This is a genomic window from Methylomonas lenta (genome assembly GCF_001644015.1).
Classification (GTDB): Bacteria; Pseudomonadota; Gammaproteobacteria; order Methylococcales; family Methylomonadaceae; genus Methylomonas; species Methylomonas lenta.
The window spans coordinates 1-52,393 of the sequence record NZ_LUUI01000152.1; the positions used below are offsets into that span (position 1 = coordinate 1).

The 52,393-nt window shown below is 45.8% G+C and carries 53 protein-coding genes; 12 read left to right on the forward strand and 41 right to left on the reverse strand.

Going from position 1 to position 52,393, the window contains the following annotated elements; translation table 11 throughout:
* Positions 1–23 precede the first annotated feature (23 nt).
* The 5 genes from ftsX to A1359_RS18925 are packed head-to-tail and all read right to left on the reverse strand — an operon-like array spanning position 24 to position 4,942.
* A complete protein-coding gene (gene ftsX, locus A1359_RS18905; protein ID WP_066987054.1) occupies positions 24–986 on the reverse strand; it encodes a permease-like cell division protein FtsX in 963 nt (320 codons plus the stop codon).
* Between the two features lie 2 nt (positions 987–988).
* Positions 989–1,645 (reverse strand): cell division ATP-binding protein FtsE, encoded by a 657-nt coding sequence (ftsE, locus tag A1359_RS18910; protein ID WP_066987057.1) that lies wholly within the window; start codon positions 1,643–1,645, stop codon positions 989–991.
* 4 nt (positions 1,646–1,649) lie between these two features.
* On the reverse strand, positions 1,650–3,617 hold the full coding sequence (gene ftsY / locus A1359_RS18915; RefSeq protein WP_066987060.1) for a signal recognition particle-docking protein FtsY: 1,968 nt from the start codon (positions 3,615–3,617) through the stop codon (positions 1,650–1,652).
* A 4-nt stretch (positions 3,618–3,621) separates the two neighbouring features.
* The gene (locus A1359_RS18920) at positions 3,622–4,212 is read right to left on the reverse strand and encodes a hypothetical protein (RefSeq protein WP_066987063.1); all 591 of its coding nucleotides are present in this window, start codon (positions 4,210–4,212) and stop codon (positions 3,622–3,624) included.
* Positions 4,205–4,942 (reverse strand): SURF1 family protein, encoded by a 738-nt coding sequence (locus A1359_RS18925; RefSeq protein WP_066987195.1) that lies wholly within the window; start codon positions 4,940–4,942, stop codon positions 4,205–4,207. Before A1359_RS18925 ends, A1359_RS18920 begins: the two co-directional genes overlap by 8 nt.
* A gap of 88 nt (positions 4,943–5,030) precedes the next feature.
* On the opposite strand from A1359_RS18925, the gene A1359_RS18930 reads away from it, so the two are divergent.
* Positions 5,031–5,297 carry a twin transmembrane helix small protein gene (locus tag A1359_RS18930; RefSeq protein ID WP_066987066.1) on the forward strand — a complete coding sequence of 89 codons (267 nt, stop codon included), beginning with the start codon at positions 5,031–5,033 and terminating at the stop codon, positions 5,295–5,297.
* Positions 5,298–5,357: 60 nt separating this feature from the next.
* Here A1359_RS18930 and A1359_RS18935 read toward each other — a convergent pair whose 3' ends face one another.
* The 10 genes from A1359_RS18935 to bioB form a co-directional block, all read right to left on the reverse strand.
* Positions 5,358–6,233 carry a cytochrome c oxidase subunit 3 gene (locus tag A1359_RS18935; RefSeq protein ID WP_066987070.1) on the reverse strand — a complete coding sequence of 292 codons (876 nt, stop codon included), beginning with the start codon at positions 6,231–6,233 and terminating at the stop codon, positions 5,358–5,360.
* Between the two features lie 12 nt (positions 6,234–6,245).
* Complete coding sequence (locus tag A1359_RS18940; RefSeq protein WP_066987073.1) at positions 6,246–6,788, reverse strand: cytochrome c oxidase assembly protein; 543 nt, start codon at positions 6,786–6,788, stop codon at positions 6,246–6,248.
* 152 nt (positions 6,789–6,940) lie between these two features.
* Entirely contained in the window at positions 6,941–8,557 is a 1,617-nt protein-coding gene (ctaD, locus tag A1359_RS18945) for a cytochrome c oxidase subunit I (protein ID WP_066987075.1), read from the reverse strand.
* 52 nt (positions 8,558–8,609) lie between these two features.
* Positions 8,610–9,836 carry a cytochrome c oxidase subunit II gene (coxB, locus tag A1359_RS18950; protein ID WP_083960728.1) on the reverse strand — a complete coding sequence of 409 codons (1,227 nt, stop codon included), beginning with the start codon at positions 9,834–9,836 and terminating at the stop codon, positions 8,610–8,612.
* 244 nt (positions 9,837–10,080) lie between these two features.
* Positions 10,081–10,476, reverse strand: a complete 396-nt coding sequence (locus A1359_RS18955) for a bacteriohemerythrin (RefSeq protein ID WP_066987078.1) — start codon at positions 10,474–10,476, stop codon at positions 10,081–10,083.
* A 92-nt stretch (positions 10,477–10,568) separates the two neighbouring features.
* Positions 10,569–11,228: a dethiobiotin synthase gene (bioD, locus tag A1359_RS18960; RefSeq protein ID WP_066987080.1), complete on the reverse strand. Its 660-nt coding sequence runs from the start codon at positions 11,226–11,228 to the stop codon at positions 10,569–10,571.
* Between the two features lies 1 nt (position 11,229).
* Positions 11,230–12,021, reverse strand: coding sequence for a malonyl-ACP O-methyltransferase BioC (bioC, locus tag A1359_RS18965; RefSeq protein WP_066987083.1), 792 nt, complete (start codon positions 12,019–12,021; stop codon positions 11,230–11,232).
* Entirely contained in the window at positions 12,018–12,779 is a 762-nt protein-coding gene (gene bioH / locus A1359_RS18970; RefSeq protein ID WP_083960729.1) for a pimeloyl-ACP methyl ester esterase BioH, read from the reverse strand. Before bioH ends, bioC begins: the two co-directional genes overlap by 4 nt.
* Entirely contained in the window at positions 12,776–13,936 is a 1,161-nt protein-coding gene (gene bioF / locus A1359_RS18975) for an 8-amino-7-oxononanoate synthase (protein WP_066987085.1), read from the reverse strand. Before bioF ends, bioH begins: the two co-directional genes overlap by 4 nt.
* Positions 13,936–14,925 (reverse strand): biotin synthase BioB, encoded by a 990-nt coding sequence (gene bioB / locus A1359_RS18980; protein ID WP_066987088.1) that lies wholly within the window; start codon positions 14,923–14,925, stop codon positions 13,936–13,938. Before bioB ends, bioF begins: the two co-directional genes overlap by 1 nt.
* A gap of 67 nt (positions 14,926–14,992) precedes the next feature.
* Between bioB and A1359_RS18985 the strand changes: the two genes are divergently transcribed.
* Positions 14,993–15,691 (forward strand): ComF family protein, encoded by a 699-nt coding sequence (locus tag A1359_RS18985; RefSeq protein WP_066987091.1) that lies wholly within the window; start codon positions 14,993–14,995, stop codon positions 15,689–15,691.
* A 13-nt stretch (positions 15,692–15,704) separates the two neighbouring features.
* Here the strand turns inward: A1359_RS18985 and A1359_RS18990 are convergent, their stop codons facing one another.
* Both A1359_RS18990 and A1359_RS18995 read right to left on the reverse strand, forming a co-directional pair.
* On the reverse strand, positions 15,705–16,769 hold the full coding sequence (locus tag A1359_RS18990) for an alpha/beta hydrolase (RefSeq protein WP_066987094.1): 1,065 nt from the start codon (positions 16,767–16,769) through the stop codon (positions 15,705–15,707).
* A gap of 358 nt (positions 16,770–17,127) precedes the next feature.
* Positions 17,128–17,529 carry a flagellar basal body-associated FliL family protein gene (locus A1359_RS18995; protein WP_066987097.1) on the reverse strand — a complete coding sequence of 134 codons (402 nt, stop codon included), beginning with the start codon at positions 17,527–17,529 and terminating at the stop codon, positions 17,128–17,130.
* 66 nt (positions 17,530–17,595) lie between these two features.
* Here A1359_RS18995 and nagZ point away from each other — a divergent pair, with 66 nt between their 5' ends.
* The 3 genes from nagZ to A1359_RS19010 are packed head-to-tail and all read left to right on the forward strand — an operon-like array spanning position 17,596 to position 19,899.
* Positions 17,596–18,612 (forward strand): beta-N-acetylhexosaminidase, encoded by a 1,017-nt coding sequence (gene nagZ, locus A1359_RS19000; RefSeq protein ID WP_232322380.1) that lies wholly within the window; start codon positions 17,596–17,598, stop codon positions 18,610–18,612.
* Complete coding sequence (locus tag A1359_RS19005; RefSeq protein WP_066987103.1) at positions 18,605–19,147, forward strand: hypoxanthine-guanine phosphoribosyltransferase; 543 nt, start codon at positions 18,605–18,607, stop codon at positions 19,145–19,147. Before nagZ ends, A1359_RS19005 begins: the two co-directional genes overlap by 8 nt.
* The gene (locus A1359_RS19010) at positions 19,147–19,899 is read left to right on the forward strand and encodes an S-methyl-5'-thioinosine phosphorylase (protein WP_066987106.1); all 753 of its coding nucleotides are present in this window, start codon (positions 19,147–19,149) and stop codon (positions 19,897–19,899) included. Before A1359_RS19005 ends, A1359_RS19010 begins: the two co-directional genes overlap by 1 nt.
* Positions 19,900–20,057: 158 nt before the next feature.
* Here the strand turns inward: A1359_RS19010 and A1359_RS19015 are convergent, their stop codons facing one another.
* Positions 20,058–20,252, reverse strand: a complete 195-nt coding sequence (locus A1359_RS19015) for a hypothetical protein (RefSeq protein WP_066987109.1) — start codon at positions 20,250–20,252, stop codon at positions 20,058–20,060.
* 122 nt (positions 20,253–20,374) lie between these two features.
* Here A1359_RS19015 and soxY point away from each other — a divergent pair, with 122 nt between their 5' ends.
* On the forward strand, positions 20,375–20,827 hold the full coding sequence (gene soxY, locus A1359_RS19020) for a thiosulfate oxidation carrier protein SoxY (RefSeq protein WP_066987112.1): 453 nt from the start codon (positions 20,375–20,377) through the stop codon (positions 20,825–20,827).
* Positions 20,827–21,138, forward strand: a complete 312-nt coding sequence (gene soxZ / locus A1359_RS19025) for a thiosulfate oxidation carrier complex protein SoxZ (protein ID WP_066987115.1) — start codon at positions 20,827–20,829, stop codon at positions 21,136–21,138. Before soxY ends, soxZ begins: the two co-directional genes overlap by 1 nt.
* A 5-nt stretch (positions 21,139–21,143) precedes the next feature.
* On the opposite strand, the gene A1359_RS19030 is transcribed toward soxZ, so the two are convergent.
* The 4 genes from A1359_RS19030 to A1359_RS19045 are packed head-to-tail and all read right to left on the reverse strand — an operon-like array spanning position 21,144 to position 24,675.
* Entirely contained in the window at positions 21,144–22,103 is a 960-nt protein-coding gene (locus tag A1359_RS19030; RefSeq protein WP_066987118.1) for a beta-ribofuranosylaminobenzene 5'-phosphate synthase family protein, read from the reverse strand.
* 32 nt (positions 22,104–22,135) lie between these two features.
* Complete coding sequence (locus A1359_RS19035; protein ID WP_083960730.1) at positions 22,136–22,804, reverse strand: HAD family hydrolase; 669 nt, start codon at positions 22,802–22,804, stop codon at positions 22,136–22,138.
* A gap of 9 nt (positions 22,805–22,813) precedes the next feature.
* Positions 22,814–23,746, reverse strand: a complete 933-nt coding sequence (locus A1359_RS19040; RefSeq protein ID WP_066987122.1) for a hypothetical protein — start codon at positions 23,744–23,746, stop codon at positions 22,814–22,816.
* Positions 23,746–24,675 (reverse strand): diguanylate cyclase, encoded by a 930-nt coding sequence (locus tag A1359_RS19045; RefSeq protein ID WP_066987125.1) that lies wholly within the window; start codon positions 24,673–24,675, stop codon positions 23,746–23,748. The genes A1359_RS19040 and A1359_RS19045 overlap by 1 nt, the downstream gene beginning before the upstream one ends.
* A 163-nt stretch (positions 24,676–24,838) precedes the next feature.
* Between A1359_RS19045 and A1359_RS19050 the strand changes: the two genes are divergently transcribed.
* The 3 genes from A1359_RS19050 to A1359_RS19060 all read left to right on the forward strand — a co-directional run bounded on the left by A1359_RS19050 (position 24,839) and on the right by A1359_RS19060 (position 28,715).
* The gene (locus A1359_RS19050) at positions 24,839–26,401 is read left to right on the forward strand and encodes a Re/Si-specific NAD(P)(+) transhydrogenase subunit alpha (protein WP_066987128.1); all 1,563 of its coding nucleotides are present in this window, start codon (positions 24,839–24,841) and stop codon (positions 26,399–26,401) included.
* Between the two features lie 11 nt (positions 26,402–26,412).
* Positions 26,413–27,804, forward strand: coding sequence for a Re/Si-specific NAD(P)(+) transhydrogenase subunit beta (gene pntB, locus A1359_RS19055; protein ID WP_066987131.1), 1,392 nt, complete (start codon positions 26,413–26,415; stop codon positions 27,802–27,804).
* Positions 27,805–27,995: 191 nt separating this feature from the next.
* Positions 27,996–28,715: a glycoside hydrolase family protein gene (locus A1359_RS19060; protein WP_066987134.1), complete on the forward strand. Its 720-nt coding sequence runs from the start codon at positions 27,996–27,998 to the stop codon at positions 28,713–28,715.
* A gap of 90 nt (positions 28,716–28,805) precedes the next feature.
* Here A1359_RS19060 and tnpA read toward each other — a convergent pair whose 3' ends face one another.
* The 19 genes from tnpA to A1359_RS19150 all read right to left on the reverse strand — a co-directional run bounded on the left by tnpA (position 28,806) and on the right by A1359_RS19150 (position 49,795).
* On the reverse strand, positions 28,806–29,090 hold the full coding sequence (gene tnpA, locus A1359_RS23745) for an IS66 family insertion sequence element accessory protein TnpA (protein WP_408606566.1): 285 nt from the start codon (positions 29,088–29,090) through the stop codon (positions 28,806–28,808).
* Positions 29,091–29,261: 171 nt separating this feature from the next.
* The gene (vapC, locus tag A1359_RS19065; RefSeq protein ID WP_066987137.1) at positions 29,262–29,651 is read right to left on the reverse strand and encodes a type II toxin-antitoxin system VapC family toxin; all 390 of its coding nucleotides are present in this window, start codon (positions 29,649–29,651) and stop codon (positions 29,262–29,264) included.
* A complete protein-coding gene (locus A1359_RS19070; protein WP_066987140.1) occupies positions 29,648–29,842 on the reverse strand; it encodes a type II toxin-antitoxin system VapB family antitoxin in 195 nt (64 codons plus the stop codon). Before A1359_RS19070 ends, vapC begins: the two co-directional genes overlap by 4 nt.
* 476 nt (positions 29,843–30,318) lie before the next feature.
* Positions 30,319–31,464 (reverse strand): DUF2235 domain-containing protein, encoded by a 1,146-nt coding sequence (locus A1359_RS19075; RefSeq protein WP_066987143.1) that lies wholly within the window; start codon positions 31,462–31,464, stop codon positions 30,319–30,321.
* A gap of 82 nt (positions 31,465–31,546) precedes the next feature.
* A complete protein-coding gene (locus tag A1359_RS19080; RefSeq protein ID WP_066987145.1) occupies positions 31,547–34,609 on the reverse strand; it encodes an efflux RND transporter permease subunit in 3,063 nt (1,020 codons plus the stop codon).
* Complete coding sequence (locus A1359_RS19085; protein WP_066987148.1) at positions 34,606–35,700, reverse strand: efflux RND transporter periplasmic adaptor subunit; 1,095 nt, start codon at positions 35,698–35,700, stop codon at positions 34,606–34,608. The genes A1359_RS19080 and A1359_RS19085 overlap by 4 nt, the downstream gene beginning before the upstream one ends.
* Before the next feature lie 44 nt (positions 35,701–35,744).
* Complete coding sequence (locus A1359_RS19090) at positions 35,745–36,473, reverse strand: esterase family protein (protein ID WP_066987151.1); 729 nt, start codon at positions 36,471–36,473, stop codon at positions 35,745–35,747.
* On the reverse strand, positions 36,470–37,435 hold the full coding sequence (locus tag A1359_RS19095; protein WP_066987154.1) for an acetylxylan esterase: 966 nt from the start codon (positions 37,433–37,435) through the stop codon (positions 36,470–36,472). The genes A1359_RS19090 and A1359_RS19095 overlap by 4 nt, the downstream gene beginning before the upstream one ends.
* Before the next feature lie 154 nt (positions 37,436–37,589).
* Entirely contained in the window at positions 37,590–37,895 is a 306-nt protein-coding gene (locus A1359_RS19100; RefSeq protein ID WP_066987157.1) for an integration host factor subunit beta, read from the reverse strand.
* Positions 37,896–37,954: 59 nt separating this feature from the next.
* Complete coding sequence (gene rpsA / locus A1359_RS19105) at positions 37,955–39,616, reverse strand: 30S ribosomal protein S1 (protein ID WP_066987160.1); 1,662 nt, start codon at positions 39,614–39,616, stop codon at positions 37,955–37,957.
* Between the two features lie 87 nt (positions 39,617–39,703).
* Positions 39,704–40,366, reverse strand: coding sequence for a (d)CMP kinase (cmk, locus tag A1359_RS19110; RefSeq protein WP_066987163.1), 663 nt, complete (start codon positions 40,364–40,366; stop codon positions 39,704–39,706).
* A gap of 2 nt (positions 40,367–40,368) precedes the next feature.
* Positions 40,369–41,685 carry a 3-phosphoshikimate 1-carboxyvinyltransferase gene (gene aroA / locus A1359_RS23320; RefSeq protein ID WP_066987166.1) on the reverse strand — a complete coding sequence of 439 codons (1,317 nt, stop codon included), beginning with the start codon at positions 41,683–41,685 and terminating at the stop codon, positions 40,369–40,371.
* Between the two features lie 12 nt (positions 41,686–41,697).
* A complete protein-coding gene (locus A1359_RS23325) occupies positions 41,698–42,573 on the reverse strand; it encodes a prephenate dehydrogenase (protein WP_066987169.1) in 876 nt (291 codons plus the stop codon).
* Positions 42,566–43,669 (reverse strand): histidinol-phosphate transaminase, encoded by a 1,104-nt coding sequence (gene hisC, locus A1359_RS19125; RefSeq protein ID WP_066987173.1) that lies wholly within the window; start codon positions 43,667–43,669, stop codon positions 42,566–42,568. Before hisC ends, A1359_RS23325 begins: the two co-directional genes overlap by 8 nt.
* An 8-nt stretch (positions 43,670–43,677) precedes the next feature.
* Positions 43,678–44,763, reverse strand: coding sequence for a prephenate dehydratase (gene pheA / locus A1359_RS19130; RefSeq protein ID WP_066987175.1), 1,086 nt, complete (start codon positions 44,761–44,763; stop codon positions 43,678–43,680).
* 7 nt (positions 44,764–44,770) lie between these two features.
* Positions 44,771–45,850 carry a 3-phosphoserine/phosphohydroxythreonine transaminase gene (gene serC / locus A1359_RS19135; RefSeq protein ID WP_066987178.1) on the reverse strand — a complete coding sequence of 360 codons (1,080 nt, stop codon included), beginning with the start codon at positions 45,848–45,850 and terminating at the stop codon, positions 44,771–44,773.
* Positions 45,850–48,447: a DNA gyrase subunit A gene (gene gyrA / locus A1359_RS19140; protein WP_066987180.1), complete on the reverse strand. Its 2,598-nt coding sequence runs from the start codon at positions 48,445–48,447 to the stop codon at positions 45,850–45,852. The genes serC and gyrA overlap by 1 nt, the downstream gene beginning before the upstream one ends.
* A gap of 125 nt (positions 48,448–48,572) precedes the next feature.
* Entirely contained in the window at positions 48,573–49,292 is a 720-nt protein-coding gene (locus A1359_RS19145) for a dienelactone hydrolase family protein (RefSeq protein WP_066987183.1), read from the reverse strand.
* Between the two features lie 17 nt (positions 49,293–49,309).
* Positions 49,310–49,795 (reverse strand): low molecular weight protein-tyrosine-phosphatase, encoded by a 486-nt coding sequence (locus A1359_RS19150; protein WP_066987187.1) that lies wholly within the window; start codon positions 49,793–49,795, stop codon positions 49,310–49,312.
* Positions 49,796–49,914: 119 nt separating this feature from the next.
* Here A1359_RS19150 and A1359_RS19155 point away from each other — a divergent pair, with 119 nt between their 5' ends.
* Both A1359_RS19155 and A1359_RS19160 read left to right on the forward strand, forming a co-directional pair.
* The gene (locus A1359_RS19155; protein ID WP_066987190.1) at positions 49,915–51,669 is read left to right on the forward strand and encodes a methyl-accepting chemotaxis protein; all 1,755 of its coding nucleotides are present in this window, start codon (positions 49,915–49,917) and stop codon (positions 51,667–51,669) included.
* Positions 51,670–51,813: 144 nt separating this feature from the next.
* Positions 51,814–52,302, forward strand: a complete 489-nt coding sequence (locus A1359_RS19160) for a TlpA family protein disulfide reductase (protein ID WP_066987192.1) — start codon at positions 51,814–51,816, stop codon at positions 52,300–52,302.
* Positions 52,303–52,393 lie beyond the last annotated feature (91 nt).

Below are 52,393 nucleotides of genomic sequence, written 5' to 3' on the forward strand. Positions count from 1 at the left end.
ATATGATATTTCATGCATACTCCTTAGTGGGGTTTAAGCTGACGTAACTGGTAATGCAAAACGGCCCAGGAACCTAACACAGCAAGCAGCGACGCAATCATTAACATCAGTATAAATTCAGAAAAACTTAAAAACAGCAGTTCAAATGAGCTGTTATACAGCGAGGAGAGTTTTTCAACCGGGCTTTCCAAAATAAGCAACATAATGGTAATGATCAACCAGGCGGAAAAGCCGGCGATAAAGCCCAACCAAAATCCAGTATACAAGAATGGCCGTTGAATAAAGGCGTGTGTAGCACCCACCAGCTTAGAAATAAGCACTTCATCCTGCCGATTGTGCAATTCCAGACGAATAGTGTTCCCGGTGATAAATGTTACCGCAAACCCCAGTAATATGCCGACCACTGTCACACCTCGACTGGCAATCATCATGATGGTTTGCAAGCGTTCCACCCACTGCATATCCACTTGCACAAACTCTACTTGGGGTATTTGTTTAAATTCCGCCAATAAATTATCGATAGCTTCTCGACTATCAAGAACGTCTTTCGGTAATACCTGTATCACATTTGGCAACGGGTTGTTATCCAATGCATTTAAAGCATCACCAAAACCACTATTGGCTTTAAATTCATCCATCGCCTGTTTTTTACTAATGAATTTGATCGTTTCAATATTGGTATTCTGCGCAAGTTGATCGGCCATTTTTTGGCCGGCAGTTTCCGTGACGTGCTCTTTTAAGAATAGCGACATCTGGTTGCTAGCTTGCAGGTTGCCTGTTAATTGCTGAATATTAGCTACCACTATATAAAAACAACCCGCTAACGAAATAGCTACGGCCAATACCAGTATGGTCATTGCCGATGTGAACGGTGCTCGACTTAATCGACCCAAGCTGGAAAATAAACCATGGGCATGATTAAGTAAATAGGCATGAAATTTTTCGACCAATCGCTGGCCGGTGCGCTTCCGGTGGGTTTGCTTCATAGTTAACACGGCAGCAAATGCCCTTGTTCAAGCGTTAATACTCGGTGACCAAGTTGGTTGATCAATTCAATATCATGGGTCGCTATCAAAACTGTAACCCCGACCTGGGTAAATTGCTCAAACATGTTCATCACCTCTGCTGATAAATCGGGATCGAGGTTACCTGTAGGCTCGTCGGCTAAAATGAGTTTAGGTTTGTTTACAATGGCTCTGGCAATACCCACTCGTTGTTGTTCGCCACCTGATAGCGCTAAAGGATGTTTGCGTTCTTTACCGAGCAACCCCACTTTATCCAGGGCGGCTCGCACCCGCCGAGAAATTTCCGGATGCGGGTAGCCTGATACAATTAATGGCAAGGCCACATTATCAAATACAGTCCTATCATTTAACAGCTTGTAATCCTGAAAGATCAAGCCCAAATTCCGGCGTAAATAAGGAATTCGACGTTCGCTGATCCGGCTAATGTCTTTGCCATCCAAAAAGACATTACCTCGAGTCGATTGCTCCATCATGGCGATGAGTTTCAATAACGTGCTTTTTCCAGCGCCGGAGCGACCGGTCAAAAATGCCATTTCGCCGCGACCCAAATTCAAGCTAACATCTACCAGCGCATCTCCTGCATCCGGGTAGCGCTTGCATACGTGTTCACATCTCAACATGCTGTTAGTCTTTCACAAACAAGGCGTCAACAAAAGTTTTCGCATCAAAATCTTGTAAATCTTCGATGGCTTCGCCGACACCGATAAATCTAATCGGAATCTTCAATTGATTAGCCAAGGCGAAGATTACCCCACCCTTTGCAGTGCCGTCCAGTTTTGTCAAAGCTAAACCGGTTAATCCTACAGATTGATTAAACAAACGCGCCTGTGATAACGCATTTTGCCCGGTGCCTGCATCCAGCACCAGCAACACTTCATGCGGCGCTGTGGTATCTAGTTTGGCCATAATACGTTTGATTTTAGTTAACTCTTCCATCAAATTAGATTTGGTATGCAATCGACCTGCTGTATCGGCGATCAGCACATCCACGCCTTTGGCTTTGGCAGACTGTAACGCATCGAAAATAACCGAGGCTGAATCTGCACCTGAGTGCTGCGCAACCACCTGCACATTATTACGTTCACCCCAGGCCTGCAATTGTTCTACTGCGGCAGCACGAAAAGTATCGCCAGCCGCCAGCATCACACTGTGTCCTTGCGCTTGTAGGCGATGTGCCAATTTACCTATCGAAGTAGTCTTACCTGCACCGTTAACACCCACCACTAAAATCACAAATGGGTCATCTTGTTTTGTGATGTGCAAAGGCTGACTACAAGGCTGCAACATATCAAACAAATTCTGCTTTAAAGCCTGACTTAGAGCCTCACCATCTTTTAACTGATCTTTTTCTAAATTCTCTGTTAAATGTTTGATAATTTCGCCGGTTGTTTCTATCCCCATATCAGCCATGATTAAGCTAGCTTCAACATCAGCCAGCAAGTCTCGCGTAACGGCATTTTGTCCAAAACTTAAACCGCTTAAAACACCGTCAATACTGCCTCTGGTTTTTTTGAGCTGCGTTTTAAGGCGCAGAAATAGCGACTCGGGCTCCAGCGGAATTGCCGGTTGCAGTACTTCTGATGGAATTTCCGGCAATATGTCAACATCTGCCTGTTCTTCAGCAGAAAGAGCATAGCGACTGAAAAAGATTATCCCCAGTATTGGTAGCATCAACAGAGCAGCAAATGCGTTATGCGCCACTGCCATTGCCAGAGGTACACCCTGCTTGACAGTAAAAATGCCCAATACAATCTGCACAAACAACAGAATACTCAACAGTACGCCACTGCGGCGCACTGGTCGGGGGTATTGTTCTGAGGTTGCAGACATCATCAGCAGGAACAACACGAAAAAGGTAATTAAAGCACCCACTCTGTGCAAGGCATGGATAGCGACTTTTGCAGCCACAGAGAATGTAGCTCCATCTTTAACAAAAAGATTAAACGCCTCGGCATAACCACTATCCGGTAGCCAATGGCCTTGGCAGCGTGGAAAGTCGGTACAAGCCAGTGCAGCATAATTACTGCTGACCCAACCACCTAACGCAATCTGCACAAACAGTATCAGCATGGCAAAAACTGCAAAAATTGCCGGCACAGACTTTTCAGTACGTAAGCGAATTTGTTGATGGGTGCGTAAATACGTCCAACTAAATGCCCAAAAGGTAATAAAGCCCAGTAGCAAATGCAGCGTCACCATCAGAGGCATCACTTTTAAATGCACTGTCCACATGCCTAATGCTGCTTGCGACGCCACTAATATCAGTAATAATGTAGACCAGGTTATCGCTGCGGCGCGCTGTTGTTTTAAACCGAAAGCCATCATCAGTAGGGCCAGCACAAAAACACCCAGTGCTCCTGCCAAATAACGATGCGTCATTTCTTTCCAGGCTTTCGCAGTGTCCAACGGGCTATCCGGAAATACAGACTCGGCATCCGCTTTGAACTGTGCGCTATTGCTGACGACGGCTTTGCCATAGCAACCTGGCCAATCGGGGCAACCGAGTCCGGCATCGGACAACCTAACATAGGCACCCATAACAATAACTAACAGCGCCAAAAAGGCGCAGAACAGAGTCAATTTTCTAAACATGTGTCTAACCGATTTGAGAGATTCTTAATAATTTGCTTAAGTCGTTTCTGACTTTGTAAGGATCGTAGTTGGTGGGATATTTCATCATCAGGTTACCCAAGGGGTCCATAATCAATAAACCACCCGGCTCATCTTTTGCGGACGTTTTGGCGATAATTTCCTTTAACTCAGCCGATGGCACTACTTTTAACAAACGAGCATCTTCTTGCCATTGTTTTGGCAAGGGTTGCTCGGCTTGATTATAAATCACGGCCAAACGACGGATGCGGGCAATATCTTTGCCCAACATTAAAGTAATTTGCTGGGTTTTATACAAGCCATCCTGGCAGGCTTCCGAACACTGAGCTTCTGGTAGTACATTGATTAAAACCCAATGTCCTTGCAACTGATTGATATTTTCTGCTGAAAAAGCATCGTAGCCGGCAAAGTCTTTCAACTCTGTGGGTAATGGTGGGCTGATCAAGTCGCCATTATTACTGCCCAATTTGACTTTTCCGGGGTTATCGGCCAAATACCAAGCAAAGGCAAATGGAATGATAGACATCGCAAATATCACCAAAATAGTGATGCGGTTTTTTTTATGCTGTTTATTCACTGCGTTTCTTAATGCTTATCCAAATAAATAGCGCCGTTAAGGTCAGCGCCAAACCGAACCATTGTACTGCATAGGCCTGATGTTTTTCAGGTGGGATTGGCGTATTCATCGTCCACTTTCGTTTATAGCCTTCTGCTGCAGTAGGGTCTAATTCAATCTGATAGTCGACCAACTGATAGCCCAATTTTTGCGATAACACCTTACTATCAATCACCTGCACGACAGAAGGCCAGGTTTCGGTAGGAATTTCAGCACCTTTCAGCTTTATGCCAACTGAGGGAAATTGATTAATACGACCAGCAAGTCGGACTTGCAGCTCTTTTATGTCAACTGCCGGTAATAAATTTCTATCCTTGCCTAATGCAACCCAACCACGATTAACCAGCACCGCCCTACTCTGCCCATCTAGGAATAAAGGCGTTAGCACAAAATAACCGTTTTTACCGTCAACTATTTGGTTATCCAGTAAAAACTGATGCGCATCATCATAGCGCCCTATTACTGTGGCATTTTGGTAACGTACTGCCTCGACAGTTGGTATCGTTTCTTGATTTAAGTTAATACTGGCAACACTCAAAGCCTGTGCTTGTTGAGTTAAAATCTGCTTTTTTTGTTCAGCGCGATCTAACTGCCAAAATCCCAAACTGCATAACAATGTTACCAACATCAAATAAACAGCCAAACCTATCCAGGAAAACTGAACGTGTCGGTTAAATAACATGAATTTCATAGAGCCTTTCGCAAACTGCGTTAAATTGATTGGCAAGATGCCTTGAATCATCCAGAATAACTAATCTTGTTTCTTATACCGATTTACCATGACTATAAATATTGTTGCTGTTATTTTTTTTATTGCCATCGTCGCCAGCTTAGGATCGGCAATGTTTCATCTAGTCAAGCGTGGTTCCGAAGAACAATCGCTTAAAACTGCACAAGCTCTAACCTATAGAATTGGCTTATCCCTGGTTTTATTCATTTTGTTATTTATTGCCTTTGCCGCCGGCATCTTCCAACCCAGCGGTATTGGCGCCAGAATCCAACAAATTCAATCAAGCAACACGGATCAACCCCAACCCAACCCCTAGCTTTACCCCAAAAAAAAAGCGCGAACCAATCGGAACGCGCTTTTTATCATTTTACAGACATTACAAAAGGTAAACAAAGACAAATAAGCCTAACCAGACTACGTCAACAAAATGCCAATACCAAGCCGCCGCTTCAAAGGCAAAATGGTTTTCCGGCGTAAAGTGTCCTCTCCAGCTTCTAAACAATATCACAGATAAAATGATCGCTCCGACGCAAACATGAAAACCATGAAAACCAGTTAACATGAAAAAGGTAGAGCCGTAAATTCCTGAGCCCAAGGTTAAACCCATTTCATGGTAAGCCTCATAGTACTCAATAGCTTGGCAAGTGACGAATAAAAACCCTAAACTAACGGTCGCTATCAAGCCTTTGATCAGTTGATCACGCTTTTTGGCTAACAAACCATGATGCGCCCAAGTACAGGTGACACCACTGGTTAGTAGTAACATGGTATTGATAAATGGCAATCCGAATGCACCCATAGCCTCATAATCGCCTCCGACATTGCCAGGCCCATTAGTTGGCCATATTGCTTGGAAAGCAGGCCATAATATGTCGTGCGTGGAACGACCGGGTCCGCTAAACGCACCACTGTCGCCCAAATGCGGTATCGAGATATTACGCGCATACCAAAGCGCGCCAAAAAATGCCCCAAAGAACATTACTTCGGAATAAATGAACCACATCATACCCATGCGATAGGAAATACCGACTTGGTGACTGTACATGCCGGATTCGCTTTCTTTCGATTGCAGTGTAAACCATAGTCCCAGCATGACAAGAAAAGCCAAAAAGCCAACCAGCATCATGCCCGGACCGATCGATGAGCCATTTAAATAGTTAGCAAACCCAGCCAGCATAAGCATCAAGCCAGCAGTTGCCATGATTGGCCAAACCGCCTTATGCGGGATGTAATAAGCATCGTGTGTAGACATAGCTTTCCCCTCTCAGTTTTCAGTATTATTAGTTAAATCAAAAAAAGTATATGACAGCGTAATGGTTTTATAGCGCTCTGGCAGTTTCGGATTCACCACAAACCTTACCGGCATGGTTTTTTCCTCGTGCGCTTCGAACGTCTGCAAACTAAAACAAAAACACTGTATTTTTTTAAAAAATTCTTCTGCAAGTCCCGGCGTTATACTGGGTATAGCTTGAGCCTTTATCGGTGTTGCTCGATGGTTTTTGGCATAAAAATTCACAGTGTAATATTGCCCAGGATGAACTTTTATACTGGAGGTTTCTACACGAAAATCCAACGGGGTAGATTCATTAACAGAAGTGACAAATTCAACAATCACTTCTCTATTTTCATCAACCACAAACTTTTGCTCAGCTTCAGCCGATTCCTGCAATTTAGCGTTTTGCCCTGTGAGATTACAAAGCACATCGTAGAGTGGCACCAAAGCATAGCCAAAGCCAAACATCAGCAGCGCCACTATAACCAGCTTTTTTACCAGCTTAGCGTTCTTCTGCTTCAATTCCTCACTCATTCCGATATCGCCTGCATTACCGCAAACACATAAATCGTAACCGCTACCGCAATTAAAATAACAGCGGTCAGGATATTTTTTTTCTTGGTATTCATTTTTTCAGCTTACCCCATTCAAACAGAATGGGGCAGCAGCCTCATTAATATGCAAGCTTAAAAATGCTCGGTTGGAATGACTTCCGGTGGAGTCGAAAATGTATGGTATGGCGCCGGTGAAGGCACAGTCCATTCCAATCCATGTTTACTAGCACCTTCCCATACTTCGTCCGTTACTTTTTCACCAGTACCACCACGAATAGTGTCAATGACAATATACACGAATAACAATTGACTAAAGCCATACATAAAGGCACCAATACTGGACACCATATTCCAATCAGCAAATTGGATTGCGTAATCAGGTATCCGGCGCGGCATACCTGCCAAGCCTAAAAAGTGCTGCGGGAAGAACAAAATATTCACTGAAACTGCCGATAGCCAGAAATGCAATTGACCGATTTTTTCGTTGTACATATGACCGGTCCATTTTGGCAACCAGTAATAACCCGCCGCCATCAGGATAAAGACCGAAGCAGGCACCAGCGTGTAATGAAAATGCGCCACAATAAAATAGCTGTCGTGATATTGAAAATCAAGCGGAGCAAGCGACATCATCAAACCAGTGAAGCCACCCAGTGTGAATAACACTACAAAAGCAATAGAAAACAACATGGGGGTTTCAAAAGTCATAGCCCCTTTCCACATGGTTGCAGTCCAGTTAAAGATTTTTACCCCAGTCGGAATAGCGATCAGCATGGTGGCATACATAAAGTACAACTCACCGGCAACGGGCAAACCCACGGTAAACATATGATGCGACCAGACGATGAATGACAAGAATGCAATCGCACCGGTTGCATAAACCATAGATGCATAACCGAATAAAGGTTTACGGGCAAAAACGGGAATGATGGTGGAAGCTACACCAAAAGTCGGCAGAATCATCACATATACTTCGGGATGTCCGAAGAACCAGAAAATATGTTGATACAACACCGGATCACCACCGCCAGCCGCATCGAAGAAGCTGGTGTCGAAGAAACGGTCAGTCAACAGCATGGTTACCGCACCGGCAAATACTGGCATGATGGCAATCAACAAGAACGCGGTAATCAACCAGGTCCAGACGAATAAAGGCATTTTCATCAGAGTCATGCCAGGGGCACGCATGTTGAAAATAGTGGCAATCACATTGATAGCACCCATGATGGATGAAACACCCAACATGTGTACAGCAAACACCGCGAATGGCATCGCATTGCCGGTTTGCAATACCAATGGTGGATAAAATGTCCAGCCAGCTGAAGGCGCGCCGCCTTCCATGAACAAGGTGCTGGCCATCAATAAAATACCCGCTACCAACATCCAGAAGCTCATGTTGTTCATACGCGGCAAGGCCATATCCGGCGCTCCGATCATCATCGGAATCATCCAGTTAGCCAAACCAACAAAAGCCGGCATCACCGCACCGAACACCATTACTAACGCATGCATGGTGGTCATCGAGTTAAAGAACTGTGGATCGACAAATTGCAATCCAGGCTCGAACAATTCGGCACGAATGATCAAAGCCATGGTACCGCCCACAAAGAACATAATCAGAGAGAACACCAAATACATGGTGCCTATGTCTTTATGATTGGTGGTAAATAACCATCTTAAAACGCCCTTTTCAGGACCATGATCGTGATGATCGTGATGATCATCATGTTCAGCTACGACAGCAGTCATACTTAATACCTCAACAAATATTAGAAAGTGAATTCAACCTGAGATTGTCTTTTTATTCAGATCCGGCGCTGCTTTCAGCTGAGACCTTCACGGGTTTGACCTCTCCAAACTCTTTGCACAATTGACCCGCATCTTCAATATCCGGGAACATATCGTCCAAATCATCCAGCGATAACATTTCGCAAGGTTGGAATTCATCGTTAACGTTATTTCCCAAATCTGCTGAATTCCTGATATAGGTAATCAATTGGGCCAAGTCGTTAGCGGGCAATTTTTTAAACGATGGCATTTTGCTGGTACCCGCTTGAATGAAACCGATTAACTGATCAATATTACCAGTCACTTTTTCACTACCAGATAGCGCAGGATACCAACCACTTATGCCTTTTCCATCGATTTGATGACAAGACACACAGTTTTTCAAATAGACCGATTCACCTTTAGCCATTAAAGACGCTCGGGTTTGTTTGCTTAAGTCAGCTGCTTGGTTTTGTTTATCCAGAGTTGCCTTCACCCAAGCATCATACTGTTCCTGCTCCATCGCGATGACGACTATCGGCATAAAACCATGGTCACGTCCACAAAGTTCGGTACATTGACCACGGTAAGTACCGGGTTTTTCAATATAAGTCCATGCGTCGTTGACAAAACCGGGGTTTGCGTCTTTTTTCCAACCTAATTCAGGTACCCACCAAGAATGAATTACATCAGCCGCAGTAAACAGAAAGCGGATTTTCTTTTTGGTTGGCACTACCAGCGGGTTGTCAACATTCAGCAAGTAGTTGGGGACTGAGCGCGGATCCATACCGCTAGTCCGATGCACTTTTTCACTGGCTTCATCCAGATGACTTTCGAAGTGAATGCCATTACCCAAATATTCGTAATCCCAGTACCATTGTTTACCGGTAACCTTGATACTCATTTCAGGTTCGACTACTTGATCCAGGTCAATCACCGCATAAGTGGCGGGGATAGCCAAAGCCACCAAAATTACAGTTGGGATAATGGTCCAAATAATCTCAACAGTGGTGTTTTCATGAAACTGCTCTGCTACATGGCCTTTGGATTTACGATGATGGAAAATTGAATAAAACATGGTACCAAACACCGCAACACCAATGAATACACAAATCCACAGCACTAACATATGCAGATCGTATATCTCATTACTGAGTTGCGTCACCCCTTTCATGAGGTTTAGTGTATAGGCCGCATGCGCAGTTCCGAGGCCCATGGCCATCAAAACCAAACACGCGAACAGTTGCTTTGTTTTCTTCACGGAGCAGCCTCCTCGATTGTAGTTATAAACTTGTATGCGTATATCTTATTGTAATCCAGCGACCTGCCCTCAAGCAGACTTACTCTTCCATTTACCAAAAGTTATCACAAATTAACCTGGAGATTCTAACCTATGACTCCTCGCTAAACCAGAAGAGCTTTTCCCGACATGTTAAACAACATAAAAAAAAGGCCCGCGAATACAACTATTCGCGGGCCTTTGTTTCTTAATATAAAACAATTTATTACTTTAACGCTGCCGAATAAGCCATATCAAAAGTAGGAATATGACTATCTAACCAACCTTTTACCATTTGCCCAACTTCGTCTGTCACATCGGCTTCACCCGCATGAAACTTTTTTTGTAAATCGGCACAAATACCCACTAAGGCAACATGCTCTGCTTTATGACGTTCGTAACCAGCAAAACCCTTGGCTACCATTTCTTTTTCTTCATGCGCAAAATGATCGACGACATAGGCAATTAATGCATCCAGCGACGCACCTATCGTAGCGCGGGCTGCACCACTGGTTGCTTCGTCATACAGTTTGTTTAAAAGATCAAACAGGACTTTATGCTCCTGATCGGCAAAGCCAACATCGGTACCATACTTTTCTGCAGTCCAGGTGATTAACGCCATAGCATACCTCCGAGTTATTTTTTTATTTAGGAGTTCGCATTTTCAATAAAAACCTTAAGAAAAATTTGATGTGAATCAACAATATTTCATGTTTATATTTTGACGTGCTCTGCTAAAAAATCAAAATCAGGATTTTCCAGATAAGGCAATACACCCAATAACGGCGCTTGAATAGTGTCCTGTATATAGCTTAAATTCGCAGCGAATGCTGGCATGTCCGCCTCCAACTGCACAGCTAACCAACCGGCACAATCCAGTTTTGCCTGACTTATGGCCTGATAGCTTAAACGAGCATGATTGATACATCCCAGCCGCATTCCCACCACTAATATCACTGGCAGCTGCAAAGCCGTTGCCAATTCGGCGTTATCCAATGCTTGCCCAAGCGGCGATAACCAACCGCCAGCTCCTTCTACCAAAGTACAATCGCTTAAGGTTTGCAATTTTTGAAATTGCTTCCGGATAACAGCTAGACTCACAGCTGTCTCACCGCATGCGATATGCGGCGAAACAGCTTGTTCGAAAGCATATGGATTGATTTGCTTATAGTCCAAGGCGATCGAAGCATATTGTTGCAGCCACATCGCATCCTGATTTTTCCAACCACCTTGATGCCATTCACAGCCTGCAGCGACTGGCTTCATACCCACCACTTTTTGTCCCTGCTGCTGCAAGGCATGCATTAAGGTAATAGTGGCCCAGGTTTTACCGACATTCGTATCGGTGCCGGTGATAAAAAATCCGCTTGCCATTTTAAATACTTGCCTTCACAAAAATGATTTCATAACTGGCAATTATGCCCTGCCCCGCCATTTGTGCAGGGTAATGCCTGATCATGTTTTTAAGTTGCGCTTTAGTGGTTGGCTTAGGATTTCTAAGCCGATTAACATTATGTGCGCCTATGCCTTTTAACTCACGCATCAGTGCTTCCACATCAGAATATACAGATTGATACAATTGGGTTTGCAGAGAAATCTGTTTAAACCCAGCTGCTTTTAGAAAATCATGAATCTGATCGGCTGAATGAAAAACATTTACATGGGTAAAATCATCCACTTTGGCCCAGGCAGACTTTAACTCCACCAAGGTTTCAGGCCCAAAAGTGGCAAAAATCAATTGACCTTGTTTATTTAGTACTCTTTTAAAATCAGCACAGATGGCTGGCAAATCCTCTGCCCACTGTAATGCTAGATTTGAAAATATTTGATCGATACTGTTACTGGCAATTGGCAATTTTTCTGCATCAGCACACAAATACTGCACCGGCATAGCCGGATATTTTCGGCGACTGGTTTGTAGCATCGGCAAGGCAATATCCAAGGCAATCATCTGCTTGCCGGAACAGGCTGTCGATAGCTGATGACTGATAAATCCGGTGCCACACCCCAAGTCTAATAACACGCCTGCAGACTTAGTTTGCGGAAACCGACACAGTAACTCCAATCCCACCTGTCTTTGCAAGCTAGCGAAGCCATCATAAGTTTCTGCTGCGGCGGCAAATGAGTGCCTAACTTTTGTTTTATCCAGATGCGCTTCGCTTGTCATAACATCGTATTGATTGCATCCTGCAACTGTTGCGGATGAGATAAAAATGGCGCATGACCCGCTCCCTCAAGCACGTGCAAACCAATATTCGGATTCAGTCGCTGTAGAGCTTGACTAGTTGCCAGCGGGATTAAAGTGTCTTTGTCGCCTAAAATCAGGCTCACGGGCAAATGATTTTCTTGTATAAACTGGCGCAAATCACTGTTTTTTAATATATCCAACCCAGCTTGCAGTGTCGCAATTTGTGGTGGCGGACACGCTTGCAATGCCAACTTTAAAGACTGTAACAATGCCTTACCGTGCGACAAACCATTTACTTGCAGCGCTAAAAATCGAATTAGGGTTTGCTGTACATCGGTTTTCAACAATTCGATAAACGCGTCCAGCACTTCAGATTTAACCCCCGGCCAATCGTCGGCTTGCACAAAGTGCGGATTACCCGCCAGCACTATCAGTTTTTGTACTCGTTCAGGATGACGTTCCGCCATAGACATAGCTACGGTGGCACCTAAAGACCAGCCCAACAAGATGAAATGTTGTACGGGTATCGCCTGCAGCAAGGCGTCGCCAATATTTTCCAAGCTAAAAGGCGTAACCACCTCACTATGTCCATGACCTGGTAAATCCAGACAAATGACTTGCCAATGCTGAGCCAGTTTTTCAGCAAACCCTCGCCAGACACCACTATGCATGGCCCAGCCATGAAGCATTACCAAAGGCTGGCCCTGCCCAATAACTTCAACATGGATTTTGGTCACGCGATCACCTTGCCCAAAGCATCCAGCAAAGCGTCGACTTGATGATATTCATGTTCAGCAGAAAATGTCACTCTTAAACGCGCAGTGCCAACCGGCACAGTCGGTGGCCGGATGGCCGACACCCAAAATCCTTGCGCCAACAAGGCGGCACTCATATCAACCGCTCGCTGGCTATCGCCTATCAATATGGGCTGAATTGCGGTAACAGAATCCATTAATTGCAAACCTTGCTGCTGAGCGCCAGCTTTGAACCGGCTAATCAAGTGCTGCAACTTTTCCCGCCGCCAAACTTCTGTTTGCAATAAACGCAGACTCACGCGGGTTGCCTCGGCAATCGCTGATGGCATCGCTGTAGTAAATACATAGCTTCTGGCTTTTTGGATCAACCATTCGATCAAGTCGTCAGAACCCGCCACAAAGGCCCCAAAAGTACCAAAGGCTTTACCCAAAGTACCCATCAGAATCGGCACATCATCTGTACTCAAGTCATAATGTTCAACAATGCCACCACCGGATTTTCCCAGCACACCCAGTCCATGTGCATCGTCTACCAATAAACCCGCTTGATATTGCTTAGCCAACTCGGCCAATCTTGGCATATCCGCCAAATCGCCATCCATGCTGAACACACCATCACTGACAATTAAAGCTTTACCGGTACAAGCGGCCAATTTTTCTTGTAAATCATTGTCTTCGAGATGCCGATAGCGTTGGAACTGCGCACGTGACAGTAATCCTCCATCCAACAGCGAGGCATGATTCAGCCTATCTTCCAGCACAGTATCGCTGCGTCCAACCAAAGCTGAAATCAGCCCCAGATTAGCCATGTAACCGGTGGAAAACAGCAAAGCCCTATGCCGACCGGTAAATTCAGCCAGTTCTTCTTCCAAGGCGTGATGCGCACTGCTATGACCGCAAATCAAATGCGCAGAACCGCTACCGACTCCGTATTGATCTGCGGCTTGTTTAAACCTAGCCACGACTTCAGGATGATTAGCCAAGCCCAGATAATCATTGCTGCAAAAATTGATGACTTGTTTGCCATCAACTTTTAACAATACACCTTGCGGACTATCGACCAGCCGACGACTTCGATAAAGACCTTGCTGTTTGAGTTGCGCTAATTGGCCTGCGATATCGTAAAAGCTATTAGCCATCAGGCGTAACTGGAGCCGCCCATACGCACACCCAAGCGATCAAATAATTGCTGATCGTGATTGGTCATCGGGTTATCGGTAGTCAGCAGCTTATCGCCATAGAAAATCGAGTTAGCGCCAGCCAGAAAACACAAAGCCTGCATTTCATCACTCATATCCTTGCGTCCGGCAGACAGACGCACCCGCGATTGCGGCATCAAAATCCTGGCTACCGCAATAGTGCGGACAAACTGCAAAGGGTCCAGCGACTCGATACCATGCAACGGCGTACCCTCGACTTGTACCAACATATTAATAGGTACGCTTTCCGGATGCTTGGGCATATTAACCAGTTGTAGCAACAATTTGGCCCGATCGACTGCCGACTCACCCATGCCGACGATACCGCCGCAGCAGACATTGATACCGGCATCGCGCACCCGACCCAAAGTATCCAATCTATCCTGATAGGTACGCGTGGTAATCACTTCAGAATAATAATCTTCGGAAGTATCCAGATTGTGATTGTAATAATCCAAACCACCGTCTTTTAGTGCCTGAGTTTGTTTGTCGGTTAGCATCCCCAAGGTCACGCAGGTTTCCAGCCCCATGGATTTGACACCTTGCACCATTTCCACCACTCGCTCAATATCACGATCTTTCGGGCTACGCCAGGCTGCACCCATACAAAACCTTGAGGCACCTTGATCTTTCGCCTGTTGCGCCGCTTTTAATACCGCATCCACAGGCATCAAGGCTTCCGGATTTAAATCGGAATCATAACGCGCACTTTGCGGACAATAGCCACAATCTTCGGAGCAAGAACCGGTCTTGATGCTCAATAAACTGCTAACCTGAATCTCATTAGGATCGAAATAAACCCTATGTACGGTTTGCGCTTTAAACAACAAGTCGTTAAACGGCATGGCAAATAAGGCTTCAATTTCAGCCAACTGCCAGTCGTGACGTAAGGGCGCATTGATTTTAATGGGTTCCGGTGTGATAGACATTCTGGTACTCTCCAAACAAACAGGCAATCTGCGAACTGGCGCTTATCAACCTTTTTAAAATATTTAAGTGAACAACTGGCTGAATATTATACAGAACAAATGTCTGCCGCTGCGCTGTATCTTATGCGGAGAGCCTGGCTTTGCCGGTCTGGATCTCTGCAAAGCCTGTTTTGACGATCTACCCGCAAACCATGCCTGCTGTTACCGTTGCGGAGTACACTTTGATATGGCCATACCTGCGCCTCAATTATGCGGACGCTGCCTAAAGATAGCGCCGGGTTTCGATGAAACTCATGCGCCTTTTCTGTATAACGACAGCTTGCGCTACCTGATAAGCCAGCTTAAGTTTCATCAAAACTATAAACATGCACGTTTGCTGGGAACTTTATTAGCTCAACATCTGATCCAAAGCGTGGAGTTACCCGAATGCATTATTCCGGTACCTTTGCATCGCAACCGTTACCGCGAACGCGGCTTTAATCAATCGATAGAAATCGCTCGTCATCTAGCCAAACAATTGTCGCTTCCGCTAGATTTGAATAGCTGTATCCGCAATAGAGACACTAAACACCAAACCGAGTTACCGGCCAAACAACGCCGGAAAAATATGCAACGGGCATTTACTGTGACACATACATTGAATTACCAGCACGTTGCTATTGTAGACGACGTTATGACTACCGGTGCGACCACTTCGGCGCTGGCAAAAGCATTAAAAGAACACGGCATAAGCCGGGTTGAGGTGTGGGTTTGCGCTCGGGCTTGATCTATTGAATAACTCACTCTGTAACCAACTTCCCAACCACATTTTCGCCAACGCTTTCAGGGATTGGTTGCACTAATCGACTCAGATTGCGATCTGCCCCTGAAGGCAAGGCAGCATCAGCGTTTGAGATCCAACCTGCGATATCTTTCCAGACCAGCGGCGCCTGAAGATCACGTAACAACATGTGATAGCCGTTGCTATAGTAGGCGATGGTTTTATTCTCATGCTGCTGAGACAACAGACCAATGACAAACTGTTTGGTGGGCTCCTGTGGCACGATTTCGTCTTTTTCGCCGTAAAGTAACAAGATTTGTGTATTCAGTTTCTCGGCCGAGCTTAATGCCGTATCCATTAAATTGACCAGACCATAAATCGCATCGACCCTGGTTTCTTTAATGATCAGCGGATCACGGCCCAGTGCCCGCAGCATTTCGATGTTATCCGACGGCATTACTGCCAACCCTTTACCCGTCAAGCTGAGCCAGGGTAGCGTGTGATACAAACTCCACAATAAAGACGTCTGATACCAAGGCATGGTTTGTCGTCCCCAAACCGCAGGTGCAGACAAAATAATACCGGCCACCTCGGGCTTTTCCGGACGCGTCATACTATCTATGACAATCGCCCCCCCCATGCTCTCCCCCAGCAAATATACTGGAACAGCCGGATGACGAGCTTTAATAAGCTTGGTAAATTGAGTTAAGTCCTTTGCATAAACATCATTACCAGCCCAAATACCGGTATTAGGACTGGCACCGAAACCACGCTGATCGTAGGTATAACTGGAAATTTGTTGTTGCTGCAAATATTCAGCAGCAGCGGCAAAGAACTGACGATAATCATTGAAACCATGCAGCGCAATAACAATCGCCTTAGGGTTAGCCGCAGCCCAACTACTTAATGGCAGCTCTGTGCCATCGGCAGTAATATAAGCCTGCTCAATCAGATGCCCGCAGCAGGCCGTCGATTCGGGATTGACCATCGCTGGCGTGCAGCCGTTAATCAGCAACAATACGCTTAATAACAGCAGCAATCGGCCTTTACTTGAGCAGAATAATTCGCAAAAAATGAATGACATAAACAACCACAATGCCTAGTTTACAAATTTAAATTTCAACAGCGTATTTGATATATCAGATGTACAAAACTTCTGCCAACTTGCTAGTAAAGTTTGACAGCTGCATTATATGCCTATAACCATTTCGGCACAGATTGAATTCTTCTGCATCGTTTCGGATTACAAGGAAAAGGTCAAGTTATTCGCGATGGTGATCTTCCTACATTACTTACCCCTTCACACCTCCCAGAATATCAATAGGGCAATTTAGAGGTAAAAGACTCTAAAGTTCAAAAAGGAATCGTAACCAGATAAGCAATATGCCTTTGTTTTATCAAAACTTATTATGGTTCAATGCTCGACTGCTTTACCTAGTCAATTAATTGACTAGAAATTCGGAGAAAAATATATCCCTGAAACCATCGCTGTTTTTAGTTTTGGCCAACGCCTCAGTGATTAGATCTTTCGTTTTGACCCGTAGCGCTTCGCGTTGTTCCATTGTTTCTAAATCAGCTCTAGGTATACCGCTCAGCATCAAAATTATTTCATGACGCAGCATGGGCATATTTTTTTTTATTTTTTCCACATTTTCGGCACCCTCTACCAATAACTGCACTTTTACAAGTAGATATTTTTTAGGTTCAGCCAGGTTCACGGTAAATTTTGGCGTCATTTCTATATATTCAATGACAGGACCCTCCTCAGCTTCTTTTTTATCATCCCCGGCGAAACCGATCATCGGCATCAGTATTAGAGCGACCAATAAAATAAGTTTTTGCATACTGTTTCCTCCTATAATGCGGAAATTAATTGCCTTACAGTATATCTATTTTCACCCTATACCACCATGAGACGACACCCTATCGGCCCGGTCATGATAGACCTGGAAGGCCACGAACTATCCCCGCTGGACAAGGAAAAAATCAATCACCCCAATACCGGCGCCTTGATTTTATTTGCCAGAAACTATGATAATCCTGAACAAATACAAGCTTTAATCAAAGCCGTTCGCGTTGCCCGCAAAGGCGATATTTTGCTTGCTGTGGACCAGGAAGGTGGTCGGGTACAGCGCTTTCAAAATGGATTTACCCGTCTACCGCCTGCCGCATGTTATGCAGAACAACCCGAACTGGCTGAAGCTGCTGGCTGGCTGCTGGCTGCAGAAGTGTTAGCCGTTGACGTAGATTTCAGTTTCGCGCCCGTTTTGGATGTTGATTGCGGCATTAGCCAAATTATCGGCAACCGTTCATTTTCCATGGATGCTGAGCAAGCCGCGCAATTAGCTGCCGCTTTTCGTAAAGGTATGCGCTCAGCAGGCATGGCTGCCACAGGCAAGCATTTTCCCGGTCATGGTGGCGTAGCTGCGGACTCACACTTAGCCTTACCCATCGATACCAGGTCATTGAGTGAAATCCGTGCCAAAGATTTGCTGCCTTTTCAGCGCCTGATTGATGAAGGACTGGAAGCCATCATGCCAGCACATGTGATTTATCCTGAGGTTGACGACATGCCGGCCGGCTTTTCCAGCATCTGGTTGAAACAAATATTACGTGGAGAACTGGGCTTCGATGGAGCTATTTTTAGCGATGACTTAAGCATGGAAGCTGCGGCCGGCGTAGGTGATTTCATGGATCGCGCCCAGCTGGCACAGCAAGCCGGCTGCGACATGTTGCTGGTGTGTAATAATCCTGCTGCTGCCGAACAGGTGTTGGATCGATTGCCCGTCAGCCAAAACAGTGATCGCGAGCGTCGCTTACAAGCGATGCGCGGACGTGGACAATTCAATCGGCAAGCATTATTTAAAACCGAACAATGGCAGCAAGTCTCTGCGCAAATCAAACAATTGACTGAAACCCATGCTTAACGAAATCAAACAAATCGAACAGGACGCCGTATTACTGCATGATGAACAGGCCGTGGAAGCAGCGCTGGACAAAATGGCTATCGAAATCACTCATCAGCTGACCGACAAAAATCCGCTTATCTTATGCGTCATCAACGGCGGCATCATTGCAACAGGCAAACTGCTGCCACGCTTGAAATTTCCGCTGACACTGGACAGCATCCACGCCAGTCGTTATCGAAACCAAACCTCAGGCAGTGAGATTCACTGGCTATTTAAACCGTCCACACCTTTAAAAGGGCGCAATGTGTTGATCGTGGATGACATATTGGACGAAGGCCATACATTAAAAGCCCTGGTCGATTGGTGTCAGCAACAGGCAGCCACATCAGTTTATAGCGCAGTATTACTGGATAAGGATTTAGGCTGCGAAAAACCCATACAGGCTGACTTTGTAGGTTTACAGGTTGCCAATCATTATTTGTTTGGTTACGGCATGGATTACAAAGGCTACCTTAGAAACGCAACCGGCATATACGCCTGCAAGGAACTCTAATGACATTAGCAATTATAGGCGGCACGGGTTTAACTCAAATCAGTGACTTGGACATTACCGGCCAGCAAACTCTGGACACTCCCTACGGCAAGCCTTCCGCAGATTATGTGTTTGGGGAAATGAACGGCAAAAAACTGATCTTTTTAGCTCGCCATGGCAATCCGCATCGTATCCCGCCGCACAAGATAAATTATCGCGCCAATATCTGGGGACTGAAACAACTGGGTGTAACCGACATTGTCGCAGTGGCAGCGGTAGGTGGCATAGCTAAGCAGATGGCGCCGGGCCATTTGGCTATTCCGGATCAAATTATCGATTACAGCTATGGCCGTGAACATACTTTTTTTGCCGATAATCTGGAGCATGTCAACCATATCGATTTTAGCGAACCCTATTCCGCCCTGCTTCGCAAGCGCATCATTCAGGCTGCTCACAATGCCGACATCATGATTACCGCAAGCGGTACTTACGGTTGCACCCAAGGGCCACGGCTGGAAACCATTGCCGAAATCAGACGCATGGCGCAAGACAAATGCGATTTGGTTGGTATGACAGGCATGCCGGAAGCCTCATTGGCGCGAGAACTGGAAATCAATTATGCCAATTTATCGGTGGTAGCTAATTGGGGTGCCGGCATTGTGCCCGGGGAAATTACCATGGCAGAAATTGAAAAGAATCTGCAAGTCGGGATGAGTAAAGCGATTGCGTTATTACAAGCCATTACTTTATTGCCTGATTTAACGCTGGTGTAACTGATTCAACAGTGTGTAATAGAGGCTCCCCTTGCCTTGTTTCGTCAGGACAAGGGGAGTGAAGATCAAGCACTATCATCAATCAACTTTATCGATACGATATCGGTAAAACATGACATTCAGAAAAATCTTATACTTCCCGAATGTCTACGATCAAATTACTTTTGGGCACCACCCAGGTGAATTACATCATTACGGTAAGCTGAATTACTTGAGTCTTCAGCAATATTCTTTGCGGCAGTTACATATTTGTCATGCTCTGCATTCTTAACCAACAGAACGGTTCCTATGGACATGACGATTGCCAAAGCGATATAGAGCCAAAAATTATCTTTTTCTTGTACTTCACTCATCACAATACCTTCCTTTTGTTAGCCTGTAAAAATAGCGTTGAATATTCAACGGTTGCTACAATAGCAAAACAAAAATTGGATTTTTTGATTTACATCAATATTTATAAGGTTTTTTAAAATCCATGCATCGACGAAGCTTTATGCGAAATATCGCCACTCTGACAGCTAGCGCATCGCTTTTTCATGCGAAGCTTGCTGATGCAACTTGGCTCGCTCAGCATTTCTCTAGTAGCGAATTTTCAACTCTTTTTGATCAGTTGTTTGCCGGCCACACCATTATCGACAGCCATGAAGTCAACATTAGCCTGCCGGAGATTGCTGAAAATGGTGCCGTGGTACCCATCACAATCAGTAGCAGCCTAGATCACATCGACAAAATTTATATTTTGGTTGAAAAAAATCCGACGCCATTGGCATGCGAATTCGAATTGTCCAAGGATGTCGTGGTTTACATCACGGCACGCATTAAAATGGCGGAAAGTTGCAATGTCGTGATCATTGCACAGCAAGAGGATTATCTACTACGTAATCAAAAATGGGTAACCGTCATGCAAGGCGGTTGTGGGACAGGCTGATGGCGTCGAGTATAAAAATCAGAAGCCAACAACTGGATGATTACACTGAAATCAAAGTGTTGCTGAGCCACCCCATGGAAAATGGGCGTAACCGGGATGTAAACGGTATTTTGATCCCAGCACATTTCATACAAGAGATGATCATCGAACTAAACAACAAAACTATCATTACTGCTGATTTAGGTGGCAGCGTGTCAAAAAACCCATTTTTTACCTTTCGGTTAAAAAATGGCAACAGCGGACAACCGTTGACTGTGCGCTGGATTGATAATCTCGGCCAGAGTGACAGCGCCGAACTTATCCTTGAATAAAACCCCTATAGACAGCTAATTTGGGCACTTTGATTGCACGCACTGACCACTTTAAAGCTCAAGTGCTCCGAGGTAAACCTAGCAGTTAAATCCTGCAGCAATGCAGCTGCACGTTCCGGACTGTCCACCGCACAAAACCCAGTTGGCCCCCAGGACGTTTGACCGATCGCCACTGCACCTTGCTGTTGCAACCAAGCCATTGCCGCTGCCACTTTCGAACTGGCAAACACCCCGCCCTGAACCGGTGCAAAATGTTGACCTACAGAGACTTGCAACTGGGTGATCACCTCACCAAACAAAGGCAGGTTATGTTCGGCCAAAGCCGGCAACGCCTGCATTAGCAATAAATAGGCTAAGCGCTCGGCTTCCGCACGCGGAAAAGGCGGCAGCTGTTTGAAAGCGCTAACTTCCTGTTCGCCATGCAAACCTTGTCCACGTGAATCAAAGGCTAAAATGAAACGCCAATTTTCAGGTACCAGCATTTGCGATAACAACGGTGGTGTTTGAGTGTCGGGACCTCGGCCGCCATCAACAACCAGCCCACCCTGTTCGAACACACCTATGCCAATGCCGGAACGTGCGCCACGATCAGTCAGCGCTGCAATTTCCCGCACACTCAAGCCTAAATCATACAAAGCATTAAGTCCGGCACCGATCGCCAAAGACATTTGGGTACCAGACCCCAGACCAATATGTTCTGGAATTGCGCTAATCAGTGAAATTTGGATTTGATCAGAAATATTTAACAGCTGACAAAGCTGTTGAGTCGCTTTAACAGCGCGTTCACTACCAGGACCAATGACGTTCAACCGATCAGTGCTGGTAAGGGTGAGATGGGTTTGGATATCATTCAAGCTCACCCCGATGCTGCCAAAATGCCGACCCAGTGCGCCGCTTAAATCAACAAAACCCATGTGTAATCGTGCCGGCGCTATAACAGTAACTTTTTCGTAATGCGGTTTCAAAACCTCAGTTCCCCTATTTCATCAAGGAAACATTATAACGAATGCTCAAATTCAACCGAGATAAAATCCGCCACTTGGATTAAATTTACTAAGACTCGGTTGGCTTGGCGCGCAGCATGTTCATCGGCAGGTAGACAGGATGGTACAAAAATACAGGGGCAATTTGCGGCTACCGCAGCAGCTACTCCGACCGGCGAATCTTCCAGCACCAGACAATCTTTGCTCGCAAAACCCAATTCATCGGCAGCCTTCAGGAAAACATCGGGGGCTGGTTTGGGGGTTTCTACATCATCACGGGTAATGATGCAGGAAAAAACGCCCGTTAAACCTGCATAATTCAGACATTGCTCTACATCTTGTCGTCGGCTATTGGTAGCCAGACAAAACGGTAATTTCAAATCACAAATCCTCTGCATCAACAAAAAAAAACCGGTTTTAACCGGTATGCCGTACTGTTGCACTTGCTGCTGCCAAGCTTGATTACTTAAGGCATAAAAACGCCGGATATCAAAATCAACCCCAAAATGCGCGATCAACCGCTGACGAATAAGAGTGCCGGGTGCCCCAGAAAGTGAATCGCAAAATTGATCATTTAAACTAAAACCCATTTGACTCGCAGCTTGTTGCCAAGCTGCGAAATAGCCGGTTTCACTATCCAGCACCAAGCCATCCATATCAAAAATAATAGCCTTGAAATCCAAAGTGACGCTCTAACGCAGCACGCGAATATATTCGCCGATAGCTTCACGACTTGAACCCACCACGATACGCTGCTGACCTTGATCATCGATCTCCAGCTGGCCGGCTACATCAATCCGCTCGCCAACCTTGGCCTGCCCGGTATAAGTAGCCGTAAAACACACCACACGTTTAATGTCAGGATCAGAAATGCCAAATTCAGCCGGATAATCAAACCCTAAACTATCATCAATCACATCAGCCTGAATCCGGACAAACCCGGCTTTTTGAAACTGCTTGAGATTAAGATTTGCAGCAGGCGCTAACAAAGATAAATCAAACTTGCGTTGATTGAATATGGCCTTATTGTATTTGCGTTGTTCATGCCAGATATATTCATCTAAAGCAAAGTCACCACAAGCACGTCGTTGATAACTACTTAGCCAGTCATCCTGATTAAGCACCTGACATTGATCTTTGGCAATCAAAGCTTGAATAACGTGGCGGGTTTGATGAAAAGTCTCCCGATCATAACAAACCAAATCCATATCCGAGGCATGATTTTGCATACCGACTAAAATAGAACCGGTCACCCCAAAATGATTTAAATCAATATGATTAGCTATTAATAAGCCACACAAGCCCTGTAAATCTTTGATGACCTTATCATCAGTTTCCTGCCGTAACAATCGGCTCAACTCGGCTGTTGGCTGGTAATGCTGGGTGATGAGTGATTCAGAAACCGCATGCAAATGTGCATCCAGTCGGTTGGAATAATACAAAAAATCAGGATGCTGCGTGTTTAAAAGCGCGTTAGCCTCATCTGTATTAACTTTTCGCCACAGACCATTAAGACAAACATAACGCAAAAAGCATAAAACTTTGTTCTGATCAAGACTATCGGCAACGACTGCAAACAACAATCCTTGCCGGGTTTGAATGAAATCTTTAGCTCGATAAGACATTAAGCCACTTCCACCCGGTTGCGCCCTTGTTCTTTAGCTTTATACAAAGCAGCATCGGCTGCTTTAGTAATTTCCGCTGGCTGACGAAACTGGCCGTTGTAGGTTGCCACGCCCAAACTCAAACTGACATAAACGGCTACTTTAGAACCCGAATGCGGTATCTGTTGAGCAAATATCGCCTGACGGATCGATTCAGCCACGATACTGGCTCCTTGCGAATTTGTATCCGGTAAAATCACGGTAAATTCCTCTCCACCATAACGACAAGCCAGATCATATGGGCGTTTCGCTTGCTCGGCTAAGATCTTGCCAACTTGGGTTAAACAATCATCGCCTTGCTGATGACCATAAGTATCATTATAGATTTTGAAAAAATCCACATCGCAAATAATGACGGATAATGGCGATTTATTTCGTTTAGCGCCGGCAAATTGCCGCTCAAGAGTATTATCAAAATTGCGCCGATTAGCCAAACCAGTGAGTTGGTCGAACAGCGACAAACGCTCCAACTCCAAATTCAGATGCTGCAACTCCCTCTGCGCGTTGAACAACTTTTGACGCATCAAATAAATCCGTTCCATCGCAATCACGGTTAATTGCAACCTGATTGGATTCAGCGGTTTTAGCAGATAAGCATCGCCACCTGCCAATATGCCATTGGCAAAGGAATCGTCGTCGCTATGAGTGGTGAGGAAAATGATCGGAAACCAATCGTCTTTTTTGATTTCCCGAATAGCTTTAGTGGCATCGACCCCATTTAGACTCGGCATTTCCACGTCCATCAGGATTAAATCCACTATATGATCCGCCACATATTGCAGGCAATCAGCGCCGTTTTCGGCGTAAGCCACTTCGTGTCCCAAGGTTTTTAAACATTCGGCAACCAACATGCGTATGGCCTTGCTGTCGTCAACCACCAAAATTTTCATAGCGTCTTAATTTTTATTTCCGTAACAGGATTCTAATCTAAAACTTTCGACAGGCAGAAAACAATTGATAAAACTAAGTCTATCCCCTATTCTCAATCGGATAAAAAGTCATTGAAAGCATAGCAAACTATCTAATTCATGCCTGACAACATAAGGAGCCATTATGAAAATAGGCGTACCCAAAGAGATCCACGAAGGTGAAAAACGTGTCGCCACAACCCCGGATGCTGCAAACATGCTCATCAAACTGGGTTTTGAGGTTTGTATTGAAAGCGGTGCCGGATTATTAGCCAATATTAGCGACGAAGCTTACCGGGAAGTAGGGGTAAAAATAGTACCCACCGCAAAAGCCGTTTGGCAAAAATCCGATATCATCCTGAAGGTCAGAGCACCTGAACGACACCCGGAACTGGCAATTGATGAAGTCGAGTTGATGAAGGCCGGTCAGCATTTAATCAGCTTCATCTGGCCCGCACAAAATGAACAATTAATGCAGAAACTGGCGGCTAAAAAAGTCACCGTGTTAGCTATGGACAGCGTACCGCGCATGTCACGCGCACAAAAAATGGATGCCTTAAGCTCCATGGCCAATATTGCCGGCTATCGTGCTGTTATAGAAGCCGCTCAACATTTTGGACGTTTTTTTACCGGCCAAATCACTGCAGCCGGAAAAGTACCGCCGGCCAAGGTATTGGTCATCGGCGCAGGTGTTGCCGGCTTGGCTGCTATCGGAGCGGCCAAAAGCATGGGTGCCATCGTGCGAGCTTTCGACACCCGTCCGGAAGTAAAAGAACAAATCGAAAGTATGGATGCCGAATTTCTGATGCTGGACTTCGAAGAAGAAGGCTCAGGCAGCGGCGGTTATGCCAAAACCATGTCCAAAGAATTCATCGAAGCCGAGATGGCCTTGTTTGCTCGTCAAGCCATGGAAGTCGATATCATCATCACGACAGCTTTAATTCCCGGCAAGCCTGCCCCTGAGCTAATTACCGCCGGCATGGTGAAATCCATGAAACCCGGCAGTGTCATCGTCGATTTGGCTGCCGAACAAGGTGGTAACTGTGCCTTGACCGAAAAAGATCAAATCGTAGTCAAGCATGATGTCAGTATTATCGGTTACACCAATTTACCCAGCCGCTTAGCCAATCAGTCCAGCCAGCTTTACTCGACAAATTTACGCCACCTGATCACCGATTTGTGTCCACAAAAAGACGGCATACTTGACGTCAACATGGATGACGAAGTCATTCGCGGCGCAACTGTCATCAAGGAAGGCAATATTACCTGGCCACCGCCACCGCCTAAACTGACGGGTAGTCACAAACCATTGACTGAGTCCCCAGCGGTTCCTGAAGTACTTGCAAAACGTAATATCGTGCCAGAACCCTTAAAACAGTGGCTGCCCATTTTATTAGCAGGCACGGCATTGTTTGGCATGGGTGCTGTGGCACCGGTATCTTTTCTGTCTCATTTTACGGTATTCGTATTGGCTTGTTTCGTCGGCTATCAGGTGATATGGAATGTGTCCGCCTCTTTACATACACCTTTGATGAGTGTCACCAACGCCATCAGCGGCATCATAGTCATCGGCGCAGTGGTACAGATTTCGGTGCCCGATAATACCATTGTGACGATATTGTCCGGATTGGCCATCCTGATTGCCGCCATTAATATTGTCGGCGGCTTTTTAGTGACGCGCCGCATGCTTGAAATGTTCAGAAAATAAGGGGAATTTATATGTCACAAGGTCTAGTAACAATGTCGTATATTGCGGCATCGATTCTGTTCATTTTAAGTTTAAGCGGGCTCAGCAACCAGGAAACCGCAAGGCGTGGTAATTATTTTGGTATGGCCGGCATGGCGATTGCCATTATTGCCACTATATTGGGCGACAAAGTCACGGCATACACCATATTGATCATAGCTTTGGCTATAGGCGGTCTGGTTGGTGCGCGGGCTGCTGCCAAAGTCGAAATGACGCAAATGCCGGAACTGGTTGCATTGATGCACAGCTTGGTGGGTATGGCAGCTGTACTGGTGGGCTTTAGCAATTTTCTGGATCATTCTGTCATCTTGGAAGGTGCAGAAAAAACCATACATGAACTGGAAATTTATATAGGCGTTTTTATCGGTGCAGTAACCTTTTCCGGTTCGGTGATTGCGTTTGGTAAGTTATGTGGTCGTATCAGCGGCAAGCCGTTATTACTGCCTGCTCGGCACGTGCTTAATCTTGGCTTGTTTCTAATCACGTTTGCGCTCGGCAATCTATTTTTAGAGGGCGCTGAAACCGGTGGCGGGCTGATACCATTATTAATAATGATGGTCATAGCACTGGCTTTTGGCGTGCATATGGTGATGGCTATTGGTGGCGCCGATATGCCGGTGGTGGTATCCATGCTAAACAGTTATTCAGGTTGGGCAGCGGCAGCTACCGGATTTATGTTGAGCAATGATTTGCTGATTGTAACCGGTGCCCTAGTCGGTAGTAGCGGTGCTATTTTGAGCTATATCATGTGCCGAGCCATGAATCGCCATTTCCTGAGCGTGATTGCCGGTGGCTTTGGTAGCGCCGGTGGTGGCGAAGCGGCGGAAATCGAAGGTGAGATTTATCCAATCGAAATTGAAGAAACCGCACAACTGCTGCGCGAAGCAAAAAGCATCGTCATTATTCCAGGCTATGGCATGGCGGTCGCTCAAGCTCAGCACACGGTGAATGAAATCACCAAATTGCTGACAAGTCGCGGCAAAAAGGTACGCTTTGCCATACACCCGGTCGCTGGTCGTATGCCAGGGCATATGAACGTGTTATTAGCCGAAGCCAAAGTGCCGTATGACGTGGTGTTCGAAATGGATGAAATCAACCACGAGTTCCCAAATGTGGATGTCTCTATCGTTATCGGCGCCAACGATATCGTCAATCCATCCGCATTAGACGACCCCAACAGTCCGATTGCCGGTATGCCGGTATTGGAATGCTGGAAAAGTGGCACCACCATCGTCATGAAACGCAGCATGGCTTCTGGTTATGCCGGTGTTGGCAACCCATTGTTTGTACACGAAAACACCCGCATGTTGTTTGGGGATGCTAACGACAGACTACAAGCTTTATTAAAAGCCTTGCAGGAATAACGCTTAAAAATTAAAGGGCGGCATACACAAAGAATGTCGCCCTTTTTTCAGCGCAACAGCCTAAACGGTTAATTTGGCCGACTCGCAAACTTTAATTTTCTACCCTAACAATAATTATCGGAAATCCTGTCTAAGCTAAAAAATATACATAAAGTTTCGCTCGTTTTCTCATGAACTCTGGAGTACTTACCATGGCACGAAAAGTCAATTCAGCGGGTATAAAACTGGTTCAAACATTTGAAGGTCTTAAACTAGAAGCTTATACCTGTCCGGCTGGTATCTGGACCATAGGCTATGGCCATACCAAGGGCGTTAAAAAAGGCGACAAAATTACAGACGCTGAAGCCGAAAAAATTCTGGCGCAGGATTTGGCTCAATGCGGCGAACAAATCGAAAAATGTGTCAATGTCCCCTTAAATGACAACCAATTTGCAGCGCTAGCCAGCTTCGTATTCAACGTAGGCATTGGTAGCCTGACAGCAAGTAGTTTGCTACGTCGATTGAATCATGGCGATTACGACTGCGTGCCCAGCGAACTCAGCAAATGGGTTAAAGCATCCAACCCTAAAACCGGTAAAAAAGTCACTTTGGCTGGCCTGGTGAAAAGAAGAGCGGCAGAAGGCGAATTATGGCTGGAGACCGATAGCGGCGATGCGTTTTTAAACAGTCAAGACATGCCACAACAAGTTCATGCCGATGATAGCCGAACCATCTACAGAGTCGCCGCACGCAGTGGGCTGAGAGTACGCTCAGGTGCCAGCACCAGTTACGATGTTATAAAGGTATTGCCGCTGGATACCCAAGTCTATGTTATCCGCGAAAAAGAGGGCTGGGCAGCCATAGACACAGAAGGAGACGGCGCATTAGACGGCTGGGTCGCCATGGATTTTTTAAGAGTGCATCAAACCTGAAGGGTTAACAATATTGATGGATATATTTTCAGAACTTGAAATCTGCGTAGCCTCGATTGGCGATAACGTAATCAAGGGAAATCGTGTCCGTCATACGTAACCGTATCGGGTCAACGCGATAAGTGTGCATCCGAATAGGTTGTGCCAAGCCAGCCGGCGAGGCGCAACGATCGCGAACGATGCGCCTAACGGCAGCATCCTATAAGCGCACCTTATCGCGTTGCTGGCGTCACCGCAGGCGGTTTTCGAAACTCGCTCAATCGGGCAAGTGAAGGTGCGGAAATTGATCTGTTGTTGCGCGCAATAGTCCCGTTGCGATAAACCACTACGCTGCCACGCTTCTATATGCTGACGCCATTTCGATGCGACCGCCATAACTTCTCCTGATCAAAAAATCACAGGATGCCGCAAACGAATTATTTTTTACAGACGGTACGGCTACGCGCTTACGAACCTTTCTTATTATTCATGCGCGGAATTATCGCCCTAAATAGTGGGCAAAAAGCATTGCCCACCCCTTCAACGCGGGCGATTTAAGATCAGTAATTAAATCGTCTGTAGCCCCAAAAACTGTTGAAACGGCTGAAAATCTTTGTCCGAATGCAGCAATATCAAGCGGTTTTCTATGCAATACGTGGCAATCAAGGTGTCAATGGTTTTGCGGATTGTAATACCTTGTTGCCTTAGCTTTCTAAAGTTGTCTGCACTTTTAAGCGCGATCACCTGACCTACCATCGCACGAATAGGCAATGAGAAGAGTAGGTTTTTGGCAGCGTGGTAATCTGCATCCTGTCTAAAACCTTGTAACACCTCAGCCAGAATCAAATCACCTGTGCATATTGGCTGCATACCTAATAAACCATCCAGTTTTTTGCTTGCCAGCGTTTCAGTGCCATTGAAATAGTCGATCCAGACGCTGGAATCGACCAGTATCACCGATCAGTCCTCATCAGCTCTAAATTGCCTTCCCATTTCAATTTGCCTTTGAAAGCCTTGATGGCCTCTTGCTGCTTAAGCATCAACAAGGTTTTTAAGCCAAGTTCTACTGCTTCGCGTTTGGTTTTGACGCCAGTAGCTGCCAACACGTCAGCCATTAAGGTATCGTCGATACTAATATTGGTTCGCATGCCAAGTCCCCGTGTGTATGATTATCATAAATTGTACACCAACCAAGGTCGATCATAGTAGGAATCCTTCCTATTCCCACGCGAAATCAAAGCAATCACCCTTAACGGTGGGCAGAAAAGCCTTGTAATAACAGGGGTCAGGTTAACTTTAATGTCTGTAATCCTGTTTACTTGCTCTATCCATTAATTTCAGTCATGTAGGCGGGAATAAGCTCTAGCACTTCCGGCAACCTTGAATTGCCAGAAACGCATATCTGCTTATCCTGGCCTACTTGTCTAATGAGACACGAACCGCATCGTTCGAATCAATAGCTATCCGTCAGAGAACCAACACCCACAGCGGTTAAGCGGTCTATTGCTATGCCATTTTTAAGTAGCGCATTGACGCCCCTCTTCTTGTCATTCTTTATACCAACAATATAGCTGAGACAATATGTTACCGAGCGAAAGAATTGATAGTGATCGTTCTTCAATCATCAATGGGGTAAATTTTCGGGTTGGTAAGGTGCTGGAGCTTCGCCCGGTTCCTGTACTACGGGGCTAGATTGGATGCGCTGAGCTATCGAGTCGTGAATACTTAATCCCTTACCTGCAAAATTGCGCACAATTTTGACACCATGCTTAAAGGGTATATGTTGCCAAGGTTTATGACTGCAGCCGGCAGAATTGGGGGATGTTGGCGGGCAATTTGCCGAATCAAATGCTAAATTCAAGGCTTTTAATTGTTCAATCATCCATAACAAAGCAATATCCGACAAGCCGCTTTCATTGTTTGTTGTCGGATAACCGCCGCCGACATCAGCATGTGCACCCGAAAATAGCATTTGTTTTACGTTGGCGGCCTGGTCCCAAAGTGTCGGCGTAAAATCTCCACGCCGTTCATCTAACGATACGGCATGAATACCCTGCTCGACTTTTTCGCTCAGTTGAGTGTCTGCAAATTCAAACACATCCGCCCGATGGTCTTTCTTGTAACGCGGTATGCCCAAAGCACCTACGGTGTCCCATACTGCAACCGCTTTAATATGCTCAACCGAAACAAAATCGCTGGGTTTAATCAAGCGTTGAGAGAGGAAACCGGGTAAATCCGAAATTCCACCGGCTAAACGCGTCCACCAATGTCCTTGACCGCTATCCTTATGATAGTAATACCAAGCTCTGGCACCCCATTTGTAAGCGTCTTCTTTGTCAGTGGTTAAAGGTTTTACCAACAACCCTTGTTCAGTAATCATGCCGGCGAGTGCTCTGACTGTATAAGCGCCTCGACTAAACCCCACCAATACAATGCGATCACCTGGTTCATATTCGCGTGAAATAAAGGTATATCCACGCACAATACGCTTGATAATACCGGCACCAAAAACACCGCCCACCAACTTATTGATGGGATTTTTCCCATCCCCCACGCCATGAATATATTTCGACACTTGAACAACGATGCCATTTTTTAGTTGTCGCTTCTCCTGTTCGTTTTCCAGCGATTGGCTGGCGACATCGTTTACGCCGGCTAAGCACATAAACAATTTATAAACATTGGTAACATCAGGCTGCTGGTCTTCGTTATCATCTTGATCCGGACCATTCCAGGTGCCGTCGGCGCAAAATATGATGTTTTTTGGCATAGTAATGACACCTCTTTATCAAATTATGGTTTACAAAACTAGTTTAGTCGTAAACCCCACATCCCCCAAAAATAACCGAATGTTATCCAGCAATATCTTGTGTCATTAAATGTTGCTGATGGTCCCTCGCCAGTAATAAATAAAATGCCGGCACTACAAATAGTGTAAACAAAGTGCCAATGCCCAGTCCGCTGGCGATTACCAGGCCAATATCAAACCGACTGGCAGCGCCTGGGCCTGATGCCATTAAAAGAGGTACCATGGCAACTATCATGGATACAGTGGTCATTAAAATCGGCCTTAACCGAATGGTAGCCGACTGCTCTACAGCCTGAAACTTATTCAGGTGTTCGTTGATTTGTAATTGATTGGCAAACTCCACGATTAATATGCCGTTTTTAGCCACTAAACCAATCAAGGTAATTAAACCGACCTGGGTATAAATATTGATCGAAGCAAAGCCCAGCATAATAAACGCCAAGGCACTGGCAATTGACAATGGCACCGAGATCAAAATAATTAAAGGATCGCGCCAACTTTCAAATTGGGCGGCTAGTACAAGATAGATAATCAGTAAGGCCATGAAAAAGGTCAGAATCAATGCTGTACCCTGCTGAGCGTATTGCCTGGATGCACCGGTGTAATCAAAGCTGAATCCGCGTGGAAAGTTCTTCTCAGCCAATTGCTCTAAATAAGCCATGGCATCCCCCAACCCGGTGGATGGCGTCATCAAGCCAGTTATGGTCAAACTGTTGAGCTGTTGAAATTGCGTGCGCTTGCTTGGTTCTACTGACTTTTCAAATTTAACCAGGGACGACAGCGGCACCTGACCACCCGATGTTGTGCGCAGGTAATAGTTATCTAATTTGCTGACATCCATACGCGCTAAATCATCAACTTGCGGAATAACCTTATAACTGCGTCCTTGCAAGCTAAAGCGATTGACATATTGCCCACCCAATAATGTTGCCAGATTGCGTCCAATATCCTGCATATTGATACCCAGATCAGCCGCACGATCACGGTCAATTTGCAGGGTAGTTTGCGGTCTATCAAAATTAACATCTTTACTTAAGAAGGCAAACTTGCCACTTAGCATAGCTTGACTCAATATTTCATCAGCCACCTGATCTAACGAGGCATAGTCAGCATCTGTCACCATGACAAACTGCAAGGGTAAGCCGCCGCCAGAACCCGGCAGACTTGGACGCGGCACCACCGCAGTTTGAAAACCGGCTATTTGTCCAACTTTGGCCTGTAATTCCGGCTGAATTTCAGATTGAGAACGTTGCCGATCAAATGTCGATGGCATTTTAAAACCGCTAAATATCCGACTGGTATCACCACCAAAGCCCATGATTAAAAAACTTTCCTTATATTCAGGAATGCTTTCGAACTGTTTTATTAATTCACGGGAATACGTTTCATTGTATTTCAGGGTCGCCGTTTGCGGGCCACTTGCGATGACAAACAAAATACTTTGATCTTCGGTGGGTGCCAATTCTTTATTTGACAGCATAAACATGAAGTAAATACTGACCATCACCAACAGCGCAAATATCCCAATCGCCGCCGGAAATTCCAGTACTTTATGCAGCAGACGTTGGTAATAACCAGCCAGCCCGGTAAAAAAATGTTCGACTGCTAATTCAAAACGGCCTGGATGCCCGGCATCTTTGAGAAATCTGCCGCTCATCATCGGCGACAATGTCAGCGCGATAATCCCGGAAACCAATACTGCGCCAGCCAAGGAAAAGGCAAACTCAGTAAATAAAGTACCTACCAATCCCCCCATAAAACCAATAGGCGCATAGACAGCGATTAAAGTCGTGGTCATGGCGATAATCGGCAACCCCAATTCGCGCGCACCCAGCAAAGCGGCTTGCATACGGGGTTGACCATCTTCAATGTGGCGATGGATATTTTCCACCATCACAATAGCATCATCTACCACCAAGCCAATCGCCAGTACCATAGCCAGCATGGTGAGCAAGTTGATGGAAAAACCCATGGCCAACATTAAGAATGCACCGCCTATCAATGACAACGGCACAGTAATAGCTGGCACTAACGCGGCTCGCAACGAACCTAATGATAAAAAAATCACCACTAACACTATCGCTACTGCTTCGATTAAAGTGGTAAAAACTTCGTCTATCGAATCTTCAATAAACTGACTGGCGTCATAGGGCAACATGATATGCATTGCATCGGGTAAATCGCGCTCTATGTCTTTTAACAACAGTTTCACCGCTTTGGCGACGGTTAGAGGATTAGCCCCAGGCGCTTGCTCGATGCCCATAAAAATCGCCATCTTGCCTTTGTACCAATTGACCGAATCATAGTCTTCGCTACCCAATTCGACAGTAGCGATATCCTCTAGCCTAACCAGGGTGTTATTACGATGACTCACCACCAGTTGTCTAAATTCAGTTTCGTTGACTGCATCGGTCGTTGCGCTTAAATCGATTTTGACAAAATCGCCTTTAGTACCACCAACACCGGATAAATAATTGTTTTCCCGCAAGACGTCACTCACATCGTTTGCGGTAACGCCAACTGCCGCCATACGTTCCGGATCCAGCCAGATGCGCATGGCAAAAGTTTTGTTCCCTATCACCTTAGCTTTACCGACACCCGGTACGGCTTGTATTTTCGGTTGTACTACACGCAGAATATAGTCGCTCAGTTGGGCCGCTTTCAGGCTGTCGCTGTATAAGGCAATGTACATCAGCGCGGTACTTTCCCCAGTTTGCGAAGTAATCACCGGGTCTTCTGCCTCAGCCGGTAACACGTTGCGTTGACTGGCGACCTTGGCCTGAATTTCGGCGACAGCCGCATTCGGGTCATAATTCAGCCGCATATGAGCTTCTATGGTTGAACTGCCCTGCTGGCTACTGGAAGACAAATAATCGATGCCGTCTGCTTCGGCGATAGCCTGTTGCAGAGGATTGGTAATAAATCCTTTGACCAGCTCGCTATTCGCCCCAGGATAGGCTGTGGCAATCGTCACTACGGTATTTTCGGTTTCCGGATACTGCCTGAGTTCCAGCACGGAAATAGCTCTGATACCCAGCACCAAAATCAACAAGCTGATCACACTGGCCAGAACCGGGCGTTGTATGAATATATCAGTGAACTTCACTGTATATTCTCCCGCTCGCCGGGCGCAGGCTGATTATCTATGGTCACTGGCATGCCATTGCGTAATTTGATCTGTCCGGCACTCACCACTCTGTCGCCGGCTTGAAGACCACTAATAATCTCCACCCTACCCTCACGGCTTTGGCCACTGACAATCTGCCGACTTTGCACAGTTAAGCCTTGATCGGTTTGTTCTATTAAGAACACAGAATTACCATAAGGGTTATACGTGATAGCTGTGTCGGGGAGAGTTAATACAGGGATGCTTTTACCCGATTCGATTTTTACTTGAACGAACATACCAGGCCGCAAAACTTTGTCTTTATTGCTAATTTGGGCGCGGACTTTTATTGACCGGGTATCTTTTTCCACAGCCGGACTTATCGCAAAAATTTTGCCACTAAACACCCTATCCGGATAGGCTTGCACGGTCGCTAGAATGGCTTGCTGGTTATCTAACAGACTCATGTAGCGTTCCGGCACTGTGAAATCCAAATAAATTGGATCAAGCTGCTGCAAACTGACAATCGGTGTTCCTTCGGATAAATATTGCCCTAAATCAACCATACGTATGCCCAATTCACCAGAAAAGGGCGCTTGAATACGTTTTTTCTCTATTCGCGTACGTTTTGCTTCCACTGCAGCCATAGCTTGGGCTAACTGCGCTTGATTCTGATCATAGTCGGCCTGAGACAGGTATTTTTTGACTATCATCTTTTCACTGCGCTGTAATTGCGATTTCGCCAGTTGCAATTCTGCTTGTAAACCTTTGAGCTCTGCTTGGTCTGTATCAGTATCCAGCTCTACCAGCAACTGGCCTTTTTTGACCGATTGACCGGATTCAAAGTGAATGGCTTTAATCTTGCCGACCACTTCATTGCTAACGTCCACGCCGGCAATTGCCGTCAAACTACCGACGGTTGCTATCGAGGAAGGCCACTGCGCCTGCTGTACCGTAGCAACTGCAACAACTGCTGGGGGTGGTGGTTTAACTTGACTGGCAACTTGTTGAATTTGATAAAACTTAAAGCCAAATAAACCACCCAATAACAACAGAGCCAAGAATAAAACTATAAAAATACGTTTTGTCATTTGATAATTATGGGCATGAAATTTAGCGTATTGCTGTTAACTGATTAAATATATAAATTGGCCATTTGACGCCAATATTGACCTTGATGGGCACGACCCTCCCATTCGTAATAGGCATGACATATGCCTTTCTGATTAAGTATATGTTTGAGTTCTCGATTGTTTTGTAAGAAAGGATCTTCTTTCCCAATGACTAATGTGATGTCCATATGCCGCAGTAGGTTCAATTGGTTTTTATTGGTTAGATTGGGCAGGAAATGACTAGGCGTATGGAAATAAACATTCTCATCATAGTAACCATCCAGCAAATCTTTGAAATGTTCTAGTTTCAATGTTAAATCGAATCGACCGGAAAATGCCACCAACTTTCTAAAACGCTGCGGATGACGGAATGCAATGTTGGCAGCATGATAGGCACCTAAACTACAACCATGGGCAATAGTACAGGGATGCGGATTTTTGGCATCCATAAAAGGCATGACTTCGTTTAGCACATATTCTTCAAAATGAATATGGCGTTGAATACGAGCTTGAGGTTCGCGCCAGAAGCAATAAAAAGTTTCATGATCAATACTGTCAATACAAAAAAGCTGTATATGACCGGCTTCAATTTTATGTTTTAGGGTCTCGACTATCCGCAGATTTTCATATTCATAAAATCGGCCATCCCGGGTGGGAAATACCAACACTTTGGCACCAGCATGACCAAAAACCAGAAACTCCATATCTCGCCCTAAACGCGGGCTATACCAATGATGATATTCTCGATTCATAAATAATTTGCAGACTCTCCATAAAACGCCTGTAGTTGCCACAACAACTGCTGATTTTGCATCACTTGTCTGGGATATTCAAAATGACCGGCATCTAAGACAAACAAATCTTTCGGTCCAGTCCAGGCATTATAGATAGCAAACTGTCCTGGTGGCGCCACCATCGGATCAAACAAAGCCACCGCAAATTGAACGGGTTGCATAGCAAAGCGAGCCGCTATCGCTGCATCATAATAGGCCAATGTGACAGGCATATGGCCAACTTTTTGCACAAAGTCCGATACCGCCGACCCACTGCCTATAGTGGGTAATTTAAGTCTTAAGGTCTGATGGCCGAATGTTGGTACGTTTAAATGTACTCGCTGTATCCGTTTGTCCCACGGCGAAGCCAATGCACCGATACCACCTCCGAAACTAATCCCCATATAACCAATGCGGTCGACTGCTTTAGGATAGAGTTCCAACATAATTGAAACTGCGAGCCACAAATCATCCACACAACCGCCGATAATATAACGATCCGGATCATCGATATGGTGCAAAACATGATGACTCGGTTGATCGGAAACCGCATGATGACGACTGCGGGAAAGCCCTCGGAAACAGGGGAACAAAAAAGCTGTGTAAGGAATATTAAAATGATAATCGGGCTGGTCTCGACCACCATAGCCATGGCCGACAATAATGCACTGCCTGACTTCCTGATGTTCTGGCTCCAACAACCATCCGCCAATTTTAAAGTCGTCAGTGGATTGATATTCGATATCAAATATTCTGAATCCGGCATGTGAACCACATTGGCCCAAGGTAAAGAGTGGATGTAGCGCTAGAGCTTTAAGATAACGATTTTGCCAGAAGGCGACAAAGTCATCAGGTACCGGCGGAGGCGTAATTGCCAGTAATTGCTCAAGATCATAGCCGTAGCTGGGATCAAAATGGAAGGGATGTTTAAATACTCTCACGACAATAAGTTTAGTGGTTAAGTCGTGATTATCTGTATCGATTTAGTTAAAGAGACAAGAGATTATAAGCGGTATATTCTGAATTTATGTTTTTCCAAAAAAACCGATTTTCTTGTCTCAATAAAATTTATTCTGCCGATAATTCCTTAGAATATCAATCGACGATTTTGAATTTTTCCCGCGATGCATCGACTATTTCGCGCAACTCTTTACCCGGTTTAAAATGGGGGACATGTTTTTCAGTCAAAGAGACTGATTCACCTGTCTTGGGATTTCTGCCTAACCGAGCAGAACGATGATGCAAAGAAAAACTACCAAAACCCCGGATTTCAATACGATCACCATTGGCCAGTGTATCGCTTAAATGGTCGACCACACATCTAACGGCTAATTCAACATCTTTAAGTGGAAGATGTGGCTGCTTACGTGCCAACACCTCTATCAATTCTGATTTTGTCACATTCAACCCTGAGTAATCGAAGCGGGGTGATGCGCTTGCACATCACCCCTGGACGGATTTTATTTGTCCATTTGTTTAAAGATATCGCCCAATGTCGCGGATCCCGCGTTTTGGCTTGAATAATCTTTAATCGCGTTTGACTCTTCCTCAACATCTTTGGCTTTAATAGACAAAGAAATCGATTTGGTTTTTTTGTCTACGCCGACAAATTTAGCTTCGAGCTCATCGCCTTCTTTCAACAATGTACGCGCATCTTCTACACGGTCACGTTGAATTTCGGAAGCACGCAGATAGCCTTCAACGTTATCAGCCAAGGTAATCACTGCACCTTTAGCATCAACTTCTTTGACAACACCTTTAACCAATGCGCCTTTTTCATTCAAAGCGATATAGTTTTGGAATGGATCTTGTTCCAGTTGTTTGATACCGAGAGAGATACGCTCACGTTCCGGATCAACCGCCAAGATGACAGTCTCAACTTCGTCACCTTTCTTGTAGTTACGGATGATTTCTTCATCGCCTTCGTTCCAGGAGATATCAGACATGTGTACCAAACCATCAATACCACCATCCAGACCGATAAAGATACCGAAGTCAGTGATAGATTTGATTTTGCCGCTGATTTTGTCGCCCTTATTATGAGTTGCGCCAAATTCGTCCCATGGGTTAGAACGGCACTGTTTCATGCCCAGTGAAATACGACGACGTTCTTCGTCGATTTCCAATACCATGACTTCAACTTCATCGCCCAACTGAACCACTTTGGATGGGTTGACGTTTTTGTTGGTCCAGTCCATTTCAGAAACGTGAACCAAACCTTCAACACCTTCTTCGATTTCCACGAAGCAACCGTAATCAGTCAGGTTGTTAACTTTACCGAATACACGGGTACCGGCTGGGTAACGGCGAGCAATGTTTTGCCATGGATCTTCTTCCATTTGCTTCATGCCCAACGAGACGCGGGTTTTGTCTTTGTCGAATTTCAAGACTTTGACATTGATTTCTTGGCCGATTTCTACACACTCGGATGGGTGACGTACACGACGCCATGCCATGTCAGTGATGTGCAACAGACCATCTACGCCGCCCAAGTCGATAAACGCACCGTAGTCAGTAAGGTTTTTAACGATACCGGAAACGATAGCGCCTTCTTGCAGAGATTTAACCAGCTCTTCTCTCTCTGCGCTGTATTCGCTTTCAACCACAGCACGACGTGACAATACAACATTGTTACGTTTTTGATCGATTTTGATGACTTTGAATTCCAGGTCGCGGTTTTCCAGGAATGCGGTATCACGAATAGGACGCACATCGACCAATGAACCAGGCAGGAACGCACGCAAAGCACCGACCGCAACGGTGAAACCGCCACGTACTTTGCCATTAATGCGACCGATAACGGTTTCCTGGGTTTCGAAGGCTGTTTCAAGTTCAGCCCAAGCCTTGCTTTTCTTAGCTTTATCGCGGGAAAGAAGCGTAGAACCCAAGCCATCTTCGAACATGTCGAGTGCAACTTCGATTTCATCACCGACATTGACTTCCAGGTCGCCATCTGCATTTAAAAATTGCCATTTCGGAATCACGCCTTCCGATTTAGCTTGGGTGCTGACGATAACGAATTCATTTTCGATATCGATAACGGTACCCATAAGCATGGCGCCAGGACGCATTTCAGTCTTGGCAAAACTCTCTTCTAATAACTGTGCAAAGCTTTCGCTCATTTTTCTACTTTCCCAAACTTGTCAAGACACCAACAAGTTTTCTCTTCAATAAAATTAAAAAAAGCCACCTGTCAGGCAGCCGCCAAATCAGTTCTTATGAACTAAATCTATTACCACGTCTATCACCTGCTGGATGCTTAAACTGGAGGAATCTATGTAGATAGCGCCTTCCGGCACTGTCAAAGGAGCGGTTGCTCGCTCCCGATCGCGACGATCGCGTTCTTCAATCTCTCTGGTAATTTGTAAAAGGTTAGCATCGATTCCCTTTTCAATCAACTGCTTATATCGTCTATCCGCCCTTTCTTCAGCACTGGCAGTCAGAAAGACTTTGAACTCAGCCTCAGGAAACACTACGCTGCCCATATCCCGACCATCCGCGACCAAACCCGGAAGCTGTTGAAAATCTTTTTGTTTTTGCAACAAAATAGCTCTAACTTCCGGATAGGCAGCGACAATGGATGCAACATTACCGGTGGTTTCAGTACCCAGTTGAGAGGTAATATCGACGCCAGCCAATCTAACAAGCAGAACATCGCCACAATCAAATTCCAGCTGCATAGCTTCAGCGATTTGCTTAATGGCGGCCAAATCCTCCAGCGCTACTTGAGCTTGTAACACAGCAATCGCCAACGAGCGGTAAATCGAACCGCTATCCAGATAATGCCATTGCAACAGCTTGGCAACTGCACGACTAACGGTGCCTTTGCCTGCCCCGCTAGGACCGTCGATAGTTAAAACAGGAATACTCATAATTACAGGGTAACCAGATTCAAGCCCAATTCAGTCGCCAATTGCCTGAATTCAGGAAACGAGGTGTTGACGTTGGCGCAATCCTTAATGGTTATCGGTGCGCTGGCACGTAGACCGGCAATCGAAAAAGACATAGCAATTCGATGATCCCCGTGTGATTCAACTTCGCCGCCGCCGATGTTGCCACCACCTTGTACGATCATACCGTCTTCGGTAGGCTGCGCATCGACACCCAGAATTTGCAAACCATCAGCCATCACTTGAATCCGGTCGGATTCCTTCACGCGCAATTCTTTGGCACCGGTCAACACGGTAGTTCCTTCGGCACAGGCGGCCGCCACGAACAATACCGGAAACTCGTCAATCGCCAACGGCACCAACGCTTCCGGAATTTCTATACCTTTCAACTGCGCAGTACGCACGCGAATATCGGCCACCGGCTCGCCACCCACTTCACGTTCATTCAACACCTCAATATTGGCACCCATCAAACGCAAAATATCGATGATGCCGGTACGGGTCGGATTGATGCCTACATGTTTAAGAGTCACATCGGAATCCGGTGCAATACTGGCCCCAACCAGGAAAAACGCAGCCGAAGAAATATCGCTGGGCACATCGATTTCAGTTGCGGTTAATTTGCCCTGGCTGTTGATTTTGGCGGTACTGCCTTCACGCGTTACCGGATAGCCAAAACCGCTCAACATGCGTTCGGTATGATCGCGGGTAGGTGCCGGCTCGGTGACACTGGTTTCACCTTCGGCATACATGCCCGCCAACAGCAAACAGGATTTGACTTGGGCACTGGCGATAGGCATATCGTAATGCATGCCTTTCAATTTACCAGCCTGGCCTTTGATATGCAGCGGCGCAGTGCCGTTTTCGTCGGTTTCAATAACCGCACCCATACTGGCCAGTGGTGCTGTCACTCGTTTCATCGGACGAGACTCCAAAGATTTATCACCTGTCAACACACAATCAAATGACTGACCAGCCAGTAAACCACTCAACAAACGCATCGAGGTGCCTGAGTTACCTAGATACAATGGCTTTTCAGGGGCTGTCAAACCGTGTTTACCTACCCCATGAATAGTAACCTCTCCATTGACTGGACCCTCGATTTCAACCCCCATAGCCCGAAAGGCTTCCAAAGTGGACATAGCATCTTCGGCATTCAAAAAACCTCTAACGTGGGTAACGCCTTCGGCCAACGAGCCTAGCATAATGGAACGATGCGACATGGATTTGTCGCCGGGCACACGAATTTCACCGCGCAAACTGCCGCCGGGTTGTACTTGAAAAGTAATGGATTGTGACATAGTGATCTTCTTTTAATCGTCTAAAGTATCGAGAAATCGTTGCCTGGCATTGCGGGCATAAGTGAAGGTATCGAACAATTGCTGCGATTGATCATCTACTAATAATTGTTCAATATTGCTCAGTTCAGCTTTAAATTGCCGAATCAGCGGAATAATGTCCTGTTTATTGGCCAGACAAATATCCAGCCACATAGTCGGATCGCTGGACGCGATGCGGGTAAAATCCTTAAACCCCCCAGCGGCATATTTGAATATTTCCCGCTGCTCATCTTTACGTCCCAGCAAGCCGACCAAAGCAAAGGCCAGGATGTGCGGTAAATGACTGGTTGCGGCCAATACCGTATCGTGATGCTCCACACTCATCTCCGACACGCTAGAACCGATCTGCTCCCAGAAGCGCGTCAATTTTTCCACGGCCTGCGGGTCAGTATTATTGAGTGGCGTAATGATCAAACGCCGATTTTTGAATAATTCGGCATTGGACGCATCCACCCCACTACGTTCGGCACCCGCTATCGGATGGGCCGGCACAAAATTGTTCGGCACATGACCAAAGACCGCTTCTATGGCCGATACCACGCTAGCTTTGGTACTACCGGCATCGCTATATAAAGCTGTCGCGCTCCAATATGGTTTAATTAATTCAAAGATACTTTGCATGCTGCCTACCGGCGTGGCGATAATCACCAAGTCAGCATGATCCAGGGCAGCGGAAATATGGGTATAAAACTGGTCAATAACCCCCAAATCTTTTGCTAATTGCAGGTTAGGTTGATTTTTTTCCCTACCAAAAGCCACAATTTCCTGGCATAAGCCTTGCGCACGCGCAGCTCGGGCAATTGAGCCACCAATTAAGCCGGTGCCAATAATGCATAGGCGTTTAAACACCTTGCAACACCTGTTTCAAGGCTGTAATGAACATTTGATTTTCTCGTTCAGTGCCGATACTAATCCGTAAATGCTGTGGCATTTCATAATTGGCCACCGGCCTTACAATAATGCCTTTCAACAACAGGGCTTCGTAAACTGGTAACGCATTTTGTTTAACATCAACCGAGACAAAATTACCGGATGAAGGAATCCAATCCAGACCTAGATCTTCAAATGCAGAGGTCAATTGTGTCATTCCGGCATTATTCACCGCTAAGGTTTTGGCTAGATAATCAGCATCAGTTAAAGCGGCTTCCGCTGCAGCCAAAGCCAGCATATTGCTGTTAAATGGTTGCCGCACACGATTGAGCAAATCAGCTACATCGTCTGAAGAAATGCCGTATCCAATCCGCAAACCAGCCAAGCCATAAGCCTTGGAAAATGTGCGAGTTACAATAAGATTAGGATAACGTTGCGGCCAAGCCAGTGATTCGGTTCTATCTGAAGGAGCAACAAATTCATAATAGGCCTCGTCAAGCACACACAAAACATGCGCTGGCAAAGCTGAAATAAAGCTTTCCAGCTCGTCGGAAGCTAACAAAGTGCCGGTCGGATTATTGGGATTGGCAATAAACACCAAGCGTGTTTTATCCGAAATAGTTGCAAGCATAGCCTGCAAATCATGCCCATAATTTTTCGCTGGTACTATACGCGCCTGCGCACCCACTGCCTGGGTTAGTATTGGATACAATGCAAAAGCATGTTGAGAAAACACCACTTCATGTTCAGGCGACACAAAAGTCCGCATGACTAATTCCAATATTTCACTGGAACCGTTGCCTAAAGTAATGCTAGACGGCGCCACAGCCAATTTTGCCGATAGCGCTGCTTTTAACCCAAAGCCACTGCCGTCTGGATAACGGGTTAGCTCCGGCATAGTGGCCTGAATCGCTGCCAACACTTTATCACCGGTGCCCAGCGGGTTTTCATTGGAAGCTAATTTAACAACTTCGCTTAATCCAAGCTCTCGCTGCAATTCATCAACTGGTTTACCGGGGACATACGGCACCAACTGTTGCACACCAGCCAGCGCAAGCTCTAAAAATTTATTCATGTAGGGTATTAAATAACTGCTTTGGGATAAGAGCCAAGGATTTTCAACATCTTGACGTTGTTTTGCAGAACCTTGAGTGCATTGGCAACATCAGGATCGTCATAATGACCTTCGATATCAATAAAGAACACATACTCCCATAAGCCTTGCCGAGAAGGCCGGGATTCAATATGCACCATGCTGATGCCGTATTCGGCAAAAGGCCCTAATATTCTATGCAATGCACCGGATTGATTACCGGTAGACACCAAAATGGAGGTTTTATCCAAACCGGTCGAAGCCGGCTGCTGAGCACCGATAATGATAAAGCGCGTGGTATTGTTGGCTTCATCTTCAATATTTTTCTCGATCACATTAAGATCATACAACTCGGCGGCAACCAAACCGGCAACGGCAGCCTTGCTATGATCCAATGATGCCAGACGCGCAGCTTCGGCATTACTGCTAACCGCTGTCACTGGAACTCCGGGCAGATAAATATTCAACCATTGCCGGCATTGGGCCAGAGATTGCTGATGAGAAAACACTTCATTGATACCGAGCAAGGAATCCATTTTACCCAGCAAATTTTGATGCACCCGGATTTCAACTTCGCCACAAATCTTCAAAGGACTGTCCATAAACCTATCCAAGGTATGGGCAATGACCCCTTCGGTCGAATTCTCCACAGGCACCACACCAAACTGGCAATGCCCTGTCTCGACTGATTGAAAAATATCATGAATGGTCGGCACCGGAACATCTTTAACCGCATGCCCAAAATGCTTGAATGTTGCCTGCTGAGTAAAGGTACCTGGTGGACCAAGAAAAGCCACTTCCAATGGCTTCTCCAAGGCTAGACAAGCAGACATGATCTCACGAAAAAGATGTGCGGCAGCGTGATCGCTTAAAGGGCCAGGGTTCAGTTCCTTGATTTTGCGTAACACCTGGGCTTCACGATCCGGCCGATAAAAACTCCCGGTCTCACCCTCAGCTTGCTTAGTTCTGGCAACTTCAATCGCGCAATTGGCACGCTGATTGATCAGCTGCAGGATCTGCTGATCAATCGCATCGATTTGGATGCGCAATTCTGACAAAGGAATGATGTCAATCATGCTCAGCTTAGTGTGTACGTTCAAACTCAGCCATGAAGGCGATCAACGCATCGACACCGGCTTCCGGCATGGCGTTATAAATACTGGCACGCATGCCCCCCACAGAACGATGCCCTGCCAGCGTACTCAAGCCATTTTTCTCGGCCAAACTTAAAAACTCTTTATCCAAGCTCGCATCTGCCAATACAAAAGGAATATTCATCCGCGAACGACATTCGAGCGCCACTGGATTGCTATACAAACTGGATTGATCGATAGCCTGATAAAGTTTGCCGGCTTTTTGAATATTGCGTTGCTCGATGGCGGCTACACCACCCTCGCCTTTCAACCATTGCAACACCAGGCCTAACAAATACCAGTTATAGGTAGCGGGTGTATTCAGCATGGAATCGCTTTTGGCTTGCTGAGCGTAATTGAAAACTGATGGTACGGATTTTGGCGCCAGACCGATCAGGTCTTCACGCACGATAACCACTGTCACGCCGGCAGGCCCCATGTTTTTCTGGGTGCCGGCATAGATAATGCCGAAACGGTTAATATCGACTGTACGCGACAAAATATTGGAAGACATATCACAAACCAAGGGTAAATTACCGACTTCAGGTACATGATTAAATTCGACCCCGTGTATGGTTTCATTAGAGGTGTAATGTAAATAAGCGGCATCCTGGTCCAGCAGCCATTGTTCAGCTTTAGGAATACTTGTATAAGCAGTATCTTCAGAACTTGCGGCGATTTTAACTTCGCAATATTTGCCTGCTTCTTTGATAGCACTGGTCGACCAGGCGCCAGTATTGACATAACAGGCTGAACTTTTGCCGTTTAAAATATTTTGCGGAATCATGGCAAATTGTGCCGTCGCCCCACCCTGCAAAAACAAAACCTTATAATTCTCAGGAATTGACAAAAGCTCAATCAAATCATTTTTCATGGCTTCGGCAATCGCCATGAAATACTTGCCGCGATGACTCATTTCCAACACCGACATGCCACTATCCTGCCAATCCAGCATTTCTTGTTGAGCTTTTAACAGCACGGCTTCTGGCAGCATCGACGGGCCAGCGCTAAAGTTATATATCCTTGCCATTATTCTTCATCTCCGCCTAAATCGGCATCATCGGTTATTAAATCGTTCTCTTCACACTCATCGTCTTCATCACCTAGACCATCAATCCGATCCACGCCGACCACTTTTTCGCCTTTATCTAAACGGATAACGGTGACACCTTGCGTATTTCTGCCGACAATGGAAATCTCGTTCACCCGCGTTCTGACCAAAGTACCCGCATTGGTAATCAGCATGATTTCGTCAGTGTCATTCACCAGTACCGCACCAACAACCGCGCCATTGCGATCCGAAGTCTGGATAGCAATCAAGCCTTGACCACCACGCTTATGCTGGGTAAATTCTTCCAGACGCGTACGTTTACCATAACCATTTTCGGTAATATTCAACACAGTGCCTTCTGTTGAAATAATCAACGAAATCACAAACTGCCCTTCTTGTAAGCGAATACCGCGTACGCCGGCAGCTGTTCTACCCATAGACCTTACATCTGCTTCATTAAAGCATACTGCTTTGCCATTGCTACTGAATAACATGACGTTTTGTTGGCCGTCTGTCAAAGCAACCCCGACTAAAGTGTCATTCTCGCGCAAATCAATAGCTATTTTACCTTTGGCCAGCTGGTATGAGAATTCAGTCAAAGGGGTTTTTTTCACGGTACCGGAAGCTGTGGCCATAAATACAAATTTATCTTCACTGTAGTCCCGCACAGAAAGCATGGCGTTTATTTTTTCGTTCTCTTCCAACGGCAATAAATTCACAAACGGCTTGCCTCGTGAGGCACGACTAGCAACAGGCAATTCGTAGACCTTCAGCCAATACACTTTACCTTTTGAAGAAAAGCACAAGATAGTGTCATGCGTATTAGCGATAATCAGTTTATCGATAAAATCATTTTCTTTAGTCGCCGTGGCCGATTTGCCTCTGCCACCGCGACGCTGCGATTTGTAATCAGTTAATGGCTGGGTTTTGACATAACCCTCGTGAGACATAGTAACGACCATGTCTTCTTCCGTGATCAAATCTTCCGCAGACAGATTGGAATAATCCTGCATGATCTCAGTACGTCTAGCGTCTGAATACTGGGCTTTGATTTCTTCCAGCTCTTCTTTGATGACTTCCATCAAACGTACATCACTGCCAAGAATATGCAAATATTCGTCGATTAATTCCAATAATTGCTTGTATTCATTGACGATTTTTTCTTGCTCAAGACCCGTCAATCGATGCAGGCGTAAATCCAGAATCGCTTGCGCTTGCTCTTCCGACAAGCGATATATACCGCCTGCCAAACCAAATTCCGCCCCCAAACCTTCTGGCCGCGAACGATCCGCATCCGCTCTATCCAACAAAGCGACCACCAAGCCGGCGTCCCAATTTTTTTCCAACAGACCTTGTTTGGCTGCCTGCGGATTAGGAGAGGCTTTTATCAGCTCGATCATCTCGTCGATATTAGCCAAAGCTATCGCCAAGCCCTCTAAAATATGTGCTCTGTCCCGCGCTTTACGCAGATTATATAATGTTCTGCGAGTGACGATTTCACGTCGATGATCAATGAATGCCGCCAGAATTTCTTTCAGATTCATGCAATAAGGGCGACCATCTAACAAAGCCACCATATTAATGCCGAACACCGTTTGCATCTGGGTTTGCTTGTACAGATTGTTCAGCACCACATCCGGCACCTCGCCACGACGCAACTCAACGACCATACGCATACCGTCCTTATCAGACTCATCACGCAAACCGGAAATACCTTCCAATTTACCTTCTTTAACTAATTCGGCAATTTTCTCCAGCAACCGTGCCTTATTAACTTGATAAGGCAATTCAGTTGTAATGATGGCTTGTCGACCGCCGTCACCGATGTCTTCGAAATGGGACAGCGCCCTGATATGAATCCGCCCGCGACCAGTGGTGTAGGCTTCGTAGATACCGGATGCGCCGTTAATGATGCCAGCAGTCGGAAAATCCGGACCCGGTACGATTTGCATCAATTCAGGAATCGTCAGATCTGCATTGTCGATCAACGCCAGACAAGCCGAGACTATCTCGTTTAGGTTGTGCGGTGGAATATTGGTGGCCATGCCCACCGCAATACCGGAAGAACCATTGATTAACAATGTCGGAATGCGAGTAGGCATTACCGTGGGTTCCGATTCCGATTCGTCATAGTTGGAAACAAAATCAACCGTTTCCTTATCCAAATCGGCCAGTATTTCATGGGCGATTTTAGACATGCGTACTTCGGTGTATCGCATGGCTGCGGGCGAATCGCCGTCGACCGAACCGAAGTTGCCCTGTCCATCGATCAGCATATACCGCAACGAGAACGGCTGCGCCATACGCACCATGGTGTCGTAGACCGCCGTGTCGCCATGTGGATGGTATTTACCGATCACGTCACCGACGATACGCGCGGATTTTTTGTAGGGTTTGTTCCAGTCATTACCCAGTTCACTCATCGCGTAAAGCACGCGGCGATGCACAGGCTTGAGGCCGTCTCTAACATCAGGAAGCGCCCTGCCTACGATTACACTCATAGCATAATCGAGATAGGATTGTTTCATCTCGTCTTCGAGATTAACCGGGATAATTTCTTTAGCGAAGTCTGACATGGGTCCATGATTCCAATTCAGCCAAGCGTTTTTCAGCTCGACGGGTTAGCCTGTAGCGTCAAATCCTTTTTGCACTAAAAAGGCTCATAAAAGCCCGTGATTATAGCAAATGCACAACAAGCTCGTCAGGCAAAAATCTCTTCGAAAAAGTTTTGCATAGCCTGCCAGGATCGCTTGTCTGCCTGCCCTTGATAAACCGTACCAAAGTCAGGATCATTAGCCAGTGGATTAGTGAAAGCATGCATAGTCCCGCCGTAGCTGTGCAGCTGCCAATCGGCGCCGGCCTGAGTAAGTTCGGTTTGTAATGCCAACACCTGCTCGGGTGGCCCCATCGGATCATCATGACCGTGTAACACTAAAACCTTAGCTTTGATTTGAGGTTGAGGGATATTGTCCGCCGCAACCAACAAACCATGAAACGATACGACACCACGAATATCCACGCCGGTACGCGCCAAATCCAACGCACACAAGCCACCAAAGCAAAAACCCATTGCAGCTATACGGCCATTATCCGCCCATGGCATTAATTTCACAGTTGCCAACGCCGCATGCAAACGCTTCTGTAGTTTCGCCCTATCCTGCATAAACGGCTGCATTAATTGACCATTCTGTTCCGGTGAGCTACCTAGAATACCTTTTCCATACATGTCAGCAGCGAAAGCCAAATAGCCCAACTCGGCCAGGCTTTTAGCCTTATTGGCAACAAATTCATCTCGTCCGGCCCAAGCATGATGAATTAACACCACAGGCCGTATACCTGCAATAGCATCATCAAAGGCAAAAAAACCTTCTAATAAATCATCACCATCCAAGTAATCAACCGTATTGGATACAATAGCCATACATACCTCTTTTAATTTTAAGAAATTATGCCTTCACGCTGCAGAGCCTCGATAAACCCCTCAGAAGCCGCTTCAACCATATCTAAAACACGCTCAAAACCATAAGCACCGCCGTAATAGGGATCGGGCACCTCACGTTGTTTCAAATGCGGGGCGTATTCGAGAAAAAGTCGAACTTTATGCTGGAATTTATCGGGACAATTCTCCGACAAAATGGCTTGATTTTCCTCATCCATCGCTAAAACATAATCAAAAACCTCAAAATCATTTTGAGTTACTTTTCTAGCCTTCAGATGCTTTAACTCAACCCCTCTGCCTCTAGCTGCTTTTTGCGAGCGCAAATCCGGCGCGTCGCCCACATGATAAGCATGAGTACCGGCCGAATCGACCTCAAATGCATCCGTTAAGCGTCTGGTCATTAATAATGTATTGAACACACCTTCTGCAGTTGGTGAACGACAAATATTGCCCATGCAAACGAACAAAACCTTGATTTTCCGCATAACTAATTAAGTTTTTTAAATTTGAGTCGATAGATTGTAAGCTATACTTTTGCCGCCTGTCTTCTTTGAAGCATGAGCGACTAAACAATAAAAATTTAAATAGTTATCTGGAGCTTTGAATGTTAATGATGAACTGGCATTCTGTCGGCGTCAAAGTGGTTGCAATTACCATGGCATTGCTGACAATTGTAGGGATTGGAAGTTTGATTGCATTTTCTAACTTGCAAAAACAAAATTTAATTGACCGCAAAATAGAATCATCGCGCCAATTATTGCTGGTATCCGAATCTATCCGGGATAACGTGGTCAAGAAATGGGAAAATGGCCTGTACTCCCCAGAGCTCCTGATACAAGCAACCCAGAACAAAAGCCCGTCAGAAAGCCGAGCGATCATACTCTCCACTGTGCCAACTGCCAATGCCTGGGAAGTCATCGAAGCCAAAGCCAAAGAAGGCGGTTTTCGCTTTAAAGCCCCGGCATTGAATCCACGAAATCCTCCCAGAAATAATCCGGATGAAACTGAACGCAAAGTGCTGGACATTTTTCAAAATGACCCGTCACTAAACGAATACAGCATCGTTGATGAAGAAAATCAAGAAATACGCTATTTCAGACCGGTCAAAATGGTGAAGCAATGCGAACTCTGTCACGGCGACCCTGCTACATCCCAAGCCCTGTGGAATAATGACCAAGGCAAGGATTTATTAGGTTATCCGATGGAAAGCCGCCAAGCCGGTGATTTACATGGCGCTTTTGAAATCATCACGCCCTTTGACGTAGCCTTGGCTGGCTTTAAAATTGATTTGTACTATGCCATTGGACTTCTAATTCTGGGGCTACTTTTAATCGGTTCCACCGGCTATTTCGTGATGAATAAAATCATCATCAGCCCACTTACCGACTTAGCTTTAAATCTGCAACAAATCTGTAGTGGCAACGGCGACTTGCGTGCCAGACTAAAAATTAACGGTAAATCAGAATTTGCCTGGGTAGCTTCCAGCTTCAATTCTTTTGTGATAAAAATCGCCAAAACGGTAGATGAAATCAGTGTAACTAGCGAACAACTGGCCAAGTCTTCAAACAAACTGGCCTCCATCACCCAAACCACTCAAAAAGGTGTCGAACGTCAACTGCAGGAAACTACTTTAGTCGCTAACGCCATGAAGCAGATGACTTCGACAGTTCAAGAAGTTGCCAGAAATGCAATCAAAGCCTCTGAGGCTGCCGAAACAGCCGACCAGGAAGCCGCAACAGGCAAAAACATCGTTAACGAAGCCGTTAACGGCATCAATTGCCTAGCTGACGAGGTAGAAAACGCTGCCAATGTGATTCACGAACTGGAAAACGACAGCAATAGCATTGGTGAAGTGTTGGGCGTTATTCAAGGCATAGCCGAACAAACCAATTTATTAGCCCTAAATGCGGCGATCGAAGCCGCCAGAGCAGGCGAACAAGGTCGTGGCTTTGCCGTGGTGGCCGATGAAGTCAGAACCCTGGCCAGTCGCACACAAAACTCTACCTTAGAAATTCAAAAAACTATCGAACGCTTACAAGACCGCGCAAAACAAGCGGTAAATGTGATGGATAATGGCCGCAAACAGGCTGCTTCCAGTGTCGAACAGGCAGCATCTGCTGGTGGCTCTATTTCCACGATCAGTCAAAGAATCGACACCATCAACGACATGAACAATCAAATTGCCAGTGCGGCTGAAGAACAAACGGCCGTTGCCGAGGAAATAAATCGCAACATCAGCAATATCAGCCATGTTACCGAAGAAACCTCATTAGGCGCTAAAAATACGGCTGATGCTTGTCATGAACTACTGGAATTGGCCAACCAATTGCGTGCAACCGTAGGCAGCTTCAGAACTTAAAAAACTAGCGGAGCGATTTCATCATCGCTCCGCTTTTTCAGTCCAACCACCCTTCCAAATCTGACAACCCATTTTGAATTGACTCCCCACTTATTCCTGGCTCGGTTATGATGTCAAAAACCTTTCATTTCCAGGAGAAAAACCATGACATTCAAACAACTGCTAGTAGCATCGCTGTTAACCTTTATGAGCATAAGCTCTAGCCAGGCAGAGCCTCAGTTTGTAAAAACCTTTAATCCTGGCAGTTACCAACAGATTTTACGCGAAAATGCCGGCCAAGCTTTTGTGCTGGCTATTTGGTCGGTGGATTGCCCATCATGCATCAAAGACATGACTGTTTTATCGCAAATCAGGCAAAACAACCCAAACTTAAAAATCATCATGCTATCGACTGATGAGCCTGCCAACACCTCCGAGGTAAAAAACATCCTAGCCCGCCATCAATTAAACGACTTGGAAAACTGGATTTTTGGCAGCGACGATGCACAAAAGTTGCGCTATGAAATCGATCCCAGCTGGTATGGGGAATTACCAAGAACCTATTTCTTTAGTTCAGCACATAGCCGTATTGGCAAAAGCGGGGCTTTGACAATCGAAACCTTCGAAGCGCAAATCGCGAACATTGCACGTTAAAAAGCCCTATTGAAATTACAAACTGATTCTCCAGGCCTTACCTCACTGCCATTAAGTTAAAGAAGAACAATCCCTTCTCCCTCCGGGAGAA

Coding starts and splice junctions, on each gene's coding strand:
- A1359_RS18995 (WP_066987097.1), bottom strand. CDS start 17,529: ATGCAAAAACTTATTTTATTGGTCGCTCTAATACTGATGCCGATGATC.
- A1359_RS19150 (WP_066987187.1), bottom strand. CDS start 49,795: ATGCGGAAAATCAAGGTTTTGTTCGTTTGCATGGGCAATATTTGTCGT.
- ftsX (WP_066987054.1), bottom strand. CDS start 986: ATGAAGCAAACCCACCGGAAGCGCACCGGCCAGCGATTGGTCGAAAAA.
- A1359_RS18990 (WP_066987094.1), bottom strand. CDS start 16,769: ATGTCATTCATTTTTTGCGAATTATTCTGCTCAAGTAAAGGCCGATTG.
- ftsY (WP_066987060.1), bottom strand. CDS start 3,617: ATGTTTAGAAAATTGACTCTGTTCTGCGCCTTTTTGGCGCTGTTAGTT.
- A1359_RS19060 (WP_066987134.1), top strand. CDS start 27,996: ATGGCACGAAAAGTCAATTCAGCGGGTATAAAACTGGTTCAAACATTT.
- A1359_RS19075 (WP_066987143.1), bottom strand. CDS start 31,464: ATGCCAAAAAACATCATATTTTGCGCCGACGGCACCTGGAATGGTCCG.
- A1359_RS18940 (WP_066987073.1), bottom strand. CDS start 6,788: ATGAGTGAGGAATTGAAGCAGAAGAACGCTAAGCTGGTAAAAAAGCTG.
- soxY (WP_066987112.1), top strand. CDS start 20,375: ATGCATCGACGAAGCTTTATGCGAAATATCGCCACTCTGACAGCTAGC.
- A1359_RS19005 (WP_066987103.1), top strand. CDS start 18,605: ATGCTTAACGAAATCAAACAAATCGAACAGGACGCCGTATTACTGCAT.
- ftsE (WP_066987057.1), bottom strand. CDS start 1,645: ATGTTGAGATGTGAACACGTATGCAAGCGCTACCCGGATGCAGGAGAT.
- A1359_RS19090 (WP_066987151.1), bottom strand. CDS start 36,473: ATGAATCGAGAATATCATCATTGGTATAGCCCGCGTTTAGGGCGAGAT.
- soxZ (WP_066987115.1), top strand. CDS start 20,827: ATGGCGTCGAGTATAAAAATCAGAAGCCAACAACTGGATGATTACACT.
- A1359_RS18955 (WP_066987078.1), bottom strand. CDS start 10,476: ATGGCGTTAATCACCTGGACTGCAGAAAAGTATGGTACCGATGTTGGC.
- bioB (WP_066987088.1), bottom strand. CDS start 14,925: ATGTCTATCACACCGGAACCCATTAAAATCAATGCGCCCTTACGTCAC.
- A1359_RS19045 (WP_066987125.1), bottom strand. CDS start 24,675: ATGAAAATTTTGGTGGTTGACGACAGCAAGGCCATACGCATGTTGGTT.
- cmk (WP_066987163.1), bottom strand. CDS start 40,366: ATGAGTATTCCTGTTTTAACTATCGACGGTCCTAGCGGGGCAGGCAAA.
- A1359_RS19015 (WP_066987109.1), bottom strand. CDS start 20,252: ATGAGTGAAGTACAAGAAAAAGATAATTTTTGGCTCTATATCGCTTTG.
- pntB (WP_066987131.1), top strand. CDS start 26,413: ATGTCACAAGGTCTAGTAACAATGTCGTATATTGCGGCATCGATTCTG.
- A1359_RS19155 (WP_066987190.1), top strand. CDS start 49,915: ATGTTAATGATGAACTGGCATTCTGTCGGCGTCAAAGTGGTTGCAATT.
- A1359_RS19010 (WP_066987106.1), top strand. CDS start 19,147: ATGACATTAGCAATTATAGGCGGCACGGGTTTAACTCAAATCAGTGAC.
- A1359_RS19145 (WP_066987183.1), bottom strand. CDS start 49,292: ATGGCTATTGTATCCAATACGGTTGATTACTTGGATGGTGATGATTTA.
- gyrA (WP_066987180.1), bottom strand. CDS start 48,447: ATGTCAGACTTCGCTAAAGAAATTATCCCGGTTAATCTCGAAGACGAG.
- A1359_RS19050 (WP_066987128.1), top strand. CDS start 24,839: ATGAAAATAGGCGTACCCAAAGAGATCCACGAAGGTGAAAAACGTGTC.
- tnpA (WP_408606566.1), bottom strand. CDS start 29,090: ATGGCGGTCGCATCGAAATGGCGTCAGCATATAGAAGCGTGGCAGCGT.
- bioF (WP_066987085.1), bottom strand. CDS start 13,936: ATGGCTAATAGCTTTTACGATATCGCAGGCCAATTAGCGCAACTCAAA.
- aroA (WP_066987166.1), bottom strand. CDS start 41,685: ATGTCACAATCCATTACTTTTCAAGTACAACCCGGCGGCAGTTTGCGC.
- nagZ (WP_232322380.1), top strand. CDS start 17,596: ATGAGACGACACCCTATCGGCCCGGTCATGATAGACCTGGAAGGCCAC.
- hisC (WP_066987173.1), bottom strand. CDS start 43,669: ATGAATAAATTTTTAGAGCTTGCGCTGGCTGGTGTGCAACAGTTGGTG.
- A1359_RS19160 (WP_066987192.1), top strand. CDS start 51,814: ATGACATTCAAACAACTGCTAGTAGCATCGCTGTTAACCTTTATGAGC.
- A1359_RS19070 (WP_066987140.1), bottom strand. CDS start 29,842: ATGCGAACCAATATTAGTATCGACGATACCTTAATGGCTGACGTGTTG.
- A1359_RS18930 (WP_066987066.1), top strand. CDS start 5,031: ATGACTATAAATATTGTTGCTGTTATTTTTTTTATTGCCATCGTCGCC.
- rpsA (WP_066987160.1), bottom strand. CDS start 39,616: ATGAGCGAAAGCTTTGCACAGTTATTAGAAGAGAGTTTTGCCAAGACT.
- pheA (WP_066987175.1), bottom strand. CDS start 44,763: ATGATTGACATCATTCCTTTGTCAGAATTGCGCATCCAAATCGATGCG.
- ctaD (WP_066987075.1), bottom strand. CDS start 8,557: ATGACTGCTGTCGTAGCTGAACATGATGATCATCACGATCATCACGAT.
- A1359_RS18935 (WP_066987070.1), bottom strand. CDS start 6,233: ATGTCTACACACGATGCTTATTACATCCCGCATAAGGCGGTTTGGCCA.
- bioD (WP_066987080.1), bottom strand. CDS start 11,228: ATGGCAAGCGGATTTTTTATCACCGGCACCGATACGAATGTCGGTAAA.
- serC (WP_066987178.1), bottom strand. CDS start 45,850: ATGGCAAGGATATATAACTTTAGCGCTGGCCCGTCGATGCTGCCAGAA.
- A1359_RS19085 (WP_066987148.1), bottom strand. CDS start 35,700: ATGACAAAACGTATTTTTATAGTTTTATTCTTGGCTCTGTTGTTATTG.
- A1359_RS18925 (WP_066987195.1), bottom strand. CDS start 4,942: ATGAAATTCATGTTATTTAACCGACACGTTCAGTTTTCCTGGATAGGT.
- A1359_RS19040 (WP_066987122.1), bottom strand. CDS start 23,746: ATGTCTTATCGAGCTAAAGATTTCATTCAAACCCGGCAAGGATTGTTG.
- bioC (WP_066987083.1), bottom strand. CDS start 12,021: ATGACAAGCGAAGCGCATCTGGATAAAACAAAAGTTAGGCACTCATTT.